51 protein-coding genes (1 of these 51 running past the window's edge) are annotated in these 57,671 nt (G+C 42.9%); 19 read left to right on the top strand and 32 right to left on the bottom strand.

From position 1 onward, the window contains the following. The 4 genes in view from FCL47_RS22410 to FCL47_RS22395 are tightly spaced (at most 18 nt apart) and all read left to right on the top strand, a layout consistent with a single transcriptional unit that may run on beyond the window. On the top strand, positions 1-693 hold the final stretch of the coding sequence (locus tag FCL47_RS22410) for a DUF499 domain-containing protein (protein ID WP_136815950.1). The gene continues 2,409 nt to the left of window position 1, outside the view; the window shows 693 of its 3,102 coding nt (coding positions 2,410-3,102); the start codon falls outside the window, past its left edge; its stop codon occupies positions 691-693. Continuing rightward, on the top strand, positions 690-1,322 hold the full coding sequence (locus FCL47_RS22405) for a DUF3780 domain-containing protein (protein WP_205747411.1): 633 nt from the start codon (positions 690-692) through the stop codon (positions 1,320-1,322). Before FCL47_RS22410 ends, FCL47_RS22405 begins: the two co-directional genes overlap by 4 nt. Positions 1,323-1,340: 18 nt before the next feature. Next, positions 1,341-4,274 carry an anti-phage-associated DUF1156 domain-containing protein gene (locus FCL47_RS22400; protein WP_136815949.1) on the top strand — a complete coding sequence of 978 codons (2,934 nt, stop codon included), beginning with the start codon at positions 1,341-1,343 and terminating at the stop codon, positions 4,272-4,274. After that, the gene (locus tag FCL47_RS22395) at positions 4,275-6,983 is read left to right on the top strand and encodes a phospholipase D-like domain-containing anti-phage protein (protein ID WP_136815948.1); all 2,709 of its coding nucleotides are present in this window, start codon (positions 4,275-4,277) and stop codon (positions 6,981-6,983) included. It abuts the gene before it with no gap. A 425-nt stretch (positions 6,984-7,408) separates the two neighbouring features. On the opposite strand, the gene FCL47_RS22390 is transcribed toward FCL47_RS22395, so the two are convergent. Then, a complete protein-coding gene (locus FCL47_RS22390) occupies positions 7,409-7,876 on the bottom strand; it encodes a helix-turn-helix domain-containing protein (RefSeq protein ID WP_136815947.1) in 468 nt (155 codons plus the stop codon). Positions 7,877-8,271: 395 nt separating this feature from the next. On the opposite strand from FCL47_RS22390, the gene FCL47_RS22385 reads away from it, so the two are divergent. Together FCL47_RS22385 and FCL47_RS24885 are read left to right on the top strand one after the other, a co-directional pair. Further along, positions 8,272-8,799 (top strand): hypothetical protein, encoded by a 528-nt coding sequence (locus FCL47_RS22385; RefSeq protein ID WP_136815946.1) that lies wholly within the window; start codon positions 8,272-8,274, stop codon positions 8,797-8,799. Continuing rightward, entirely contained in the window at positions 8,796-9,488 is a 693-nt protein-coding gene (locus tag FCL47_RS24885; RefSeq protein ID WP_205747410.1) for a YecA family protein, read from the top strand. Before FCL47_RS22385 ends, FCL47_RS24885 begins: the two co-directional genes overlap by 4 nt. A gap of 575 nt (positions 9,489-10,063) precedes the next feature. Here FCL47_RS24885 and FCL47_RS22375 read toward each other — a convergent pair. The 3 genes from FCL47_RS22375 to FCL47_RS22365 form a co-directional block, all read right to left on the bottom strand. Continuing rightward, positions 10,064-10,612: a hypothetical protein gene (locus FCL47_RS22375; protein WP_205747409.1), complete on the bottom strand. Its 549-nt coding sequence runs from the start codon at positions 10,610-10,612 to the stop codon at positions 10,064-10,066. Positions 10,613-10,621: 9 nt separating this feature from the next. Next, positions 10,622-11,206, bottom strand: coding sequence for a recombinase family protein (locus tag FCL47_RS22370; protein WP_136815944.1), 585 nt, complete (start codon positions 11,204-11,206; stop codon positions 10,622-10,624). Between the two features lie 366 nt (positions 11,207-11,572). Further along, a complete protein-coding gene (locus FCL47_RS22365; protein WP_136815943.1) occupies positions 11,573-11,971 on the bottom strand; it encodes an H-NS family nucleoid-associated regulatory protein in 399 nt (132 codons plus the stop codon). Positions 11,972-13,039: 1,068 nt separating this feature from the next. Here FCL47_RS22365 and FCL47_RS22360 point away from each other — a divergent pair. After that, positions 13,040-13,873, top strand: a complete 834-nt coding sequence (locus FCL47_RS22360) for a hypothetical protein (RefSeq protein WP_136815942.1) — start codon at positions 13,040-13,042, stop codon at positions 13,871-13,873. 280 nt (positions 13,874-14,153) lie between these two features. On the opposite strand, the gene FCL47_RS22355 is transcribed toward FCL47_RS22360, so the two are convergent. Then, positions 14,154-15,584, bottom strand: coding sequence for a DDE-type integrase/transposase/recombinase (locus tag FCL47_RS22355; RefSeq protein ID WP_136815941.1), 1,431 nt, complete (start codon positions 15,582-15,584; stop codon positions 14,154-14,156). A 484-nt stretch (positions 15,585-16,068) separates the two neighbouring features. On the opposite strand from FCL47_RS22355, the gene FCL47_RS22350 reads away from it, so the two are divergent. From FCL47_RS22350 to FCL47_RS22340, 3 genes are all read left to right on the top strand, one after another. Further along, positions 16,069-16,689 (top strand): recombinase family protein, encoded by a 621-nt coding sequence (locus FCL47_RS22350; protein WP_136815940.1) that lies wholly within the window; start codon positions 16,069-16,071, stop codon positions 16,687-16,689. Positions 16,690-16,855: 166 nt separating this feature from the next. After that, positions 16,856-17,701: a DMT family transporter gene (locus tag FCL47_RS22345; protein WP_136815939.1), complete on the top strand. Its 846-nt coding sequence runs from the start codon at positions 16,856-16,858 to the stop codon at positions 17,699-17,701. Between the two features lie 396 nt (positions 17,702-18,097). After that, a complete protein-coding gene (locus tag FCL47_RS22340) occupies positions 18,098-18,658 on the top strand; it encodes a recombinase family protein (RefSeq protein WP_136815938.1) in 561 nt (186 codons plus the stop codon). Between the two features lie 294 nt (positions 18,659-18,952). On the opposite strand, the gene FCL47_RS22335 is transcribed toward FCL47_RS22340, so the two are convergent. After that, entirely contained in the window at positions 18,953-20,809 is a 1,857-nt protein-coding gene (locus FCL47_RS22335; protein WP_136815937.1) for an EAL domain-containing protein, read from the bottom strand. After that, positions 20,793-22,742: a CHASE4 domain-containing protein gene (locus FCL47_RS22330; protein ID WP_136815936.1), complete on the bottom strand. Its 1,950-nt coding sequence runs from the start codon at positions 22,740-22,742 to the stop codon at positions 20,793-20,795. Before FCL47_RS22330 ends, FCL47_RS22335 begins: the two co-directional genes overlap by 17 nt. A 553-nt stretch (positions 22,743-23,295) precedes the next feature. Here FCL47_RS22330 and FCL47_RS22325 point away from each other — a divergent pair. Both FCL47_RS22325 and FCL47_RS22320 read left to right on the top strand, forming a co-directional pair. Then, on the top strand, positions 23,296-25,200 hold the full coding sequence (locus FCL47_RS22325; protein ID WP_136815935.1) for a CHASE4 domain-containing protein: 1,905 nt from the start codon (positions 23,296-23,298) through the stop codon (positions 25,198-25,200). Further along, a complete protein-coding gene (locus tag FCL47_RS22320; RefSeq protein WP_136815934.1) occupies positions 25,197-27,056 on the top strand; it encodes a bifunctional diguanylate cyclase/phosphodiesterase in 1,860 nt (619 codons plus the stop codon). Before FCL47_RS22325 ends, FCL47_RS22320 begins: the two co-directional genes overlap by 4 nt. 1,210 nt (positions 27,057-28,266) lie before the next feature. Here the strand turns inward: FCL47_RS22320 and FCL47_RS25760 are convergent. The 4 genes from FCL47_RS25760 to FCL47_RS22300 all read right to left on the bottom strand — a co-directional run bounded on the left by FCL47_RS25760 (position 28,267) and on the right by FCL47_RS22300 (position 31,212). Beyond that, positions 28,267-28,452, bottom strand: coding sequence for an MJ0042-type zinc finger domain-containing protein (locus FCL47_RS25760; RefSeq protein ID WP_136815933.1), 186 nt, complete (start codon positions 28,450-28,452; stop codon positions 28,267-28,269). A 147-nt stretch (positions 28,453-28,599) separates the two neighbouring features. Further along, positions 28,600-29,205 (bottom strand): hypothetical protein, encoded by a 606-nt coding sequence (locus tag FCL47_RS22310; protein ID WP_136815932.1) that lies wholly within the window; start codon positions 29,203-29,205, stop codon positions 28,600-28,602. Between the two features lie 191 nt (positions 29,206-29,396). Next, positions 29,397-30,152, bottom strand: coding sequence for a hypothetical protein (locus FCL47_RS22305; RefSeq protein WP_136815931.1), 756 nt, complete (start codon positions 30,150-30,152; stop codon positions 29,397-29,399). Positions 30,153-30,315: 163 nt separating this feature from the next. Continuing rightward, entirely contained in the window at positions 30,316-31,212 is an 897-nt protein-coding gene (locus tag FCL47_RS22300; protein ID WP_136815930.1) for a hypothetical protein, read from the bottom strand. A 416-nt stretch (positions 31,213-31,628) separates the two neighbouring features. Between FCL47_RS22300 and FCL47_RS22295 the strand changes: the two genes are divergently transcribed. Beyond that, a complete protein-coding gene (locus tag FCL47_RS22295) occupies positions 31,629-32,372 on the top strand; it encodes an Abi-alpha family protein (protein WP_136815929.1) in 744 nt (247 codons plus the stop codon). Positions 32,373-32,479: 107 nt separating this feature from the next. Then, positions 32,480-33,817: a HEPN domain-containing protein gene (locus tag FCL47_RS22290; RefSeq protein ID WP_136815928.1), complete on the top strand. Its 1,338-nt coding sequence runs from the start codon at positions 32,480-32,482 to the stop codon at positions 33,815-33,817. Between the two features lie 198 nt (positions 33,818-34,015). Here the strand turns inward: FCL47_RS22290 and FCL47_RS22285 are convergent, their stop codons facing one another. The 20 genes from FCL47_RS22285 to FCL47_RS22190 form a co-directional block, all read right to left on the bottom strand. Then, positions 34,016-34,291, bottom strand: a complete 276-nt coding sequence (locus tag FCL47_RS22285) for a hypothetical protein (RefSeq protein ID WP_136815927.1) — start codon at positions 34,289-34,291, stop codon at positions 34,016-34,018. A gap of 87 nt (positions 34,292-34,378) precedes the next feature. Further along, a complete protein-coding gene (locus tag FCL47_RS22280; protein WP_136815926.1) occupies positions 34,379-34,870 on the bottom strand; it encodes a toll/interleukin-1 receptor domain-containing protein in 492 nt (163 codons plus the stop codon). 97 nt (positions 34,871-34,967) lie between these two features. Then, positions 34,968-35,540: a hypothetical protein gene (locus FCL47_RS22275; protein WP_205747408.1), complete on the bottom strand. Its 573-nt coding sequence runs from the start codon at positions 35,538-35,540 to the stop codon at positions 34,968-34,970. Positions 35,541-35,890: 350 nt separating this feature from the next. Then, positions 35,891-36,298 (bottom strand): hypothetical protein, encoded by a 408-nt coding sequence (locus tag FCL47_RS22270; RefSeq protein ID WP_136815925.1) that lies wholly within the window; start codon positions 36,296-36,298, stop codon positions 35,891-35,893. Between the two features lie 261 nt (positions 36,299-36,559). Then, positions 36,560-37,237, bottom strand: coding sequence for a TraX family protein (locus FCL47_RS22265; RefSeq protein ID WP_136815924.1), 678 nt, complete (start codon positions 37,235-37,237; stop codon positions 36,560-36,562). A gap of 2 nt (positions 37,238-37,239) precedes the next feature. Further along, positions 37,240-37,818, bottom strand: a complete 579-nt coding sequence (locus FCL47_RS22260; protein ID WP_136815923.1) for a TrbM/KikA/MpfK family conjugal transfer protein — start codon at positions 37,816-37,818, stop codon at positions 37,240-37,242. A 16-nt stretch (positions 37,819-37,834) separates the two neighbouring features. Then, the gene (locus FCL47_RS22255; protein WP_136815922.1) at positions 37,835-39,142 is read right to left on the bottom strand and encodes an LPD7 domain-containing protein; all 1,308 of its coding nucleotides are present in this window, start codon (positions 39,140-39,142) and stop codon (positions 37,835-37,837) included. A 14-nt stretch (positions 39,143-39,156) separates the two neighbouring features. Continuing rightward, positions 39,157-41,394: a type IV secretory system conjugative DNA transfer family protein gene (locus FCL47_RS22250; RefSeq protein WP_136815921.1), complete on the bottom strand. Its 2,238-nt coding sequence runs from the start codon at positions 41,392-41,394 to the stop codon at positions 39,157-39,159. Then, entirely contained in the window at positions 41,360-42,376 is a 1,017-nt protein-coding gene (virB11, locus tag FCL47_RS22245; RefSeq protein WP_167496607.1) for a P-type DNA transfer ATPase VirB11, read from the bottom strand. The genes FCL47_RS22250 and virB11 overlap by 35 nt, the downstream gene beginning before the upstream one ends. Beyond that, positions 42,376-43,479, bottom strand: a complete 1,104-nt coding sequence (gene virB10 / locus FCL47_RS22240) for a type IV secretion system protein VirB10 (protein WP_205747406.1) — start codon at positions 43,477-43,479, stop codon at positions 42,376-42,378. Before virB10 ends, virB11 begins: the two co-directional genes overlap by 1 nt. Continuing rightward, positions 43,469-44,329, bottom strand: a complete 861-nt coding sequence (gene virB9, locus FCL47_RS22235) for a P-type conjugative transfer protein VirB9 (protein ID WP_205747405.1) — start codon at positions 44,327-44,329, stop codon at positions 43,469-43,471. The genes virB10 and virB9 overlap by 11 nt, the downstream gene beginning before the upstream one ends. After that, entirely contained in the window at positions 44,326-45,054 is a 729-nt protein-coding gene (locus tag FCL47_RS22230) for a virB8 family protein (RefSeq protein ID WP_136815920.1), read from the bottom strand. The genes virB9 and FCL47_RS22230 overlap by 4 nt, the downstream gene beginning before the upstream one ends. A gap of 282 nt (positions 45,055-45,336) precedes the next feature. After that, positions 45,337-46,359, bottom strand: coding sequence for a type IV secretion system protein (locus FCL47_RS22225; RefSeq protein ID WP_136815919.1), 1,023 nt, complete (start codon positions 46,357-46,359; stop codon positions 45,337-45,339). Between the two features lie 6 nt (positions 46,360-46,365). After that, positions 46,366-46,647 carry a hypothetical protein gene (locus FCL47_RS22220; RefSeq protein WP_136815918.1) on the bottom strand — a complete coding sequence of 94 codons (282 nt, stop codon included), beginning with the start codon at positions 46,645-46,647 and terminating at the stop codon, positions 46,366-46,368. A gap of 8 nt (positions 46,648-46,655) precedes the next feature. Continuing rightward, entirely contained in the window at positions 46,656-47,357 is a 702-nt protein-coding gene (gene virB5, locus FCL47_RS22215) for a P-type DNA transfer protein VirB5 (RefSeq protein WP_136815917.1), read from the bottom strand. 37 nt (positions 47,358-47,394) lie between these two features. Further along, positions 47,395-49,827: a VirB4 family type IV secretion/conjugal transfer ATPase gene (locus tag FCL47_RS22210; protein ID WP_136815916.1), complete on the bottom strand. Its 2,433-nt coding sequence runs from the start codon at positions 49,825-49,827 to the stop codon at positions 47,395-47,397. A 15-nt stretch (positions 49,828-49,842) separates the two neighbouring features. Next, a complete protein-coding gene (locus FCL47_RS22205) occupies positions 49,843-50,163 on the bottom strand; it encodes a type IV secretion system protein VirB3 (protein ID WP_136815915.1) in 321 nt (106 codons plus the stop codon). Beyond that, positions 50,160-50,462, bottom strand: coding sequence for a TrbC/VirB2 family protein (locus tag FCL47_RS22200; RefSeq protein WP_136815914.1), 303 nt, complete (start codon positions 50,460-50,462; stop codon positions 50,160-50,162). The genes FCL47_RS22205 and FCL47_RS22200 overlap by 4 nt, the downstream gene beginning before the upstream one ends. Next, positions 50,440-50,766: a hypothetical protein gene (locus FCL47_RS22195; protein WP_136815913.1), complete on the bottom strand. Its 327-nt coding sequence runs from the start codon at positions 50,764-50,766 to the stop codon at positions 50,440-50,442. Before FCL47_RS22195 ends, FCL47_RS22200 begins: the two co-directional genes overlap by 23 nt. Positions 50,767-50,919: 153 nt before the next feature. Further along, positions 50,920-51,552: a lytic transglycosylase domain-containing protein gene (locus FCL47_RS22190; RefSeq protein ID WP_136815912.1), complete on the bottom strand. Its 633-nt coding sequence runs from the start codon at positions 51,550-51,552 to the stop codon at positions 50,920-50,922. Positions 51,553-51,827: 275 nt separating this feature from the next. On the opposite strand from FCL47_RS22190, the gene FCL47_RS22185 reads away from it, so the two are divergent. Continuing rightward, the gene (locus tag FCL47_RS22185) at positions 51,828-52,607 is read left to right on the top strand and encodes a hypothetical protein (RefSeq protein WP_136815911.1); all 780 of its coding nucleotides are present in this window, start codon (positions 51,828-51,830) and stop codon (positions 52,605-52,607) included. Between the two features lie 23 nt (positions 52,608-52,630). Further along, positions 52,631-52,930: a hypothetical protein gene (locus FCL47_RS22180; protein WP_136815910.1), complete on the top strand. Its 300-nt coding sequence runs from the start codon at positions 52,631-52,633 to the stop codon at positions 52,928-52,930. Between the two features lie 73 nt (positions 52,931-53,003). On the opposite strand, the gene FCL47_RS22175 is transcribed toward FCL47_RS22180, so the two are convergent. Next, a complete protein-coding gene (locus FCL47_RS22175; protein WP_136815909.1) occupies positions 53,004-53,195 on the bottom strand; it encodes a hypothetical protein in 192 nt (63 codons plus the stop codon). A gap of 1,054 nt (positions 53,196-54,249) precedes the next feature. Between FCL47_RS22175 and FCL47_RS22170 the strand changes: the two genes are divergently transcribed. The 3 genes from FCL47_RS22170 (at position 54,250) to FCL47_RS22160 (ending at position 57,561) form a co-directional block, all read left to right on the top strand. Further along, positions 54,250-55,125 (top strand): ArdC family protein, encoded by an 876-nt coding sequence (locus FCL47_RS22170; protein WP_136815908.1) that lies wholly within the window; start codon positions 54,250-54,252, stop codon positions 55,123-55,125. A 73-nt stretch (positions 55,126-55,198) separates the two neighbouring features. Beyond that, positions 55,199-55,378, top strand: a complete 180-nt coding sequence (locus FCL47_RS22165) for a hypothetical protein (protein WP_136815907.1) — start codon at positions 55,199-55,201, stop codon at positions 55,376-55,378. A 1,169-nt stretch (positions 55,379-56,547) separates the two neighbouring features. After that, positions 56,548-57,561 (top strand): class I SAM-dependent methyltransferase, encoded by a 1,014-nt coding sequence (locus tag FCL47_RS22160; protein ID WP_136815906.1) that lies wholly within the window; start codon positions 56,548-56,550, stop codon positions 57,559-57,561. Positions 57,562-57,671 lie beyond the last annotated feature (110 nt).

The following is a 57,671-nucleotide window of genomic DNA, read 5'->3' as shown; positions in this document are numbered from 1 at the left end:
TTTACTAATTTTAAGACCAGGGAACTGCAGCTTTCCTTCCTTTGTGTTGATTCAACAGGCGCACATAGCACCGGGGTATCCGAAACTTGGAAAAATACTATCAATCTTAAATACAAGGTATTCCAGCAGGGTAATGACTGGATGGTTGAGCTGCAGGCTTATCCTAAAGGAAGTATACGATATACTACGGATGGTTCAGACCCAAAAGGCTTTGGTGCGACCTACAACGGTCCTTTTCCTATTACTGAAGAGTGCCCTTTTATCTTGGCAATAGCCCAACAGGATGGAGTGACATCGGCCCAGGAAAAGATACAGGTCAAACAGTATATAACCAAGGAAGTTAAGGTTGATCCAGGCCAACCACTCATATGGCATCGCCGTCATTCCAACCTTACAGCCAAGTTCGCCTTTGAATTTATGGAAAGATTAACAAAATTTCATGGAACGGCCTATGGTATCACCATTGATGTGCAGGCAAATGACGATGCACAGGAGATCAGTTATGCGAGCGCCGAATCGTTTGGGTTGCATGGAGATGCTTTTGAAAAACTGGTGAAGCAATTGCAAAATGCCATGAATGGCAGCCAAATTTTTTTAACCGTTGAACATGTTAAGTTTGACAAAGGACAACAGTTGCTTGACTGGATTGCCGAGGCAAAAAGCAAGTTGCAGCCCGGTGAGGTTAATCAGTGAGTCAACAGGTAAGAAAGGCAGCAAATAAGAAAAAAATTTTGGGCTTTGGCTTTATGCCGGAACAGAGTGAGCATTTTTTTCTGGTGACGATTCCCACATCCCGCGCTCAAAATGCCGAGGTGTTTATTTCGGAGCATTTCAGATGGAAGCAATTAGACAAAGGTGAAGATATTCCGCTCAGTTTCAACGATGAGGATGCTCAACTAAAAGTGATTCTACCTCGCCGTTTCTGGGACGAGATAGCCGAAGAGGTCAAAGCAGAGTTTAACCGGCGTCTGCGGGGCATGGGGATGAAGACCGCTAAATGGGTTAAGGCGGGGCAGATTCCGGTCGAACGCTCTCTGGGTAAGGAATTGGTCCTTCTGGCCTGGGCGATTGAGGAGTGTGATCCCTTTCTCATCAGTACCGCTATCAGGAACTGGCTGGGACTTGTACCTGAAGAACGCTGGTGGCTTTATACCATGACCAATGCCTGTACTGGGCATGCTATAAATGGGAAGGGTAAAGGATGGCGCAAAGCAGTCCGCTTTGCCTTGTCCGAGAATCCGGTTTCCGAGAGTGGTCAATCTGCAATGCGTAGGCGGCAGCTTGGTGGATTGTTTGATTTATTACCGGATCAGAAAAGTTGATTCGAAAAAGGATAGAGTATGAATGACCGTGTTTTTATTGAAGAGCAGTTCCCTGTCTCCAAGATCTCTAAGGAGAGCTACAAAGAGAGGAAGGCTGGTGCCAGTCAGACGTTGACCAGTCTGGGGAAATGGTGGGGAAGAAAACCTCTGGTTCTCGTGCGGGCTGTTATTATCGGTATGCTTATGCCGGTTTCCAATGATCCGCAAAGGGATCGGGAAATATTTCTCAAAATCATGACCATGGACGATGAAGGTCTGTGGCAGAGGCGATCAAAAGCCATCCCAGCCCAGGTCGTACAGAGTCATTTGACTGAGCAAGAATGGGATGAATTGCTTATTGATGATGAGGGGCAACCCAAACGAAGCTGGTCAATCGGTTTAAGTGAGGTTGAAAAGGAAGAGGTGTTGCACAAGGTTTTTAATCGTATGTCCTATGATGAGAAACTAACCTATTGCGACCGTCCCGAACAAGTTGAAGGACCGGACCAAAGTGTATGGCGGGATATCAATACACATCTGGGTACCAATGCCGCCGAATTGCAGGAGCTTGTTGTGGAACTTGGTACACGCCGCTTTGGTCGTATACCCCGAGTGGGAGACGCCTTTTGTGGTGGGGGCTCTATTCCTTTTGAGGCAGCTCGGCTTGGTTGTGAGGCTTATGGCTCGGATCTCAACCCCGTTGCAGCCCTTCTTACGTGGGCCTCTATTCACTTGATCGGTGGTGGAGAGGTGATACAGAACCAAGTTCAGGATGCTCAGCAGACAGCCTTTGATGCGGCGGACAAGCAGATTACAGAGTGGGGAATTGAACACAACGCGAAAGGATGGCGGGCCGATGCTTATCTTTATTGTGTGGAAGCAAGGTGTCCAGCAACCGGCCTGATGCTCCCCCTTGTTCCTTCCTGGGTGATCAGTGAAAAGTACCAAGTATGTGCGGTATTAAAACGAAATGATTCGCATCAGAGTTATTCTATCGAAATTGTAACTGGTGCTGATGAAGAGACCATGTCCAGGGCGAAAAAGGGCACAATTCAAGATGGGAGAATGGTCTGTCCCGAGACGGGAGAAACCTTTTCCATCACATCCATCCGTGGCGACCGAAGGGTGGGTGGAGAAACTGCATATGGTCTGCGGCTCTGGGAAAATGATGACCTTGTGCCAAGGCCTGATGATATCTTCCAGGAACGGCTCTACTGTGTACGCTGGGTGGAAAAGTATTGGGGTAAAAACTCCAAGGGCGAAGATGTGGAAAAAATCCGTCGTCATTTTTGTGAAGTGGGTGATGATGATTTGGCAAGAGAAGAGAAGGTATTAAGTTTGGTTAAGGACCATTTCACTGATTGGCAAAAGAGAGGATTTATTCCGAGCCGGATCATTGAGCGGGGAGGGGAAAAGACAGAGGAACCAATTCGGACAAGAGGGTGGACTTATTGGCATCATTTGTTTAATCCGCGGCAATTATTAATACATGGAGAATTTTTAACTGAGTTTAAGAAAATTAATCCTTCCACGCCTGAGATGGTTATTGCATCATGCTTATCTATTGGTGCTGGTGTTGACAATTTGGCAAAACTATGTGGCTGGAACCCTCATAAATCAAAGGGTCCGGGTTCATCGAGAAATGTTTTTTATGATCAAGCGTTAAATCCTCAATATAATTATGCAGCAAGATCGTTAAGCAATCTGCAGATATTCTATTTATCTCAATTCCCAAAATCGCAAGAAGCCTGCCGCTCTTACGTTCAGACTCATGATGCGCGACAACTTGTGGTCGAAAACGATTTATGGATTACAGATCCGCCATATGCAGATGCAATTAACTATCATGAGCTTACTGAATTCTTTCTTGCTTGGTATGAAAAACACCTGCCTCAAGCTTTTCCAGATTGGTATACAGCAACAAAGAAAGCTTTAGCCGTTCGTGGTTCAGGAGAAAATTTTAAACATTCCATGGTCGATTGTTACTCCAACCTGACAAAGCATATGCCAAATAATGGTTTTCAGCTTGTTATGTTCACTCATCAAGACGCCTCAGTTTGGGCTGATCTTGCAATGATCCTTTGGGCCGGTGGACTTAGAGTGACTGCTGCTTGGACCATTGGCACTGAAGCAGCTTCCGGCTTAAAAAAAGGCAACTATGTTCAGGGCACAGTCCTCCTTGTTCTTCGAAAAAGAACTGAGCATGACACAGCGTTTCTTGACCAACTTTATCCGGAGATTGAAGACGAAGTTAGGCGGCAACTCGACCAGATGCTGGCATTGGATGATCAGGAAGACCCCAACTTTGCTGATACTGATTACCAGCTGGCCGCATATGCCGCGGCCCTGAGGGTGCTTACAGGGTACAGTGAGATAGAGGGCCATGATATCAAACATGAACTGTTCCGCCAACGCCAGGCTGGTGAAAAATCCGCCTTTGAGCAAGTCATTGACCGGGCGGTGGAAATTGCCTCCGACCATTTGGTTCCCAAAGGACTTGAGCCACGCTATTGGAAAATCCTATCCGCCTCTGAACGATTTTATCTTAAGGGTCTTGAGCTGGAAAAACATCTGGAAGCCCGCTCAGGTGCCTATCAAGAACTTGCCAAAGGTTTTGGTGTGCGCGACTATACCGGTCTCTTTCATCAAGCCGAAGCCAATGCTGTTCGTTTCAAGACTGGTAGCGAGTTTAAGAGAACAACTTTGGGCAGTGGAGAGTTTGGCTCCACCACCGTACGTAATATCCTCTTTGCCATACATGAAACCGTACGCACTGATGATGCCAGACAGGGTTTAAACTGGCTGCGTGAAGAGGTTCCTACCTATTGGGAGCAGCGTAAACAAATTGTCGCCATACTGAACTACCTGGCCGCTCTTTCCCATATCTCCCACATGACCCACTGGGAAAAAGATGCCGACGCCGCCCAACGGCTTTCCGGGTCGGTAGAAAACGACCATGAGGGTAGATTGTAAATGATTTCCCGTTTCTCATCTCGTCGCCTGTCGCTTGAAACCTCATTCATTAGGGATCGGCTTGAGGGAGCGGTTTCTTATGACCGAATTGCTGGTTTTTTCAGGTCTTCCTTGTTGGAAGTTGCTGGTGAGCAGTTGGAGGCACTGGATGGGAAAATCAGGGTTGTCTGCAATTCAGAGATTGATCAACGTGATGTCAGTACTGCCAAAGCAGCACAGCATGCCCTGCGAAAGTCATGGTGCGCAGGGGAACCAGAAAAACTTGGTAGGAAAAGTAGAGATCGTTTTAGTCGTCTTTTTTACCTGTTGGTAACAGGTAAACTCGAAGTTAGGATATTGCCGGATGCGGTCTTTGGTCTGATACATGGTAAAGCAGGGGTGATTGGTTATAAGAACGGTCGGAAAACCTGTTTCATGGGCAGTGCAAATGAAAGTCTCACTGCCTGGAAACTCAACTATGAATTGGTTTGGGAAGATGATTCAGAAGCGGCGGTGCAGTGGGTCCAGGAGGAATTTGAGTCACTATGGAACCATCCGGATGCCATCGCGTTAAGTGAGTTTGTTATAAAGGACATCAAACGGCTGTCACTGCGAGAAGAGATACCCGTTGACACCTGGAGGGAAAAATCTGGAAATGATCCGGCATCTGGTGTTGTTGAGACTCCAGTTTATCGAAAAGAGTATGGATTGTGGGCCCACCAGAAATATTTTATCAAATTGGCCTTTGAGGCCCATAAAATAGGCGGAGCTCGTTTTATCCTGGCAGACCAGGTCGGCCTTGGTAAGACGGTGCAACTGGCCTTAAGCGCGATGCTCATGGTGCTGCAAGGTGATAAACCTGCCCTGGTCATTGTCCCAAAACCTCTGACTTTGCAGTGGCAAGATGAACTACGCGATCTTCTTGGTATACCTTCTGCTGTTTGGACCGGGCGGGAATGGATTGATGAGCAGGGAATCGTCTACCCGTCAACAGGTTCGGAATCGATTAAAAAATGTCCTCGACGTATTGGTATAATGTCGCAGGGACTTATCACTTCTGGTTCCGAGGTTGCAGATCACCTGAAACTGATGCAGTTTGAATGTATTATCGTGGATGAAGCCCACCGAGCTCGCCGTCGCAAGGTAAATGAGCAAGCTATGTTTGAAAGAGCTGAACCAAACAATCTGATGCGTTTTCTCCGGGAAATCAGCCCTCGCACCAAAAGCCTACTCCTTGCTACGGCAACTCCAGTACAACTGCATCCCATTGAAGCCTGGGACCTCTTGGATATCCTCGCCACCGGCAATGATATGGTCTTCGGCAATTCAATGAGCAGGTGGCGACGGCCTGATCAGGTCATTCCCGTTATCATGGGAGAGACGAAAATTTCGGAGGAGCTTGGGGAGGCATGGCGCTGGATCAGAAACCCAATGCCCCCTGCTGCTGAGAGTCGTGATTTTAAGCTATTACGAAGAAAACTTGGTCTAAAAGACAGAGATTATGTAGCAGCCGGAGATAGCCTTGAATTTTTACGGCCACCTGAAATTACCCGTTTAAGAAATGTTATTCCAGAGTTTGGTCGCGGGCACAATCCTTTTATCCGTCATATTGTCAGGCGTACCAGGGAATTTCTTGAGGAGACAATTGACCCTGCTACAGGCGAACCCTATTTGAAACCGGTACGAGTTAAACTTTTTGGAGAAGAGCCGGGTGAGGCTGTTATACTGCCACCCTATCTCCAAGATGCTTATCAGGCGGCTGAAGAATTTTGTAGCCTTCTGAGCAAGAGGGTCAAAGGGGCTGGTTTTTTGAAAACTCTCCTGCTCAGGCGTATTGGTAGTACTATTTATGCCGGTCGGCAAACAACTGAGAAAATGCTTAATGAATGGGGTTCTCAAGAGAACATTGTCAACGCCTCGTTGTTTGAGGAAGAAGATGATGCTGTCGTCAATGCGGATCGCGAAAACATGAAGAATATAACCGATGCTGAACGATCTGCACTGAGTCGTTGTTTGAAAGCCCTTGATGCCAGTCAGGACAAAGATCCTAAATATAAAAAAGTAGAAGAATATCTTGTTGGACAAGGTTGGTTAGCAAAGGGCTGTATAGTTTTTTCTCAGTATTTTGATTCTATCTGGTGGCTTGCCAAGCAGTTATCGGCGGACTTGAGTGACGAAATCGTCGGCATTTATGCGGGTGGTGTTAATTCCGGGACTATGCTGGCAGGAATCTTCAATAAGATGTCACGGGATGACCTGAAGTTTAAGATCAGCACAGGAGAGATTCGACTACTGCTTGGTACTGACGCTGCCAGTGAAGGATTGAACCTGCAGCGACTGGGGACTTTGATTAACCTCGACCTTCCATGGAACCCAACTCGCTTGGAGCAAAGGAAGGGCCGTATCCAGCGAATCGGTCAGGCCTTGGATGAAATAAACGTTTACAATATGCGTTACATGGGATCGGTCGAAGACCGGGTGCATGAACTTCTTTCCAGCCGCTTAGAGGATATACACGGCTTGTTTGGCCAGATCCCTGATGTCCTGGAGGATGTCTGGATTGATGTTGCCAACGGCGAGGTGGAAGAAGCGAAAAAACTGATCGAATCCGTTCACCCCAAACATCCCTTCGATGAAAAGTATAACCGGGTGAGTGATATTGACTGGGAGAGTTGTGCAATAGTATTGGATGAAGAAGACAAAAAAAGAGTACTTGTACGAGGGTGGTAAAATCCACAGGAGAAGGTTTGAGTCTGTAAAGTGCTGTAAATAAGTTGATGAGCCATCCTAAAATTCCACACAGAGGGATATGCTCTGGAAAGGATTTGGCTGACTCATAAACAAAATTTATGAAAGAGTTATCCCATGGCAATCCTTAGTTTGGGTCATATCAGATAACTTAACCAGGCTTCCTTGAGTCAAAGCAGATCACCTCCAAAAAGACGTGTGCCTCTGGAGGATCAAAGAGCTCACTGGAGCTGACCTGCATTAAACAATGTGTCCATAATTATTGTTTCTTCGATTTGTTATCACGAGGATAACTGATAGTAAAACTGCTCCTCAGAAGGATATATACCCCAACCAGCAACATTACACCCCATGGCCCATATTCTTTTAATAACTCGCTCCATATCTCCATCATATCGCCCTCTTCATCACTTCTTTTTAGCGGGTCGTTTTCTTCGACGCGTTTCTGCCACTCTCTTTTTGTGTTCTTCCATTTCCTCAACATGCTCAACTGCGAAAGGTTTCGCGGCCTCTATCAATCCATCGAAATGGTAACTGTTTGCTGTCTGCCCTCCAGCAGAGTTAAACCGCTCTTTTCGTATAATAAAACTAGCCTCCGCCAAACGAGCAATTGATCGTTGAACAGTACTGGGACTCACACCCATACAATCAGCAATAGCTTTCTTTGATGGTCTTGGTGGTTGGTCCTGATACCACCAGTGTTTAGCAAGTTGGAGGAGCACATTGACATCAGTTGGGGTAAGCCCCAATGCACTTTGCTTCTCCAGGATGATAGAAGGAATTACTGTCCAGCCAGCTGCCATTAATTCCTTAGTCCACTTCTTTTCATTTTGGACCAGAGTTTCAGATATTTCTTTCTTGGTAATTTTTGTCATAAATTATCCTATATGTTATATTAAACTTACATCTACAACATATATATATACTTGTTATTCCATGTAAGTCAAATCACACCAGTATTCGAATTTGCATGAGGGGTAGTGTGAAATTGCACTACAGGCAATGCGCGTTTTTGCATTCCCAGCCTAAGCACAGATGCTCTACGAAATAGATTAATGCTGAAGTAGACCAATGGAGAAACAGACAAAAGTGAGTAAAAAAATAAAATATATATTAGGTCCTGTGCAAATTTGCCTATGGGGGAGGAGAATTTTTATGGAGAAATCTACTAGGGTAGGAGCGCTTTCTTGTGCCACCGACCATGGCCGAAACAATGGTGTATCATCTAGGTTCGGGGATATTTGAATCAAAACATACGAGAGGGTGAACTATGGAGTTTAGTTTAGAGTTTAGCAAAAGACTGATTGAAGCAGCGGAAAGTCTTTCGCAAGTTAAGCCAGTCGAACCGGATACTGACAGAGCAATTTTGTATTTAAGTTTAGTCTCCTGTGAGATATCGATAAAAGCTTTACTTGAGAAAGCTGGGTATTCTTTGAAGGAAATTAAGGGGATGTCACACAAATTTGCCAAGCTCAAGAAAGCCCTTTCTACTTGTGATTTTAAAGGAGACAAAAAAGGATCTGCAGCCAAGCTTTTTGCCGAAAGTCCAGACAAGCAAGTACCCTATATGACAGTGGGGAAGCTTCTTGATTTTGAACAAGAGAAAGCATCAATGTTCCCCAATCAAGTAAGGTATGGTTCTTCTATCAAAAACTACCCTCCAACTCTAATGCTTAAGTGTGCCAAAAAGGTCAATAAATGGGCTTTCAAAAACATATCGTTCATCAAGCGAAAAAAAAAACATCAAAATGAATCAAAACATATGAGACCCGCAATTATTCCAAAGGGGCATAAATGAAAATTGGTCGAAACGAACCGTGTCCGTGTGGCAGCGGGAAAAAATATAAAAAATGCTGTAAAAGCCTTAAGACGTTACTTGGTGTAGATAATTCCGATTCCCCCAATAAAAATATCGGTAGGCAAGAGGCGTTGTTAGCCGATCTGCTTGGAGGCTTTGTAGATCATGAATTGACAAGAATGGACCTTTTAAACATGGCCCGTGACGATGAACTTGACACGTCTGAAGCGCATGCTCTTTTAGAGGAACTGGATAGAAGCTCCGATAAGCTTGATAAAACAATGGTGGTGTATGGCGATGAATACGGCCTGCCGGAACCCATGGAAACCGAGGATGAAGGCGAGAACCGCTACGATGGTTTTGAACCAGAACCATATTATGACTACCTGGAAAAACAATACGAGCAGACTAAAAAAGACGGATTGCTTGAAATATTAAGGGTTTTGGAGCTGGATGAGGAGCACTCGGACGAAAGCCTTGTGGCAGCTGTAAATTATTACAATAAGAACGAAGGAAACATAAAAGAAAACGCTCCGCTTGATATCTTCAATAAATATGAGCAGCGGATGATTAACAAGGGTGGAAATTTCAGGCCCGCTCTTTGGGCGATGATGTTATCCATGAAGTTTTCCGAGGCTATTCAGGAGAAAAAAGCGTACATAAAACATTCCAACAAATATTCCTTTTAATCTGGTCCCAGATGATAAGAACAGAGCACCGGTACCATGTCGGAATGGTATTGGGACGAATGTAGGAGTAAAATAAAGTCAGTAACTAAATGCGTTGGAAGTTACTGTTTTTTCGTTTCTGGTTTTCTTGAGATAAAATAAAGATGGTAACTTTTGGTTTGTGGCCATTTCCATCATGATAATTTTCAAAAATATTAGTTGGTAACAAACAAGAATATAAATCCGAAATATTAACAATTTAAACAGATGCCTAATCCAAATTGGACGAATTAGTTTACCAACTATATTTTCAAGTTACCTACTATATTTACATCCCACATCTCAGCTTTAGTGCAGAAACTTGTAGTTGGGGTAATTTTTTAAATTTTCTGAAAGAAAAATTACAGATTGAGGGATACTGGCTGGCGGTTGGTTTGATACCACCCCAACAGACCACCGGCTCCCGATCTGACCGGGACTAACCAGGGCCGTTAAATTAGTGGTATCAAAACACGGCACCTGGTCGCGCCGGCAACAGAGCTTTTGATACCAAAACATTAAACCTGATATACAAAGGGGAAACCATTATAGATTTGCTATCCCTTATTTATTTCTTTTATTGCTTTTAGTATTTCTTCTTTATCTTTTTCAGCATTTTTTCCTGTAATATAAGCTACAACTAAGGTGAATAGACAGCTTAGAAAAAACTCTTTCGAAAATCCAAATAGATTTTCAGGAATTTGGATATTAATAAAATAGTTATATACAATTTCTTCACTACATGTGTCAAAATCCACTGAATCAGCATAATGCGTTAAATACTTTTTCGACTCAATATTTGCTAATTCACTTAATTTCTTAAAATTTTCATCGTTAAACGATAATTTTATTCGTGAACAGAAGACACTAAGTTCTTCTAGTTTTTTTTCTTTTTCTAGACGTGCAATTGCTTCTGATATTCTTTTATGATGAGCTGTCTTGGTTTTTACATCTTCAATTTTTAAACCTCTACTTTCTAATAATGCTTGTATAGCGGCATCTGCTAATCCTTTGCCTAGATCTGATTTGCTTATTAGATTGTTGTTTTCTTCCATGTTTTTTCTAGCTCCTTGTGTTTCAATACCTTGTTCCAGAAATTCCACCACCTCAAATTTTCATTCTAATTGTCTAATCTCATCAATCCTTTGAGGCGGAAAGTGGCGATAGAAAGTTGTTCGTCCAATAGCGAGTTGCTTGATAATATCTGATATGAACGGGTAATTTTCGGTATCTTTAATCATAGACTCAGTATTGCGGATTATATCCTCAGTCATGCTTGGCGGTCGCCCACCCTTACGTCCTCTTTTGCGAGCAGCTGCAAGACCGGCTCGGGTATTTTCTACAATCAATTCCCTTTGGAATTCATCGAATGCGGCGGTCATGTGAAAATATAAACGCCCTTCCGGCGTTCCTGTATCAATCTTTTGAGTTAGTACCTTTAGCGTTATTTTTCGCTGCTCAAGATCAAGAGAGGTTGCTATGATTTGCCTGATAGATCTTGCTAATCGTGACAATTTCCAGACAACAAGCGTGTCTCCCTCTCTCGCATAATCTAGTGCCGCTTTCAACTCGGGCCTGTTTTTCTTTGCACCTGAAATTTTTTCTATAAAAATCCGTTTGCATCCAGCCTGCTCAAGAGCGTCGATTTGCATTTGCGGGTTTTGATCCATGGTCGAGACACGGGCATATCCAATGAGCATATTAATATTCCTAAAACGTTTTTTGGCTACAATAACAGAACAATCATTTTAGAACAATGTTTTGGAACATAAATTGAGCTTTGCAATTGACGAAAAAGTGTCAGGAGAGAATTTCACAACCGTGTTCCGAAAACGAAGGTTTTTGGTACAAGCCGATAGGCAAGAAATTGGCCTTATTAAAAAAAGGAGACATCTACAAGGTTGCCTCCTTTTTTCGTCCTACTCTTTAAATGAAGTAAAAACCGAACAAACGTTCAGTATGATACTTTATTGTCAACCGACAAAACGGTGTTTGCTGCAACTGCTTACGAAAAGAGGTTAGCTGAAAGACTCTCTCAACAGAGAAAGCCTTTCTCTACTAAAAACTTACTGATCAATCAGAAACGTATCAAGCGTTTCGCCGCCATCAATACGGGCTTTAAAAACGTTAGGCATACGTCCCTGTCCTGTCCAAGTAATATGTTCTCCTTTTTCACTCCAAATTTCATACTTTGGTTGACGCGGAGCTCTTTTACCTTGTTTCTCTGAAGATCCGTCCAGTAATTCACCTGGATCAATACCATCTTCAGCTAGCAACTCTTTATATTTTTGAATTTTCTCGATCTTCTCAGCGTTCTCAATCCTTGCAGCTTCTTCCTCGGCAATTCGGTCATCAATAATCTTTTGAAGTTTGATCTTAACTTCTTCCAATTGTTCAACGCCTATTTCTTTTACTGCACTTTTAAAACGACGGGCGTGGGTAATAATTCTCAAAAAGTCGTTCATTTACGATCCTCTTAATTGATATTTGGTTTCATTAAACACATCATGATATAACGATTGAATCTTACTATCATTTAAAACTAAATAATAGTAATAACAAGTGCTTTCGTGCAACCGTGATGTTGCTTTTTCCAATCTTATAACCGCGGACAAGTTTAAAGCTTTTAAAAGCAACAGCAACAGCAACAGCAACAGCAACAGCAACAGCTTAAGATTGATTATTTGGGGATAGATCGGCTTCCGGCTTCCCCAACCACCACCCTCCTTTCTAATATTGTTCCCGGCGTTTTTCGCTGTGCTGCAACCACCGCCAACAAATTATAAAGGGTGTGCTGGCCGGCGCGATCCTCCAGCCTTAGAGCTGCGAATTACCTCCTGAGGTTCAATCTCTTCTTTTCCTACTGCCCGTTATTATCTTTCTAAATTGCATTGTGGAATTTATCAACCGGAACCGCACAACAGCTCCAGGGGGTGCATATCCCATGCAGAGAGTATTTTTTGTTTGACTGTCTTTTAAGGCTAGGTGTGCGATGCTCTCCCTCCGGTCGTTTATAGCCCACAGACGAAGGATAAAAGCAGGACAGAGATTGATTGATACATTTTTTCAAGTAATCGGTCCAGGGGCCGCTTGTACGGATACAAAAAGCGTATCCGTGCGGTAAAGGATCTTCGCTCTCGCGCAAGACCCCCCTTCAGAGCTTTAACCTACTTAGTTTGTGGTTAAAAGCTGTCTGATAATTGAAAAAATAACATAAACAAAACTGATACTTGCGGGATTTTATAAGGCTCGGAGAGATTAAATATTCTTTTAAAATGCTTCCATATTAGTACGTTATTATATTTATGTATACGTATTAATATGTTACAAATAGTCATGTCTTTTAGATGCTCTGAAACTCACCAAAGCTGCCAGGGCAAAACAAAAAACCTACCGAGGAGGTTTGAAAAGGACTGTAATCGCATCTACCAACAGTTATAGCTTTAATGTTTACATTATGTAATACATGTATTACGGTGTAAACACCCTTTTTTAAAGGGGTTTAATGTTTACAACAAAAAAGGGGTTTGAAAATGGGAACACCATTAAGTATCAGATTGAGCGACGAAGTAAAAGAAGAGTTCAAAAACCTCTCTGATCAGACCGGCATGAAACAAGAGGACTTTGTTGCTACTCTCATTGCCACCTTTAAAGAGAGGCAGGTCGAGACAGATACCGGCTCTCCTGTTTATCGAGAAAGGCAAAAGGTCGACCTTGCTCTTGCACAGATCCAAAGGGTTGTTGTAGGTTTTCTGGAAATCGCTCACAATGATAAAGAAGTTGCAATATCAAAAGCTCAAGAGCAGGTAGAACAAACAAAGGTCGAGATTGCTGAATTAAAAGAAAACCTGAAAGAGAGTAAACTGAATAGTGAAGAAATCACTCAAGCTAAGATCACCCTCGAAGAAAAACTAACCGGCCTGGAAAAACAGGCAAATAGTTTAGAGGCTCTGCAAAGCGCATGGAAGGAAAAAGAAACATCTCTTAATGCTCGCCTAGCGGATCTCGACGCTGAAGCCAAGGAAGCTCGTAAATCAAAAACAGAGCTTGCCGAAGCTGCGACCAAGATAATGGAGCAAAAAAACATAATTGCTCTTGCAGAACAGAAGGGCATTGCAACTCAAGAAACCCTCACCGACATTAAGACCCGACTGCAAAACAAGGACAATGCTCTTGAGAAATTAAGAGCTGAACTTCAACAAGTGAAAGATACAACCAATCAACAGATGATCACTCTCACTCAGGAACACGCTGAAAAGCGGGGGAGTCTTACAGCAAAAATCGAATTTCTGTCACAAAAAATCACTGATCTTGAATCAAGTTTGGCTGAAATCACCTCAAAAGCCAAGGCAGCTAAAACAAAATAACAGGAGGTCTACAGATAAAAAATTAATATTGTAGACGTTCTAAGTCCTATTTTTTACAATGAACTGTGCAACAGTTCGGGAACCTTGCTCAGTATGAAACTTTATCACTCTCCGGTAGCAATCAGCTTTTCCACTTCCGCAAAAACAAGATGTTTTCGTTCGTTCATCGTTTTGTCTCATGTTTATCTTTTTAACTACCATGCAAGCACCCGATATCATTATCATCTGTTTTTACTATATTTTCCAACATTAGACAAAATAATCCATTTTGTGTGCAAGGTCATAGTCGATTTGCGACAGCAATTCGCGGACTCCCGTCCATGGCGCAGGGCTCAAAATACAGGACTGGCGGAATCTCATTCTGACTGTAGAATCCGACAGCCTTTTGCCTGTAGGTGCGATAGTCTCGAAGGAGGGCGACGCATTGGCCGTCCATCCTTGCTTCCAATCCCTCCAGGCTTTCGAAGAAAACAACTTCCCTTTCGGCAAGCATTGCGTCCACATACACTTCGCGGTTGAACATACGGAAGCCCCCTGCGGCCGACAGGGTTCGGCGGCCTATTTCATAGCGGGCGTAGCTCTCGATATGATCGAGCACCTCAGGGGACGCGGCGCGGGAATGTTCTTCGTTGAGCCTGGTGATGGAGGGCCTACCGTCCAGGGCGCGGTGTCCGCGAACGTAGTTTCGATAGTGGACGTAAGCAGGAAGGTCGCGCCGGAGAGGCTCGAAAAGCCATGGGGTATGTTGCTTGTAATAGTCACGCATGTCGTCGCGAAACCCCCGTTCGAGCTTCCCGTTGGTTTGGGGATGGTACACCGCCGTGTGGATTAACCGAATGCCTACTTGCTCGCAGAACGCGGAAAGAAGATTTCCTTTAAACCCGGAGCCATTATCAAAGATGATCGCCTTGGGAATGACTTGCCACTGACGCATGGCGACGATGATCGCACGGATCGTAGTACGAACGTCCGGGTTTAGAATGAGATCACAGAACACATAACCACGTGAATAGTCGTCCATGAGCGCCAGGTGATAGGCCGTCTGGCCGGTATCGGAGAGCGTGATTTTCTCCAAAAAATCCCCGTGCCAAAGGCTGTGGGGATGGTGTCGCTCATAAAACCGCCATGCCGGGGTGGACGGTGCGGGAGCGAAGAAATTGGCTGTTGCCTCAAGCCATTTCCTTTTGCGGCGCTTGAAGGTGGACGGGCTGACATGGATTCCCTTGCTGTTCAACAAATCCCACGCTAGGCGATCCGGACCGAGATAGAATTTCTCGTGCAGGAGATTTCGCACCTCCCTGTCAGTACGCTGAGTGAGTTTCCGCGCCGGATCAAGTGGCCGCTGGCGTTTGGTAAGTCGAGCCAGATGGTGACGCTTCCTGATCCGCTGGATCGTGCGAGGACTTGGAGCTTTGGGGCCGAGCCGCTTCGCAATTCGATAGGAGCTGAAGGAGGGCCGGACCTGGCAAAGAAAAACCGTTTCTTTTTCCAGGGCATCGCTCACGTGGTTGTGCGGTAGCTTCGGACCGCGCGGTTGGTCTTTCACCGCCTCACAAATAGCCTTAATTGCGCGGCTTCGAAACTTATACAAACTGCTGCGGTCTATCCCATAATCCACGGATACTTGCGCGGCGGGTTCGCCGCGAAGCAAGGCCAACACGGCCTGGACGCGAAGGTCTGATGGTGATGAGGACGCGGAGGGTTGAGTCATGGAATGTTCCTCCTCATTCTGGAGGGTGTCTTGAGCCGGTCGCCCTTGTTGCGCAAACGTTCGTTTGCGCAACAAAGACAGGACTTGTCATTTTCAGAAGTCGAGTGCACCAGTTTAATGGGTTATGAGCGCGATGTGCAGACCACTTTTGACAACTAAATTTCAATAGTCATCTGCACCAATCCCAAGAATGCTCAGTACTCCTGTGCACTAAATTGAGATCATCGGGCCGTGTCCGTAGCGCTTAAAAAGGTCAGTCATGGTGGCCGACGCCACATTCCAGATGCTGGGTGTCATTTTCAGGACTCGAACTCTAGTTTGTCGCTCCTAAGTGGGGTTGGTCTCAAAATTCCTGTCACATTATAATTAGAATATACCTTTTGCGTGTCATACTTTAAATGACGTGTTAAGTGACAATTATTTATAGTGAGAATCTTCCGAATCAAGTTGTCACATAATCGAACGTATAAATGACAGGAGTATTATGCTTATAGGTTACATGCGCGTATCCAAAACAGACGGGTCTCAGTCAACTTCGTTGCAGCAAGATGCGATGATCGCTGCAGGAGTTGATCCAGTGCATATTTACGAAGACCAGGCTTCAGGCAAAAAAGATGATCGACCCGGTCTTGCGGCTTGTCTCAAGGCTTTACGAGAAGAAGATACATTGATCGTCTGGAAGCTCGACAGGCTTGGTCGTAACTTGCACCATCTTGTCAACACGGTGCACAATCTGACTAGTCGTGGTATTGGTCTTAAGGTGTTGACAGGACACGGTGCTTCCATTGACACTACTTCTGCTGCCGGCAAGTTGGTTTTCGGCATTTTTGCCGCATTGGCTGAGTTTGAGCGAGAACTGATTGCCGAGCGTACCCGGGCGGGGCTTGCTTCGGCACGAGCACGAGGAAGGACGGGAGGGCGACCATTCAAAATGACACCAGCAAAAATACGCCTGGCAATGGCCGCAATGGGGCATAAAGAAACAAGCGTAAGCTCTCTGTGCAAAGAACTTGGTATTACCAGGCAAACTCTTTATAGGCATGTATCGCCGAAAGGGGAACTGCGGCCTGATGGCGTAAAATTGCTTTCAAGATCCCAACATTGAAGAGTATTGACGAGCAGTAAGTCCTTCTCAGGAGTTATGCTGCGAGCCTGAACAATCGTCAGTTACTGTCGTGCACATTGCCTAACCTGCATTATTTCTGTATAACTGATTAATATGTCTAAGAACATAGCGAGTTTAATCTCAATGTAGAAAACAAGGTATTCAAATGCCCCTTTCAGTTATGTTAGTCGTTTTACTTGCAGCTACACTGCATGCATCATGGAATTTCCTTATCAAACGAAATGAAGATAAACACATAGGTATGACAGCGGTAGTTCTGGGACACACCCCTTTTGCTTTAGTGGTCCTATTATTTTCTCCTCTTCCAAGACTTGAGTCTCTTCCTTACATAGTCATTGGAGCATTGTTGCATACTGGTTATCAATTATTCCTTCTATATTCATATCGTATTGGTGATTTGAGCCAAGTCTATCCTTTAGCTCGTGGGGTCGCTCCCTTAATTGTAGCTGTTGTTTCACTTACAATTTTAGGAACTCACCTTGGCACAATTGAACTAACAGGAATAGCCATCATAGGAACTGGTATAATGAGCTTATCTTTGGTTAGACGAAGTGATGGTTTTAGAAATTATAAAGCTGCATTTTTAGCGATAATTACAGGAGGATTTATTGCCGCATATTCTCTAGTGGATGGTCTCGGCGCTCGTGTTGCAACAACTGCACTTGGGTTTTACGGGTGTCTATCAATCCTAAATGCCATATTTTTTTCTATTGTAATAAGGTTTCTAAAACCGGGGACAATTAAGACTGTCAGTCAAAAAAATTACAAGTTAGCGTTAAGCGGTGGTTGTGCATCTTTTATAGCCTATGCCTTGGTGATTTGGGCTTTTACTATGGCACCTATTGCCGTGGTTACTGCATTGAGAGAGACAAGTATAATTTTTGCTCTTTTTTTAGGCGTATTTGTACTTAAAGAAAGACTCGATTTAATAAAAGTATTTGCGTCAATGGTCACACTTGTTGGTGCGGGGTTGCTTCGTATTAATCGTTGAGGGACAAGTGTAAAAATATAATGCTAAAAAACATTTAGCCATCACTCGGATAAACTTCGAAAACATTGTGAACCCTGAAAATTCAACGTGTAGCCTTGCTCCATTTCCCTCTTATCCAATGAACGATAGTACTTTCTTTGCTTCAAAGGTGCATTTCCTGAGAGTACAGGTAACACTACCGTGTACGCTCCTTGGCTATCGTTTGAGGTTCTGCTGGTCCCCCCTCATTTTTTGTCCTATATAATCAGTGCATTCGAGTTTTGACATTTTGTGCTATCGTCTTCTGAAAATGACAAATTCTCCGGAAATATGGCTGTTAAGATTCTCACAAACCATTCTTGAAATTATTTTCTCAAAATACTACATTGTATATGAGTTATAATAAAGGAGCATTTTATGTTAGTTGGTTATGCGAGAGTGTCCTCTAATGAGCAGAATTTAAATTTGCAGCTTGACGCTTTAGAGACCGCCGGATGCACAAAAATATTTTCTGATAAGCTATCCGGAACACAAAAAAATCGGCCTGGCCTGGAAAACGCTTTATCACATTTGAGAACAGGTGACACGTTAGTACTCTGGAAACTCGACCGATTGGGCCGCAGTGTCAAGGGGCTTATTGAGTTAGTTGAGACACTTCAAGTTGATGAAATAAACTTTTACAGTATCACTGACGGAATAAACACTTCCACACCTGCTGGACGCTTTTTCTTTCATGTGATGGCTTCTCTTGCTCAAATGGAACGTGAATTATTGGTGGAACGAACCAAAGCAGGATTAGCAGCGGCAAAAGAACGAGGGCGAGTTGGAGGACGAAAACGAATTATGACTCCAAGCAAATTAGAGGCAGCCAAAAAATTATTGAGGGAGGGTATGCCGCCAAAAGATGTTGCACAAAATTTAGGGGTTTCTGTCCCAACATTGTATAGATGGTGTCCTGCAGCAAGTAAAGAGAATTGAATTCTGCAAATACTTAAAGGGTAGAATTTGCCAGGGACAAGGTTTGACAGTCTAAAATATACCTGTATCGAATCTATTCAGAAATAGTCTGAAATTGTGAATTTTCTTAATCGGACACACTGAGTGAAACCAGTTATTGCGCAAGTATAGCTCGATTCCTGCCTGAACCCTTGGCTTGATACAGGGCTCCACCCACAATCCCACGGGCGAGACCGTAGTTGAGGATACCAGCCAGCTCCCCAAAAAGGAATTAAACATAAATCAAAAATCGATTAGGGCACCAGTGCATTGCTCTTATCGCTTTGGCGGCTTTAGTTGAAGCAAAAAACGTTCAGCATCTTCCGCTGTCATAGGACGGCTGATATGGAACCCTTGTGCTTCATCGCATTTTCCCTGTTTAAGAAACTGCAATTGCTCTATGGTTTCAACACCTTCGGCGGTGACCTGAAGTTTCATGCTCTCAGCCATGGAGATAACGGCACCGGCAATTGCCTGATCGTCGGGATCCGTGGTAATGGCCTTGATAAACGATCTATCTATTTTAAGCCGGTCGATAGGAAATTGTTTTAAATAACTGAGACTTGAGTAGCCGGTGCCAAAATCATCAATGGCAAGGTGCACCCCGATGGCTTTTAACTTCTTAAGGGTTTCTACGGCGAGATCCGCGTTGTTCATCAAAATTGATTCAGTGATTTCCAACTCCAGTTGAGATGGGTCCAGTTTGGTTTCCTGGAGTACCTGCAATACAATATCGGGAAATTCCGTTTGAGTAAACTGTCGCACCGAAACGTTGACCGCAATGCGTTGAAATCCTACGTCGGCATTGTCCCAGGACTTAGCCTGCCGACAAGCCGTTCGCAACACCCATTCACCGATCGGAATGATCAGGCCGCAATCCTCTGCGATGTGGATAAAGTCAAGAGGCGGCACATTGCCAAGGGTAAAGTTCTGCCACCTGAGCAATGCCTCGAGACCGGTTATCTGGCCGGTTGCCAGGTCCACCTGTGGCTGGTAATGCAGTGACATCTCGTTGCGCTCGATGGCATGGCGCAGTTCATTTTCAAGATTCATGCGCAGGAGTGCCTTTTCGTTCATGGAGCCTTCAAAAAACTGCACGTTATTGCGGCCCTTGCGTTTGGCAAAATACATGGCCATATCCGCACTCTTCATGAGTGTCACCACATCCTGGCCATCACGGGGAAACAGGCTAATGCCGATGCTGGAGGTGACAGTGAGCTTATGGGTGTCTAGCTGCATGGGGTTCGATAGCTCTTCCCGAATTCGGTTTGCTACGATCAAAGTATCTTCCGGTTTCTGCAGGTCAGCCAGCAATACCGTGAATTCGTCCCCACCGAGCCTGGCGAGATTTCGTGTTGTATCCTCTTCAGGCAGTGGTCTGGAGAGTGCGTCACTGCTCCGCAGGCTGTGTGCTATTCGCCGGGCAACGGTGCGCAACAACTCGTCACCGACGTTGTGCCCCAGGGTATCGTTTATCCGTTTAAAGTTGTCAAGATCAAGAAACAAAACCGCCAGTGATCGCTCGTTCTTTTTGGCAAAATCAATCGCCTGCTCAATACGGGTCATGAAAAAAGCCCGATTGGGCAGTGCCGTTAAATTGTCGTAGTAGGCCAGTCGAAGAATCTTATTTTCAGCGCACCACTTTTGCCCTAAGGCAACGGCAAGCTGGCGTACTTCATGGGGGTGAAAGGGTTTCTGCACATAAAACATCTTCCCTGCTGGTGGTACGCGCTGCGACAATTCTTTGGGATCAATGTCTGAGTAAGCGGTAGAAATGACGATATCGATCCGGTCATCAAGTTCCCTGATTTTGGCGGCCGCCCAGGCTCCATCAGGTCCTGGCGGCATGCGCATATCGAGAAAGGCGACAGAAAACCGCTTATCCAGGCCACGACTCTCCCGTACGGCCTGCACTGCGGACTCAGCGCTGTTGGTATAGACTATCTCAAAAACAGGTTCATCTGCCGGCGGTCGTTGCTTTGACTCACGACCGAACAATTTCGATTTCAAATCGTTTATTTTAGTGCTGGTCTCTTGCTTGCCGGCTTCCAGAACCAGACGATAGGAGTCGAGAATGGTCGGCTCATCATCGGCTACCAAAATCCGAATTGGTTGACTAGTTTGACAATCCATCCAGCACCTCAGCTGTACCAATGCTATTTTGTACTAAAGTTTCTGCAGAAGGAAGCAGCAGATGCATACACGCACCTCTACCAATTCCATCGCGCTCAGCAGATATTCTGCCACCAAGAGCCTGTATGGTGTTGGCACTCCAGTGTAGACCGTAACCAGATCCTTCTCTGTTTTTAGTAGAAAAACCCCGTTCAAAAAGCCGCCCATAATACTCAGGATCAATCCCTGAACCATTGTCTGTAAAACGAAAACCAACCATCGTTTGTCCCTGCGACTCTTCATACTCTGCCGTTACCGTAACATGGCCGGGCACTATCCCGGCCGATTGAATCGACTCAGCAGCGTTGATCAACAGGTTGGCAACCACCTGTTGCAGGGCGGCACGAGAGCCGGCGACTGCACCGATTTCAGCAGCACTGGCAGTGATCTCAATGTCCAGTGTGTCTTTCAATTCCGGGTTTAAACCGGCCTCTGCATCTTTGATGACCGCCGCCATATCAATAGGTTCAATGACTCTTGCCGAGCGGCTGAATCGTTGCTGGTCTGTGAGAATTTCCTGCACCTGCCCCAGGTGCAGAATGGCCGTTGCCAATTTTTCCTGACTGTCCCTGATCAGCCCTGCCATTTCGGCTCCGGCCAGCTCCACAAATTGTATGAGGTCGGCACGACGATCAGGGGTGGTGGCAGGGTCGGCCAACTCAGCCGCGGCCATTTCCATTTCGCGAAGAGGTGCGGTTTTCAGTTCCTGCTGCAGGGTGGATAATCTGATGTTCAATGGGGTTATCGCATTGCCGATATTGTGCAGTACACCACTGGCCATTTCGGCAATACCGGAATGGTAGGATTGATCTATGAGACGGCGCCGTGTTTCCGCGAGACGGTCAACCATCTGATCAAAGGTGCGGGCCAGGACTCCGACCTCATCTTCACGCTGCAGATCGAGTCTTTCCTGCAGGTTGTCATTTTTTCCTATAACCAGGGCATGTTCAGTAAGCCTTGCAATGGGCTGCAGAATGGTATACTGCAGGAGTTTCCAGAGTACAAGCATCATCAGCATACCTGTCGCGGCAAGAATCCATTGGGTTTGATTGACCGCCCTTGCTCCCTGTGCCGAGATATTGCGTGGGGTATCAATCTGAAACGTCAGTATGGGTTGGCCGAAAATATCGGAGATCGTACTCAACACCTGCCAGCGACTGACGGCCTCAACAAGTTTGAAATCAGAATGCTTTATTCCCTCTGAAGGATTGGCGGGGACGGTCGAATTTGTAGAAATAGTCTGCAATTTGGCTATTTCGACTGCTGCTGTCTTGGCTGTTATGGGCAGTCTGGTGAGTTCACCAATGCGTTGGACAGCAGCTTTGTCGAGAAAACGGCCGAGCACGAACGTGCCGGCGATGGGGCCCTTGCGATCATTGGTCAAGATGGGTTTGGCGACAACCAGGAGAGGCGCGTAAGAAGTATTGATTATCCCTTTGACCACACTTTCGAGGTTTTTATGTTGCAGTAATGGATGGTTGACAGGGAGTTCTGTTGCAGAAAGTTTTTCGAGCTCTAGAGTCTCTTCAGTCTCCAGGTTAAGAGCCTGGCTCCAGACCGCCTTGCCAGCGATGTCGTAAATCGCCAAAAAATTCATACCCAATCCAGCGAGGGTATCGCCGACATCAAAATTCTCTTCAGCATAGTCTGGATTTTCACCTTTTACATAGTCGTAAGTATCCGTCCAGTAGGCCCAGTCCGAGACTGAAGGGGTAATTTGATCGAGTTCGCGGTCGATGGCTCCAAGAGCACGCTCGGCATTCTTCACCGCGGTCTCTTTTTCCAGTTCCATGAAACTCGGCATGATAAAAATCTGCTGTATGCCAAAGCTCGCCAGAGCTGACAGCAGAAAGACGATAGTGACGATTGTGATCACTTTACGTGTTAACGACATAAATTGTTTCCTTGACAAGTTGCGGGCGATGAACAACGCACTTTTAAAAAGTGTTACCAATATTTTCCTGAGACATACATTGGAATGCCAGGAAAATTCTGTCCATTTGAGTTTATGTGAAAGAATTTTCTATGTCAAATTGTCATCTCCTTGATGTGGCCAAGTGACAGATATTGTCCGGAAACACAGGTTATAGCGTTTCCAGAGTGGTCTATCGATTCATGAGTAAGTTATTTTGAAAGATTACGTTTTATATATGTTAGATTTTCCAAAAGAAACGCTCTAAATATTACTATACATTCTTCTAAGATACGGAAAAAAACGGCCCTGGTTCACTCAACTATGTGGCACTGAGTAATCCCATCACAAGAGTATCAAAAGAATAACAGAATGTTTCTGTCGGAGGCTCTTGACATTATCGACCCAAAATGAAAAAATCTCCAGTAGCTCTTGTACGAGTATCTCCTGAACAACAGTGATACAACCGACTCGGTCAACAGTTGTCTGTTCCTTAAAACGCCAATGACGCCAAATTTCTATTAAAACGAGCACCATGTCACTGAAAAATAAAGCTATTACCCTTCTTTTCTGCATATTTGGTGCCTATGCGATCGTGGAGTACACCGTCCAGCGTTTTGTACTCATGCCTGCCTTCGTCCAATTACAACAAGCCGAGGCCACGAATAATACAGAACGTGCCCTGCAGGCTCTGGAGCGTGAAGTAGCCATATTAATTCCTTCGGCCACCGACTGGGCCACCTGGGACGATACCTACCGGTTTATGGTTGACCAAAACGTCGAGTATGTAGAATCCAACCTGAATCTGCAGGCCCTGGAGAGCCTGAATGTCAATCTGATAGCCTTCTACACCCCGGAGGGCATGCGTCTATGGGGCATTGGCTATGATTACGAAAACAAAAAAGAGATGGTCTTGAACGAACTGGCGGAAGATCACCTGGACCTTGCCAATCCCCTGCTTGATTCCTCGGAGAAGCTTGGTAGCGTTGCCGGCCTCTACCATACGCCTGCGGGAATTATCCTCATCGCCAGCCGACCTGTCCTGACCAGCAAAGGCGATGGCCCCAGCCGCGGCCGCGTTGTCATCGGCCGCCTGCTGGACATGGCTACTATAGAGCGACTGGGCAGCCAGGCCCGTGTCTCTTTGCGTGCCGAATTCCTCTCGCCGGTAAAAAATCAACCGGTGCTCCAGAGCAAGGACTCAGGAACTATTCGTTACACGCCAATAAATCTCAGCAAAAGTGATACGATCACTCGCGGCTCCACCGAAGTGTTGGATGTCACCGGCATCCCGATCTTGCGTGTCCATGTGGATACGCCACGTGTCATTGTCGCCCAGGGGCGGACCACCCTGCGATACGCCTCCTTGTCCCTTGCTGTTGCCGGTACGATAGTCCTGCTGGTGCTCCTTCTCTTTTTACGAAGAACCGTTTTTGACCCGATTACCCTGCTTACCCGGCATGCCATAACTGTTGGCACAGATGACGACCTGTCCACGCGCCTGCAAATGAAGCGCAGGGATGAAATAGGCACGCTCGCTAAAGAATTCGATATCATGGTGGAGCGCCTGGCGGAAACCCGCCTGCGTCTCCTGGACCAGTCGTATAAGTCCGGTATCGCTGAGATGGCCAGTGGAGCACTGCACAACATCGGCAACGCCATCACACCTATTGGGGTAAAGCTCATCAATCTGCGGCGCGTGCTCAAGCAGGCACCGGTGCTGGAGCTGGCTATGGCTGGCGCCGAGCTGGCTGATCCCGCTACTCCGGCTGATCGAAAGGCTGATCTGGCCCAATTCTCCGAGTTGGCTGGAAATGAACTCGCCGCCATGGTCACCTCTGCTGCCGATGAACTCGAAACCATCCGCTCCCAGGTGGACGTGGTACAGATGATTCTGGCCGACCAACAGCGCTTCAGCCGGGCTGAGCGGGTCATGGAGTCCCTGGAGCTGTCCCGTCTCATAGGCGAGACAGTGCGGCTCCTGCCGGAAGAGCTGCACAAGAGTGTGCGGATTGAGATCGATGATGGCCTGACCGAAATCGGCCGCGTCCGCGTGGCTCGTATCGCCCTGCAGCAAATTCTTACCAATCTGTTCATAAATGGTGCTGAATCGATTAGTGCAAGCGCCCGGCAGAAACAAGACGGATGGATTCGAGTGTACCCTGTTGTCGTAGACATGGACCCGCAGGGGCTGGTGCATATCTGTTTTGAAGACAACGGCATAGGCATCTCTTCGGAGCAATTACCGCATCTTTTTGAACGTGGTTTCTCAACAAAAAACCGTGGCTCAGGCATCGGTCTGCATTGGTGCGCCAATACGCTGGCCGCCATGGGCGGACGCATCTACGCCGGGAGTGCCGGAACCGGTCAAGGCGCATGCATGCACCTGTTGCTCCCCCTGGCTGAGTATGTACAATCAAACCTGGAGAAGGCGGCATGAACACTCCCGATGATATTACGTCCCAATCTACCATTCGCATACTGGTTGCCGATGATGATGCTGCTATCCGCGCCAGCTACGGTGACATCCTGCAGACCAGACACCCTGAGTCCGCCACCCGAAGCCTCGATGACATGCGAACCCGACTGTTCGGTCCGTCAAAGACCTTGACTCCGACAGCTGAACGCTTCGATCTGACTTTCTGTGCCGGAGCGGAAGATGCAGTGCAGGCTGTAAAAGACAGCAAGTTCGATGGCCGACCCTACAGTCTTGTCTTTCTCGATATGCGCATGCCCCCCGGACCTGATGGTCTCTGGGCCGCGATCCGTATTCGGGAGCTGGATGCGAGGGTGGACATTGTGGTTGTGACCGCCTACTCCGAGATCGACCCCGAAGAAATTTCCCAACGGGTGCCGCCGACCGGAAGTATCTTCTATCTGCAAAAACCCTTTCACCCCCATGAAATCCGCCAGCTCGCCGGAGCGCTCGGCAGACGTCGACAGGCGGAGGAGCGAATTCGCCAATTGGCCTACTTCGACGATGTAACCAACCTGCCCAACCGGGCCTTCTTCAGGGAGCGACTCTCCCAGGCTCTTGGGCTGGCCCGCCGCAATAGACACAGCCTTGCCTTGCTGTTCCTGGATCTTGATAATTTCAAACGTATCAACGATACCCTGGGTCATTCCATCGGCGATCTCCTGCTGATTGAGGTTGCCAAACGCCTTATTCTGAGCTTGCGTGCCAGTGACAGTTTTACCCTGGGAAATCCAGGACAGAGCGATGAAGGTCTGGCCCGGTTTGGCGGTGACGAATTCACCTTGCTCCTACCCGAAATCCGCAAAGGTGAAGATGCCGGACTGGTTGCCCGGCGAGTCCTCGACGCTCTGGCTAAACCGGTCATGCTGGCCGGTCATGAGGTCGTTGTCAGCGGCAGCATCGGCATCGCCGTATATCCGGAAGACGGGCAGGACGCCGAGGTACTGCTTAAAAACGCGGATATGGCGATGTACTTTGCCAAGCGCGAGAGGGGTGATAACTTTCGTTTCTTTACAGAAACAATGAATACTGCGGCGTTAAAGCGCTTGACCATGGAAAAACACCTGCGTCAGGCTCAGGAGCTGGGTGAGCTGTCCCTGCACTATCAGCCCCAGGTAGATGTAATGACCGGTTTGATTTCCGGCGTAGAGGCTTTGCTGCGATGGAATAATCCAGAGTTGGGAACAGTTTCGCCGGTGGAGTTTATTCCATTGGCAGAGGAAACCAACCTTATCGTCCCCATAGGTGAATGGGTGCTGCGTACCGCCTGCACCCAGGCAAAGGCATGGCAGGATGCGGGAGTTCTCCTCCCCAGGGTGGCCGTCAACGTATCCGTCCGACAATTTGCCCAGGCAGGTTTCCCGGCCCAGGTGGGTCGAATATTAAAGGAGACCGGCCTCAAACCTTCCGCTCTCGAGATAGAAATCACCGAGAGTGTATTGATGAAAGACGGCGAGATGGCTATCGCCACCCTGCGCGAGCTGAAAACTCTTGGGGTTCAACTAGCCATCGACGATTTCGGTACCGGGTATTCGAGCCTTGCCTATCTGAAACGGTTTCCCATAGACCGGCTGAAAATCGACCGCACCTTTGTCTGTGCAATCACCACCGACGTTAACGATCGAGCCATTGCCTCAGCTGTCATCTCTCTGGCTGAAAACATGAATCTGAGCGTTACAGCGGAGGGTGTCGAAACCGAAAATCAGCTTGCCTTTCTAAAATCACGCAACTGTAGCGAGGCCCAGGGCTATTATCTGAGCCGCCCACTGCCGGTGGTTGAGATGGGTGAGTTCATGCGAAAGAATGTTGCAACGACTTGACAAGGGGCCTTTTAATGGGTGAACTGGATTTTCTTTTGCAATAAACATCGGCCTGACCATCTTCCTCATCATTCCCTATCCATCTGGAACTTGATGAAACTTCGTACCATTATCCAGCCGGTTTTGGTCTGCAGCTATCTTGGTCTGGTAGGTGTTTTTTACCACTTCAGGGTATTTCATCTCCAGAACGATATTTTAGAAAACACTGCGCCACAAGCTTAACCTCAACACCGATCTCACCGCTTTGAGTGTCGATGGAGACCTTCACAAGAGTCTGCGGCAAGAGGTGGATGAAAAATCACTTGCCTACCTCCGACTCCAAAAAGTACTGAGCAGTGTCTGGTAAATAGATTACGAAATCAGTTATGTCTACACCAAGCAAAACGGATCGACGACGATACAACCGTCTTTGTCATGGATATCTCCGTAGAAATGGATGATCGCGCCCATATTGGGGTTATCCAATTTAGGGGTTTTTATTCCAAAATTATATATCGATGGTGTCCTACAGCAAGTGGAGAAAATTGAATTCCGCAAATACATAGAAGGTTGAAATTGGCAGGGGGCAAGGTTCCGCATTTAAAAATACAACTGTATTGCTTATTTCAAAACCGTAGGTTTTCGTTCAAATGCCCCCGCTGGTCCATTATAGAATTAAATTTAAAAAATCAGACCTGCAATGTGTTGGCATCAATCTGGACGGAGATGTAAGAATAGTCGAAATACCCAAGCATCGGTTTTTCTTGGCGACACTATTCCAACCACAACTAAACTCAAGTGAATCATTTCACCACCCTATAGTTGTAGCATTTTTAACTGCTGTAAAGTGAATGTTCTGCTGAGTTTACGTTAACATTGCCACTTCAAATATCTTGTTTTATCAGTAAGTTCAAAATCTGTAGTTGCTACTGTTGGCTAAAACCTGGTGATTGACAAGAGTCAGGTCTTTCAAAGGCAGAAGTGGCTTTACTTTATTCTCACTTAATGTGGGTCCAGCCTCATTATTGCGGGCCGCTACACTTAACCGGGTTTGAACCGTCCGCGAATTGCTGTCGCAAATTGACTATGACCCTGCACACAAAATAATCCATTTTGTCTTATGTTCAGTTCAGTGCTAAGCAGAGATAGCAATATACGAAGAGGCTTTTTGTTGGTACAAAAACACCATGAGTGGTGGAGAGGGTGCGATTCTATTCCGAAATCGCTGTGATTAGTCTTTTTCGTATTCTTTTGAAGGCCCAGAAAGCTCTTTGTCATTAAACGTGCACCCACCACTCCAGCTATATATAATAGTTCCGCAATAATTACATTTGATGTTATCTTTATCTCTCACAGGTAGTGAAATGCTTGTTAACTCATATCGTGCGCCACATTTTTCACATACTTCAATATGCATTTATATCCTCTTCGATATGATTTTTATACTCATAAATAATTGGAGTCAGAGTTGATTTAAATGTTTAGTCTCTGACCCCATTTAGTTACCCAATCACCGGTTTACCAGTTACTTTTAATTGTTGTGCAATAAATCAAGACTTGACTTTTATATCTTTGACTTTGACACGGGTGTGTTGAGTGACCTAGTAATGACAAAAACACTAACGACAAATATTCCAATAATTAAAGATCTTAATAAACTATACCCATCTTTTTCGTATGAAGTTCTATATCCCCACGCCTCCCATTTATCTGATATTCTGGAATAACTAAGAGAATCCCTGTTAGATACCTTATAGCCATTTACCAATAAATCAGGAATTGGATAAAGAGTTAATTTATCCCACTCTGTTGCTTGATATCTTTCAACACATTCTAGAGTTCTATTTTTATCCCATCCAATTCTACTATATTTACCAATTAGAACAGGATTTTTACAAGTACCATTTATTATGCGTTTGGAATGTGTGGTCATTCTTCGAGGAGGTTCGTTGGGGAAGTATTGATAATTTATTATCTCCCCATGCCTCATGTTGTCATCCTCAACAAAAAAAGAACTCACACCAATCAAAACACTCCAAGTAATATGGCCAACTATTGATGTTGCGATAAAAAACGCAAGTAATATTGAAAATGCTTTAAAATCTCCCATCTTTTTAAACCGTCTGTCCCTTAATTCCGCTAAACGATCTGGCAGTAACGTCACCAGCATTGAACCACCCTCAGCAGTTTTTACTCATAAACAGGCTCCCCTTCAATACCATTAGACAAAATAATCTCTTTTGTCTAATGGGTGTGTGATTATGAAGAAGAGGGGCGCTCGGGTCGCTCCTCAGCGTTGCCCTATCCTCCGGGGCGCTTAAGCGGTCGGGAAATCCCCTGTGGTGTTGCGGCACAAGAGGGTTAAATCAATTTTTCGCACGATGCAAACAGAGCCTTAGCATATGTAAAGGCTCTTACTTCAACCCATTTTTCAGTGACAAAAAATATCCAAATTAGCAGCATTGATAAGAGCAATAAAACCAATGCCGTTTGTTCGAAAGGAATGCGAAAAACCAAGTCTAGAAGAGAGGAATCACTTCCTTTTGCATTTCTGTACCATATTACAAAAACACTTACACACAACGAGAAAAAGCTAATTACCGTGCCAAGCCATTTAAATGCTCTTGCATTCCTGCTAAATCCATATGAAATGTTTTCTTTGAAAACTAAAGGGTACTTTTTAGTGTCCCTAGTGTGCTCTCTCAAATAATTGGCTGCTGTCCTATACATCTGGTCAGCTTCGTTTTTATCATTGCACTCTTGATCGACGGAAACAGCCAGAAAATTTGGTATGAGCTCCTGAAGCCTGGCCATGTAGCGACTTTTTGTGTGTTTGTCTAGCCGTAAGTCAGAATGTCTTAGAATTATAGTTGTTGGAGCCCCTCCCCATTTTCCAAAAAGCCTTTCCTGAAGGATGTTCCCCTTTGTTGACATTTGGTTTGCCGCTAAAGATATGATGCCAAACGAAACTATGAATGTAACAGCCCCTCCCCCCCAACTTCGAGATGGCTCAAACAAGGTAAACAGCGCAATAACTATAGGAAATACAAGCATAAATGCTGGCTTCACTCTTGCGTTTAGGCTGTATGTATCAAACAATTTTTCAATTGACCCCATATCTAATTATGCCTCCACTTCTCGTGAAACGACTCTGGTTTTGTAATTTTCGTTCTTCGCTCTCGTCTCGACATTCTGGTCCAGCACCCAATCAGTACCCAAAAAATCCGGGTTTGTTTGTAGCCCTCAACTTTAACAAGTGTTAGATCAGAATCAATTCACTTCAAAGGGTATACTCAGTTTCAACGGTGATGCTCCCGACGTAGTACTGGTAGTCCGACATCTTTTCATCGACCAAGTATGCATTCTCATACTTATGGTTAGAAGTATAGAAATGAATTTTTTGCTCAACGCAGTCCATGGTAATGTCTCCGGCCCTGTTCTGAGTAATAGTGTTGTATCCGGTGTAGTAATCAAGGTGGCGCGATGGTGCTTCACCGATCACGATAATTTGCGGATCAAGCTTCTTCAACCAAGAGTCTGGAATTTTTCCAGACGCACGGCCATGATGCGAGGCGAAGACAATAGTCGTTTTTGTCAGGTTGATGCTATCGGCTATGTTTTCCATGAATTCGGTTTCTAGATCGCCGAGCCAAAGGAAGCTTGCTCCATTCTCAATACTGTATTGGATCACTGCCGACGTATTGTTGTGGCTTTCCCCTGCGTTGCATTCTGCCAATGCATCCTTAAAAAAGCTATTCGATGTATCGGGCCAGAGCACGCGAATCCCAGCGCTTCCTCTATCATCATCGGTTATATTCATCCACTTCCTAGAACAACCCTTGTAAATATAGAAGGCCTTGTTCCCGTCGCGAAGTTGACAGTAGCGCGTGAATGATGTGGTTTCTTCATCTTTGATAGCCTGATTTTTAACAACGTAGAAATTATTAATCGGCATAGCATCATCTAATAGATGTATACCTCCGAAGTGATCTTCGTCGGGATGAGTGCATACAAACCTACAAATACCCTTATCCATAGCGGCAGACGTGATCTCTTCAATAATCCGGCCAGAGTTTTCCTCGCTCAGATCGCAATCAATAATAGTGAAATTATCGCTACCGTGGCGAATGTAAAACATATCTCCTTCCCCTACGGCAAAACTCTTTATTACAGGCATCAAAATCTCCTTTCGTAACGCAATGCATATTGAAATAAACCAATTAAGCCAAATGCAAAGTGTGTCTCTTCTGGACGGTGCTTTCCATCTATCAAAAAGATGTATCTTTACTCAAAAACAGGCTCATATTCAACGCCATTAGACAAAATAATGTATTTTTTATTTGAATGTTGTGTGTGGTAACAATGTGATAAACGTGGTTTTTATGTGTGACGGTAATTCCAAAATTTTCCCAAGAAATAATGACTTATTGCGATCATGCCTCGCATATTGTAGGCTTTTTGAAGAGTATTATAAGAAGACATAGCTTTATCAAAAAAGAGAAAATAATTTATCATCTTTCTGGATAACATCAAAAAAGGAGCGCTTATTAGAACTACAGAACTGTTTGTTAAGCGCAAAACAAAGGGATTAACATGGGTTGGTTAGAAGAAATAGCAAAGGCACTTCCAATAAAGGAAATATATCAAGACGCTGCCCAGCCCGCGGTAAAACAGGTAGGTCAAGCACTCGAAAGAACGGTTAAAACCGCAAGGTTTGTTTTGGCACCTGTAGAATATATTGCTGCTCAATATGTTCGCTGGGAGCGATATCTTGAACGTGTTTCAGAGAAAGTACCGGAAGAGAATTTAATTGAAGCCGATCCTCAAATTGCGGGACCAGTTTTCGAAAATTTGCGTTACGCAAAAGAAGACAGCCTAATTGCGGAAATGTTTCTGAACCTCCTTGCAAGGGCAATCGATAAAGAAAGGGTGCATGAAGCTCATCCGGCGATCGGCCATATTATTGGCCAGTTGCATCCCGACGAAGCTATTATTCTATTTTTTCTAAAGCAAAGGCAATATAGCTTACAAGAAAAGTCTAAGTATAATCGAGAGAATAATACTTTATCTCCACGTACAGAGGTAAAAAACGATTTTCCTCTTGATCGCTTAGCTTTTCCTCAGAATTTTCGAATTTATCTTGACCATCTTTATAGTCTCAATCTTGTCTGGTTGCGGCAGGCAGGCAACCAAGTTCCTACTTATGACGAAGGAACTGAAAATCAAAACGGAGTTATTATCAACAACGTAGCTGAGTTAATGGGTTTTGGTTTCGTGTTTGCTTCTGCCTGTATTCCTGAGAAGCTTCCAAGCGAAATTATAGAAAACAACACTTAAACGCCGCTCTTCAGCGGATCGCAAAAAGCGTGCGCCCACTTAATTCCGGGCGTTGGGCATAGACCAAAAACAAAGCTACAGAGGCCACAAAAACGAGGTTGGGTACAATGGATAAAGTCTTTAATCTTAGCAGTTCAGGCAGTTTTGTTGGTGAATGGTGGCTTCCAGGCAAAGAAGATTTAAAAATCATTGGAGTGCTCGATTATTCCCCAGAAAGCGGACTTAGGTTGAACCTAGAAGGATTCTTCAAGGGCAACGAGTTTGATGTCATCATTGGCGAAGCATCTGGCAGCAAAATCACATTGCTGAACTGTTTTGCTACGACTTTGGTGACTCCATTCCATGAATTCGCAGAATATGCACCAACGCAGATTTACGCAAACATGGGAATAATCGGATTACATGCAGAAGCCGAGCAGAATATTCAACTTGAATTTATTAAACTCGAAACAAATGACATCAAGGCATGGACTTGTCTTACTGGTATTGATTACAAAGGTTATTCACAGAGTTTTAAAAAAGATTCATCTACGTTCAACATCCCCTATAAACTTCCGGAGAGTGAAGTATTTTATGCTGGCGATGATGCGAAAATAACTTTGAATGTGTCTTTAAATATTCCTTCACTAATGCGACCACCTTCAGAAATAATCTTTACGGAAAAGAACACTATAAAAATTACAAATGAAGCCGGAGTGAATGGTTTATTCTTTTTTGATTATATTGATGCAATTAGGAAATTTATTACTCTTGCTATGAGAGAAAATGTAACTGTTCAGAACGTGAGAGCAATGCCAAAAGGTTCAAAAGATTTAATTCATGTGTTGTACATGCCTATTGATATAGAGTTGGACTATATTTCAGAGAAGTCCTCAATTTATGATATGTTTTTTACATTTCCTAAAGAAAAACATAGGATTTCAGAACTATTTAGAAGTTGGTTACGTGGTTATAACAATATGATGACCGTTTACAGCCTATATTTCATGAAGAGCAAAGGTATGTTGCACAACTTATTTCTACCTAAAGCACAGGCTTTAGAGGAATATCATAGAGTAAGCAGACCTGATGCAGATAGCTGGGGACTTAAAAGCAGAATATCAAATTTATTTGAAAAATACGTAGATATCATGAAATACACTGGCGATAAGGAAGTCTTCTCACAACTAGTATTAGACCATCGAAATTATTATAGCCATTGGTTCAAGAAGAAAGAGAATAAAGTACTTAAAGGCATCAAACTTGATTACTTAAACAGAGATGTGAATCTCTTGCTGGAAATGTGCCTGCTAACTGAAATGGGTTTCAGTATTCCAGAAATAGTAAAAATGGTTGAAGGCTGTCACGCATATAGAGGCTATCTTGATATTGGTGGACCGCAAGGGGCAGGCGTTTCCCCTCCACCTCGCGTTTTGTGGAAACCGGGAATCGTATATCCCGATTAGACAAAATAATTCCTTTTGTCTAATGTTCGATAGTCATCGCTGAATCGAAATAAGTTTTCCCGGTGTTAAACATTTGGTCAAATTATTCTTTATATTTATGTTTAGCGATAAGGAATTGAAACGTCTATTTCCGTTCCATCAGCGATGGTTCCTGTGATTTTTTAAGTTAATATTCCTTTTAGGAAAGAAACTTTAAGATTACCAAAATCTATTTTTATCTTTTCTGTAAAACTTGAAAGCTAACGCCCAAAAAGAGAACAGTGCTCCCCAAGCGATTTTATCATACATTTTTGCCATTTTTTGCTTTATTGCATCTGTTAATCCTGCGGCTGGGCCATGAAGTTCGAAATCAGATAAAACATGACTCCCAAGTAAATTAATACCGATAAAGAATATGCAGCCAAATATTATTGCCCATTGTGTTCTTTTAGACAGTGCTATTACTGCTAGTATTTCTATCAACCAGTTTGGCATGGATTGTGTTTTATAGAATTTAACGTGGACATAACCTGCGAGATTCAGCGAGTCCACGTTGATGGATTTGTTATCGATTTTTTATTACTAGCTTTGATTAAATAACCATAAAAGTGCACCACCTAAACCAAGCTTTATTAATAGTTCTTGATCCTTTTTCTTTTTATCTTCCTGTAACTTCGCGAATTTAATTGAACACTGTTCGTCTGCAATTGCTTTCGCTTGAATTAATGCTGCACTAGCATCTTTATATACAGGTATATATTTCAACTCACTGATAAAAGCTGGTAGCTTTAAGCCTTTATCTAAAACAAGAGGAAGGATTGTTTTATTAAAAGCAGTTGCTTTACCTATTTCTTGAGAAACCCACTCCGATTCTTTCGCATTTTTACTCCAAAGCAAAACGAATAAATCAGATTGCCGAATCGCATTCTCTATTTTTTTAGATAGGTCTTCACTTGGTTTAACCGAATGTTCTGCAACAAAGACGTTTATAAAAGTGTTTTTTAGTTGTTTTTCTAACAATTCAACATGTGGTAAATCTAAAGTTGAGTAACTTACAAAAATATTGAAATGCATAATGCCTTTTTTGTTTTTGATCTATAACGTGGAGCTAACGGGACCGCGCTGTTTGCGGGTCCGCGCTTAGCGCTTGGTTGGGTTAATTTTTATTATTTCAATTTGAAAGTTTTCGAATAGACTTAATTTCATATCGCCAATCAGGAGGTGCCAGAAACTGTTGAACATAAGACCTGTCAGCTCCTCGTAGGGAATGAATATCGACGTTTTTCCAGGCAGGACTGTTTAGCCAGGGCGGGTCTTTTATGAATTTCCCTCTGTTTTTATTGTATTTTACACCCTTGATTTCGAACATCACACCTTTTATCCCTTTGCTCTTCTGTTGAGAGATATCCTTGTGCGCTGTTTCCCACGTTATAGCGCGTACTGAAAGATAATATTCTTTTTCATTGAGTTTACCGTTAAAGATAAAATTGCTTTTAGGTGGATATTTAGGTTTCAAGATTCTTTTGTAATGGCCACAAATGACAAGCTTAAATTCCAAATCATTTGGGTTGTCGTTCTGATAAGAAACACAATCAATAATGTCGATCCAGTGCCCGGCTGATTCTTTTATTTGTTTTTTTACAAATAGAACCGCTCTTGCCTCATCAGTCGAGGCATACTTGAGATATTCTTTCAATTTCTCTTCTGAGAGAAACATTGATTCTTTCAATAATGATGTTTTCATTTTTTTTGACAACCCAACATTTAATATCCCGCGTTGGCTTTTTGGGGATGAAATCGACCAATCGTAACTGATTTTTCTTTCTAAGATCGTCGAATTCCACTGCTATTTTAGAAATATATTTGCCGAAGGTAAATGCTTCCTTCTCACATGTACCAAAAATATTTTGTTTTTATCATAGTAGGCGAGATTTTTTCAATTAGCAAGATCAAGACGTTAGGAATTTTCCACGCATTTTTTTTGAGGATATGGCCCTGTTACAATGCCGTGCGGTTAAAGGACTCTCGCTCTCGCGCAGAGCCCCCCCCTTATTGGTTGATCCTGGTCCTGTGGTGTTTAAAAAGCGACTGGTGTCAGGTTGTTGCCAGGACAAGCACTAATCGATTAGCCGACCTTGAGAGAACAAAGATACCATTCAGAAGGGGTTGCCGGAAAAATTGGTTTGCCGAACGCCATTCGGGTGCTGGATGTTCGGCAAGAAGATCCGCCACCAAACCATTCAACTCGGCAGCCATCAAGGACTGAAATAGTGGATCAATGATTTTGTCTGACGCAGCAACTGGGGTAGACTGTGATGCTAATTGTTCCGCTTGGCCATTTTCTAGTTCCATGACAGCCACTAACACCCAATCGTTTGGTCCGAGGTCGCCCTGTCCGTGTTTCGGATCGAGCACTTGCCAGCGAACCGATTTTGGTGTCATCGGAAGATCGATAAGTTTTGCCAGTACACTGATGTCGGAGTTGACTGTATTGAAGTCCATCGTGCGCTCCTTACATCCAAATTGAGAGAAGACCCCAGCCACTATAGCCAGAGCTAACACCAACACTCTGATCGTTAATGGTTTGTTCGTTGTGCTTGTCATTCAGATGATATTCCTTAGTCGATCCAAGGGGGAATGATACCAAGTGACCGGGTAAGTGTAACCCGACCCGGGCGGCGCTAAGCTCAATTTTTGAATTATTGGTATCAAAAAACGGCACCAGGTCACGCCGGCAACACAGTTTTTGATACCAATAATTTTCTAGAAATTTTTATAGTTGACGACTAAACAGATAATTGCCAGGTGAAGTGGATAGTAGGTATAAAACACGTATTTATATTTTGGCATCTCTACCGGCAGGCGCGATACTATCCAAATTAACGGCAGAGCGGCGAAAGCCCAACTGTTCTGATTCACTATCCACAAGGACCCCCAGGAGATTAAAATTAAAATTGCAGCAGTCCAGTTAGGTTTTCTGCAATACCACCACACGGCAACACCAAGTAATCCGGCAAACCACCAAAATTCAACAACAGCGCCGCCGAGGAAGAAAACTATTTGAGCTATTATGGGGTGGTGGGTGTCTATCAAATAAGCCGTTGCTGTAACAACAAGCAACAAAAACATAATGTTTAAAGGCCACCAGCCACCAATCAATCCCCCCATCAAAGTAATAGGTATTATTGCAATCAATCCAGACACCAAAAGGCGATTCATAACTCGACCATAGACACCGTTCTCAAGAGCCCCAGGACGAGCTAAATTGTAAGCTAAAATGATCAGAAAAATTGGTAAAGCAACTCTTCCCAAATCAAAGATGAGAGTAATCTTTTCATGAAAATAGTACTTGTTTATATGATCAAGGGTCATAATAAACAATGCTATCCATTTTAAAACTTCTACGGTTCCGTCTTTAAAATCGATATGGGGAAGATTCATGATTAACGGCCGTTATAAGCATCCATTTCTGCTTGATCGGCTTTTTGTTTTGCAAGTCGTGCGTTGTATTCAGTCAGGACTTTTTCGTAGTCACTTGAGTTCACCCAATGACCACCATTCTCAGGATCACCTACGTACTTGGGAATCTCGTCTCCCAAATTCACATATTGATTATTAGTATAATCGCTGCAATATATAGGCATATTATTGTCAATTATTGTGATTATTTCTTCATCTCTATGGATGGTCTTTTTTGTCGTTCTGTTAAGGTACAGCGCATCGCATCTCCCGGCACCACTCGCTAGTGCATCAACCAACCCTTGCATTTCAGGAGTTTGATTTGAGGCTGGGCATTTTTTTAGAAAATTTCTCCTTTCTTTTATTGTGTCGGATAATTTTTTCTCTCTTATATCAAAATACCGGCGCAACGAGGGTTCACATTCATCCGGGGCGCTCCCTGTTGATAGACACATTATCGCTTCACAGGATAGCCGTGTATCGCCGGTTAATATATCATCATCTGCTTTGACTGATGTTACAAACAATCCTGCCATCATTATCAAACTAACTATCCTTTTCATGACGCGACCTCCCTTTTTACCTGACCAGTTCTTTTTCATTCCTGTTAGTGGTGATTTCAACCTCTTCCCTAATCTTCATCCTAGGCAAGTTACCCTTTTCGATACTGTTAATAATGTTTTGTTTTGTCCTGGCCGCAACCACCGCTCGCTGTGCCGGGTTTAGTCCATCTGCTTCGGCTCTTTTGTCTATAGCAACAGCCAAGGCCGTTGCGTTTGCCAGTTCTGGATATATCCTAGCCGCTTCCTGGGGATCTTTGGTCGCCCATGTTTTGGCCATTTTTTTGCTATGTGTGTCGCTTTTTGATTCGGGCTCTTCTTGGTTTCCATCTCTTTTGTAGTCCATTTTCCCCGTTCTTTTGCTTAGTTCTTCTTTATCTTGTCTTTGAGGTATATATCCTTTGACGTGCATTCCCTTTGAGTTGGCTTCTATCCAAGCTTCCTTTTTGAACGATTCTGAACCAGAAACTTTAATTTCGTTCCATCCTCTTGCTTTGGCAATAAGTATCATGGAACTGGTGACTCTCTCTTCATTTGATTGGGTCTCTATCCTATTGCCCTTGTCTTCAAAAGAGCTTCCGTTTTCGGCATAATATTTATTTCCAACCTTCGTGTATTCTTTTTCTAAGTCTGGCGGTAATACTGGATTTTTTTCAGGTTCCGACGCTGTAAATATTTCATCGGATTCTATCGTGTTTTCGGAATGTGAGGTTTTTTTGTTGTTATTATTTTGAGATTTTTGAGCGACAAACTGAGACTTGCTTTTTTTGATGGAAGCTATTTCTACTATTTTTCTTAGTGTCTCGGGAGATGTCTTGATAATTTCTTTTTTGTAGTCAGGATAGGTATTTGCGTTTTTTGCCATAATTTCAGCAGCGGCTTTTTGTGCTCCTATGTCTTGTATTTTTCTAAAAGAAAGAATATCTGCTTTTGCCATTTTTATGTTTGTTTCTGGGTCGGCTTCTTTTAGGGCTGCTCGCAGTTTTTCATTGTCTCTAATAGATTGGAGGTTTTTACGATCTATTGATTTTTGAATATCCACCAAAGAAAGGGTGTAATTTTTTTCATTCAGATATTTTGGATTTCTTTCTATCTGATACCATCTTTCGTCATTTTTGTTTTTTCCAATCTGATAAACCTTTCCTTCGGGTGTTATGTATTGAAAACGACTCGATCCAACAAGGTTGGCTTCTTTAATTGCTTCCTGTGATGTGTTAACCTCTTTTTTTGAATCATATAATGGATTATGTATTTCAAACCTGTCTTTTGGCTTGCTAAGATCATATTTAAGTTTTTCAACAAAATCATTGTTTGTGCTTTTGCTCATCGACTCACCTTTTTTTAAATCTCGGCGTTGGCTTGCCTATATAATTCGTCTGCATATTTATTAAGAGCATTTACGTCAACCCCCTCCAACGGTGCTTCTGTATCTGAAAAATTTATAGAAAAATCTTCAAGATGTTTTTTGGCAAGTTTCGGTATATCATCCGGGGTAACCGGACGATCAATATATTTTTTTTCTGAAGATGTTGTTGGTAGACTCTGCATTATCTGAATATTTTTTGTGCCTATCATAAGATCATGATCCTCAAGGTTGATCTTTGGCACAAAGGCGCTCAGTTCCCTTTTCTTTATTGCAGAATCTAATTGGTTTTTTGTTGGTATCGCTGATTTTAAAGAATCAAGACTTGGAGATATCATTTTTAACCGATCCACAAAGACTTTTTCATTATAATACAATATTCGTTCGGCAAGGATTGGGGGTACATTTTCCATAATTACCAATTCCTTCGTTTGACCCAAGCTGGTTATTTCTTGCGGCAACAATAAGGCTCTGCGTTGATCTGAGGTTGACTCAGTTCTTCTTTTTTTGGTAAATATTTCTTTACCTTTTGATTCTGAAATTCCTTTTACAGTTTGAAAGCCAAGCCAATCAGAAATATCTTTTGCTGTTTGGGTTTCCGAAGCTTTGGGCGGGAAAATTATATTAAGGGCGTGATTGGTGGTAAAGGTTTGGGCGGCATCTCTCCCGTATATGTCAACTAACTGTGCAGGGCTTTGGATGATCGGCATCATTCTCAACCCATACCCTGCAATATAGCTTATGCCTTTTGATAATATGCTTATTTTCCCTATTGACGTGAATTCGTCCATTAATAATAAGCAGGTGTATTTAATGTCTTTGTTTTGGTTTGGAAGCTCTCTTGTATTGAGATCTAAAAGTTGCTGAAAAAACAAATTGAGCAAAGGTGCCATACGTTCAAGATTGTCCGGTGTTACGCCTAAATAAATAGATATCCGTTTTTTTCGGACCTGTCTTAAATCAAAATCATTTGCGCTGGTGGCTGCATCAACTAAAGGGTTCATCCATAATTCAAGTCTTGATCGAAAAGACGTTATTATACCCGCCCTGGTGTTTTCTGAAGATATTGAAATAAAACTACTTAAGGCTCTAACACAAGCTGGCGATAGAGCTTTACCTATTTCGGCAGACTGTCTATCAAATTTAATTTTCTCTAATTTCCTGTTTAGTGGGTTTTCCCTGGTACATTTGTGGTCGAAAGCTTTTTTATAATTTGAATTTAGGTGATACCAAACCGCCATTTCTGATAAACGAGGGTGGTTCTCATGAGCCTTTCCTTTGTCACCCATAACTTCATTGAAATCCAGTTCGGCTTGGTTTTCTGCTTCTTTATGTTTTGTGTTTTTTATATGCTCTCCTAATATCCGCATATTTATTATTTTGGTGAAATACAAAGAGCTATCACCTTCCGCCAGTGACTCTCTTAGAACTTGTCCTAACGTTACGAGTTTGTTGGGCGTTTCTAGCAGATATAAGACCACTCCTAAAAAGAAACTTCGAGGGCTGGCCGTCCAAATAACATCTGTACCAGGTTGATCCGGGAACAGCATGTTTGCGATTTTTTGAACATCATCAATTCTGAAACTAGGGTTGTCACTTATGTAGGAAAGAGGGTTGTAGCGATGGGTGCGGTAATCGACAGCGGCAGGATTAAAAAGATAGCATTCTTGGCCGTATTTTGCCCTATATCCACTTGTTATGTCCCAATTTTCTTGCTTAATGTCCAAAACTACAAGTGATTCGGGCCAACTCAAAAGATTGGGTATAACTACACCAACACCTTTCCCGCTTCTTGTTGGTGCGGAAATAATGGCATGTTGAGAACCTTTGAACATAAGGTATTTATTATATTTTTTTCCTACAATAATCCCTTTTTCTCCCAATAAACCAGCTCTTTTTATCTCGTGTTTTTTGGCGAAGCGAGCATCACCAAAAAGACTCCTTTTGGCTGGCATTAAAAAAAAGACAAAAGGGATAACAATAGCCAGAACGGATGAAAAACTTGCTATAAATATCCATTTTTGAACTTGTTTTTCTGCTCCGTAATAGTACCAATATTGATACAATGTGAGAGGGGTTGTTTCGTTGATGTCTCGGTTAAAAGCTAACAGGAATATTCCTCCTGCAATATAAACCCAAATGAGCGCTATCACAAAAACAAGACAGCTTATCAACACAATTTTAAAAAAGTTTTTGCCTTTTTTTCTCAGGTTCATAGTATATTTCTCTAAGTTTTCGATTGTTATAATAAAGAATTATATCAATCGTGGTAACCAATCGTTCCTTAATGTATTTTGTGTCTAAATGGGTCCCTGTTTTACTGTCCTTGATAAGGGCAGTTAATTGTTCAAATGTTTCGAGTGCCCCGTTTGCGTGCATTGTCGATATTGAACCAGGGTGACCTGTGTTAACGCTTTTTATAAATTCCCAAGCTTCATCACCGCGCAATTCTGCCAATAATATTCGATCTGGTTTCATGCGTAGACATGACGCTAACATTTGCTTTGATGTGACCTTTGCTCCGCTTTCGTCTTCCCTTGTGTAAAACAAATGCACCTTGTTGGGGTGATGATGTAAAAAAAGTTCATGAACATCTTCAATGGTAACCAATCTCTCTTTTGGGTCGATACTTCTCGTAAGACTTTTTGTTATTGTTGTTTTTCCAGATCCTGTTTTTCCTACAATTAATATGTTGCGATGTCTTTTTACTGCTAAATCAAGAAACTCTTTAATTCTTTTTTCTTGTTTGAGTTTTACTAATTCATGTTCAAATGGTTTCAGATCATCAGGCACGTCTTCGTATTCTTCAAAGGAACCTTCGGTTTCTAGTTGGTCGAGGGTTTTGTCAATTTTTGAAGGTTTCCTTATTGTGATTGATACGGTAGAGGCTTCACAGGCGGGGGGGATGATTATTTGTATACGCTCACCTCCGGGTAAAGTTGCAGATAAAACTGGTTTTTCAGGGGAGATAGACTTTTTATTGTAACCAGCAATTAAGGTTGCAAGCTGACGACAATAACTAAAATCTAGGGAATCACTTTTGTGACATGTCCACCCATTTTCTCCCTCAGTCCATATTTCGCCAGGGCGGTTAACACAAACCTCGTTCAGAGTTGAATCGTTTAAAAATTCAACAAGAGGTTTAATATATTCGTCGAGCATTTCAGTCGATTGCCCGTTTTTCTTACTGTCGAGCATTAGTTTACCCTTAATCCATAAACGTTTGAAAAACTCAGGTCACGAGCCACCATTATTTGAATGTGATCACCTTGGTTTTTAATCAAAGTTGGCGGTATGTTGACCGAGGATTCGAGTATTTTCTCGACAATTTTTTCCCCTCCACTTGCTGTGTTGTCATAAAAATTCACCGTGCTGCCGTCATTTGTGCTATTGACAAAAGCTTCTATAGATCCTTGTAGCAGACTCATCATTATTGCTGCTCCAAAACGTTCAATGAAGTGGTTGTCAACCCACCCCTCTAACCCAGACCTGCCTAGCGCGTCTGTTCCGGGTGAATCAAGCGATATGATCACGCCTTCCGGCGTTTCTGCGCGAGTCCAAAGCACAAATATTCGGGCTTGTCCTTGTTTTATCCCTCCTTGATATTCACCTACTAACTTTGATCCACGATCCAAAAGAAGCACTTGCCCGTTGTTTGAATATGTGTCCCTGGTGAGTCGGCATGTTGTTAATCCTGGAACAGTACTGTCTATTGCTGTTTCAAGAGCACAGTCGAGGGTTGTTCCTTTTGTGATAAGGTAGTTTCTGTCGGGTAACTGAGAAGCGACGGATTGGGGTGTTGCGGTTGGTATAAGCCGATCTGCAAGTTTGTTGTCGGGACCGTTTTCGTTGGTTGGTTGCGCTCCTTGCGGGGTAGTCTTTTTGGGCGGTGGGTTATTTCCTTTACCTTCGTTAGAGTTTGAAATCAACATATCGCCGCTCATTTTCCTGTCTGTCCAATCCTGCTCTTTTTTCCCGCTTGTGTTTTTGTTGGATGTTGTTTCGGCGTTTACCACTAAAGGAACCGGGGGAGGTGGTGTAAATTGGTCTGCAATTTCCTTTCGTTTGACAGGTATTACCAGTGCTGGCATTCGGTTTTGAACTTCTTCTTTTATTGGAGTGTTTTTTTCTTTTGGTTGGGGAGGAAAGTTCACCAACCAAATAAGGCCCGCGCCAAGCACCAATAGAAAAACATAACCTATTGTGGTTAATACTTTATTCGTGCCAGTTCTTCTGTTAACTGTGGGCACACCTTCGTTTTCTCTATTGATATCGCTTTCTGTATTATTATCAGAGTTCATCTTGCTCTCCTTTAATGGTTCTTTCCACGTCTGGCGCGACAGTTCCTGTCTTGTTGTCCTTTCCTCCGTCCAGGTTAAAAGATCTGTTTACCACAGAGGCTACAGCGGGTCCTTTTCGCAACATTAATTTTTTGACCATTCGCTGGACTACAATTGTATTGCCGTTGATAACATTGGTGTTAATTAATGCTTCTTTTTCGCTCTCATCAACAGAGTATATTGCTGGCATATCTCTATTGTTGCTGAAAGTAAGGAATATAAAACTGCCGTTGTCGTATGCGGTTGTTGGGCTAATTTCTTCTGATCCTGCGACCCAATAGTTGAAATTAGCTTTTTCGTCATATTTTTTTGCCTTTAGTTTGGCTTGTATTTCCAAGTAAGCAGCTTTTTCTTTTGCCCGTTTTTCTTCCTCAAGTGTTTTTGCCGCCTCTTCCTGCGGATATCGAAAAGACAAAGAATATATAAGATTTTGACTCGACCATGCTTTTTCGTCTCTTATAGACTTTTTATCTACAACCAAGGCAAATTGATATGTCCTTTTTTGGGTTATTACAGTAACATTTGTGTCCGCTTTTTCAGAAGTTGGCTTTATAAATAGGTTGTTTTCTTTTGAAACTATTCGCCACGCTTTGTCGTCGCCAGCAGCAACATATTTAACATCTTCACCGTCACCGAATTGTATATGTGTTGACACCCCATAAAATGTTAATATTTTTATTACATTTTCCGGATTATAATTGGCAACCCTGACGCGAGCATCATATTTGCCTTTATTTGGAACCATCTCAGAGCGTGCAAGCGTAGGCATTATTAAAACGAACAACAAGATGCAAAACAAAGACGATTTCATTGTTTCACTCCTTTTTCAATTTCGGGTAAAAGTATTTCCTGGGGGGCAGAATCAGGGTCGTTCCTATATTCGACTACTTGGAATCCTAACGGATTAATAGCTCTGTTTTCTTCAGACATGTTCGTTTTACCAATATATTTGAAAATTATCGTGGCGGTGTAGTGTGTGCTTTGGACCTTGCTTGACCCTCTTTCTTCTACGAGCTTTGCATAACGCACAAGGGCAATTTCCGGCTTTATAAAGGTGGTGCCAAAAATCTTCACGCTTACTTTTTTGTATTCTCCATATTCGTTTAGAGGAGAGCTAGGGTTTTTGGGATTAAAATAATTAGCAAATTTTTGCTGTTCTTGTCCTGCAGACATTAGACCAACATTGGTGTAATATTCAGAGGCCAATTCCCTTGAATAACCCTCCCTGTATCTCACGTAAAGTTGAGCAAAATATCTGTTTATTACTTCTTCATACATCGTTTTGCCGTTCTTCAGAGAATCAATAACCTCTACAATTCCACTTGTATTATCAACTCTTATGACATATGGCTGAACCGTTTTCAGTGGCGTTAGAACGGTAACCGCTAATGTAGAAAGAAAAGCCATACATATAGCAATTGCCGATATCCACCAGGCTATTTTTCTGGATTTCTTCAGTTCAATAATCTTGTCAATTTCCCACCCCTGGGCTTCGCCAAGATATTTCTCAAAATCTTTCTTCGATACTTTGTCCATGGTGTTTATTCCTTTTTTTGAGTGCTTTCGGAAGGTATCACCAGTTTGTTAATCGGCCTATAATCGCCCTTTGGCAAGGGGGGTGGAGGTGGAGGTGCTATAGCGCAGCCTGTCAACATACATACGAACATCAAGCTGATAATTATTCTGTTAATCATTGTTCAACCCCCTTCATTTGTTTTATGTGTACTTTTGCAACAACAAAACTATATATATTGAACACACAAAATATATAATATTGTGAATATTCACAAAAAAAAACCTTGGTTTAATTGGCTTTGGTTATTTGCCTTTGAATTTGTTCCAGACTGCGTTCACCCCTGTGGATCGCGCTAAAATCCTCATGTCAGATTTACTCCTATTTATTTGACGTCGAATGTTCATTGGTCGGCTTGCTGCTATTCCCCGCGTTGTCCTGCTATATATCCCACTAACTGCCCCTAATGTGCTCACAGCCACACCACCGCCAAGCGCAGACGCTATATTAGATACTTGCATTAATACTAAAAAACCTATTAAGCAGAATGCAACTGCTGGTAGTACTCCCGCTAGCGAAGGCGTGGCTAAAGCCGCTGGTGTGGATATCACGATGAGATAAGATTGTATTATAGTCAAAAACAGTTTGATAATTGCGGAGGTTAGGACAACAACAAAAATGAAATTCAGGGCTTGACCCAACCAAGCATCAAAAAACCTTTTTGTTGCTTCAAACATTATTGACAATACAAATACTGGTCCCAGGGCAAGTAAAACAGCAAGTCCAATCTTCGCCATGACCAGCAAGAATGCCGAGTATGCGGTGAGGATGATTCCCGACAAAAGAACAAGAGCCCCGGCTAGCCAAACAAAACAATTTGGGATATTTAAAGTGCTGCTCCAAGGGGAGGCGAAGGAATATTCTGAAAATGCCGCAAATATATCCCAAAAATGCCCCATGAAGTCATCAAGAAATTGTGTGTTTGTTAAGGGGTTTGAATTACCAATTGCTGCAACAGCTGCCAAAGAGTCTGGCAGCTGCCAAAGAAAATCTGTTATGTATTGGTTGTATCTACCAACGTTCAAAGCAACCGCTATTATCAAGGTTAGACGAACAATTCTTTGCACACCGTCTGTTACCGGCTCAGATATTACACCGCGCAACATTGACCACCCCCAAAACATCACATAAATACCCAACAGCGTTGTGGCAACAGGAGTAAATTGGGTGATTAGATCTGTGGCTACATTTTGAAAATATGTCGTCAGGGTTACGTTCAGTTTCGTGAACAATGTTGTGTAAAAATTGAACGCTGCCGGTGCTCCCATATTATCTTACCATTTTGGAATAGTATTGTTTTTGTACATCTCCGAGCTTTTTTCCTTATCACGCTGCGTCTTTACCATCACACAAGTTGGGTTGAAAACAGGAGTTTTGTTTTCTCCCGGACACCATTTGTCCAAAAATGCTTGAGTGGTAATCGTGTCCCCGTTTTCATCGGTTATGTGTTCTACATCCGTAACAATTGGGACTCCGTTTAGGTCTGTTTTCGAACCCTGGCACCCAGTAAATGCAATGAGAATCAAACCTGCGATTAATAAATAATACTTGGTCATTTTTAACCTCACCAATTCGGTATAGTGCTGTCTTTGTACATTGCAGTAGATTTATCTCGATCACGCTGATTTTGTAAGTCTTTTTGAGCCGTGGCTAATTGACTTAAAGTGTGAAGTTTTATTTTTTCATTTTGGAGCATCAATCCTTCAGCTTGAATTCGGCCTTGAAGATCCGCCATGTCCTTTGCGTCAGGTGCGTCATTCACCTTATCTAACAACACCTGGATATCATCAAATCTGGCACTTGCTTTCCGGTAGGAATCTTCTGCCGTGGCTCTGTTAATTGCCGCTTGTCGAGCGTCTTTTTGATAATCTTGAGCATCCAAGGAATCGGGATCTACCCATGTTTCGGTGAAATCCACTCTTTTGTTTTCGTTCATTATCGCGTCAGTGTTGCCATACCCGTTATTTAAAATGGACTGATACTCATCTGGTAGGTATTTGCGTGACGCAGGGTTATTTACTAAACTACCCATTCCGCGAACACCATTGAGACTATTGTATTCTCTTTCCATTTGTCTCAATTGTGATTCTAACTGTGCGAGTTCCTCAGCCATTTGTGCTGCCTGCTCTGCCCAAGCAACCACTTGAAGGACTGATTGGGCCAGGTTAGCACCGTCAATTACTGGTATTCCGGCGCAGGCGTTGTTTTGCAAAAAAAGACCAAAAATAAAAATAATGAGACACAATTGTTTTTTTAGACGTTTCATTTTTTCCTCCTAGTGAATATTTGTTGTGATATCAAGCTCACAGCAGGTTTTTTCTGAGTCTTTGAAATTCTGGTAACCAAACTTCAGGGTCTGTACCGTGTTCGGAGACAAGTTTTTCTGCTAATGCTGAAGTAGCTGTATTCCCTGAGAGGACGGCAAGTTCATCTTCAAACCCGCGCAGGTTTAATTCTGCAACGGCAGAGTTTTTGCCTTGTTTTATGAGGAAACAACGTGATTTTTCCCCAAGGGATTTTACTATTTCGTATTCCCGTTCGCTTAATCTGAAACCCTCCACATAGTCTTTTCGGGTTGCTTCTGGGTTTGGAAGGAATATTTTTGTGGCAGTTTGACCTATAATTGCAAAAGCGATTTTTGATCTGAGTACCTGTGTCGGTGATTGAGTAAACATGACAAGAAAACCATCTTGTTTCCGAATTGTGACCAGTTTGTTTTGAGCTAGATCCTGAAATGCTTCATCGTCTAGCAGTTTCCAAAACTCATCCATGAATATAGGTATGCGCCTACCGTCTATCAGGTTTTCGATTCTGTGAAATAAGTACATTATCGTTGGCGTGCGGGTGCTTTCGTTTTCCAAAAACTCTGTCACGTCAAAACCGACCATCGGGCAGTTGTCCAGGTCGAGAGTGTCTTCTTTGTTGTCAAACAACCACCCATAAACACCGTCACCACACCACCGAGATAAACGAATATGCAAACCGTTTTCTTCTGTTGGATCAAAAAATTCGAGCAACGCACCAATTTTTCTCTTTTCTTGGGAAACGGCCATTAAACCGGCTATTGCTTGGGATATTTCTCGTTCCTGGTTTAATGTTATTGGCACACCTTCATGTTTCACGAGCTGTTTCACAAGCAGCTCAAGGAAGCTGATATTATTTGGTGAAGGGGTCATTTGAAATGGATTAAAGCCTGTTGGTAAACCATTTTTTAATGGATAATAGCGGCCTCCCATAGCTCGTATTCCAACAGCAGCCCCTAAGTCCTTATCAAAGACGATACACGATAGTTTTTTGCCGTTTTGAGGTTGATTGAATTTTTGAGTTTGGGCCAACAACATCATCTCAAGTACGGTTTTGCCCGTTCCGGATTTTCCGATTACAACTGTGTTTGCTAAGTCTTTATGGTTGGGATCTAGCTTGTCGTTTTTATCCGTTGAGCCTTTGTGGAAAGAAAAATAAAAAGGGGCTCCCGATGTCGTTTTAAACATGGTTACAGCATCACCCCACTGATTGCCTTTGATTCTACCTGTTGGAAAGTTGTGAAAACTACTAAAGGCAACAAAGTTGCGGCTGGTGATATCTCCCACCCTGACTCTAAACTGAAAATTGCCGGGTAACTGAGCCCAAAATGCACCAGCGATTCCAATCTCTTCCCTTGCCCATTTCATCCCAACATCCGAAATCGCCGTCCCTGCTATATTTATTGAATCGTTCAAGGTTTTTTTGTCGTCACCAAAGATCAATAAACTTAAGCTGTGGGCTCCCATGACAAAAAGGTTTGACGCAAGATCATCAAGAGCCTGATCAATCGCGTCAATTTGGCTTACTGCAACGTCACCTGCATTTACCATTCTGGCTTGCTGTCTTTTCATTCTGCCCATGGCAACAGGTTTTGATAAAAAAGTGAAAGACTGTGACAAAACAAACTCAAAAGGAACAGAAAACAAATTATTTAATATTCCAGGAAACGAGATGCTAGGATATTCCTGAATTGTAACGATACCAGCGTATTGAGTTCTTGTTGGTCCTTTTAGTGACATCAATCCTACCTTTCCGAAAAAAGGTCTTGATGTGGCCATTATTTCACTTATGTTTGCTCTGGCCAGAGGGAAGCGGTGCCATTCACCGTTTACCAGGAATGAGTAAAATTCCAAGACTTCTGAATAAACAAAACCATTGTGTTCATAACATCCCAATAGTTCCGGTTCGTACCTTTCGAGCGAAGCTATTGCTACACCGGTTATCTCCTCTAGTGTCGCAATATCATCTGATTGGTGGTTTTCTGTTTCTTTTTTATTTCTTTTCTCAAAGAGCCCTAATATTTTCAGGGCTTTTATTGGCTGAGGACGATAAATGATTGTCAAATACAATTCGTTGACGAGCATGGGCTCTTGCGCCATGTATTTCTGGTATTTTTCGTTGAAGTGCTTGCAAAATCCAGGTGTGAAATCACCTGCGGGATAAGAGGAGTATTTTCTTCGCACCACATGTGACCATATAGCCACGTTTGGGGAAGAGATGTTTCGTAAAAGTCCGTTGAGTTGGTCGTGCCAGGAGTTGATGTCTTCTATGTCGGCGCTCTCGTGTGCTGCGCCCTGCATTTTGATTGTTGCGGAATAATCTCCGTTCTTCAGTTTCACCACATTTGTTGTGACTTGGCTGGTATATGGGATGAAAGAAGATGTGCTTTCTTCTTGAGCAAAGGCTTTGGAGAATTTAAAAGTTGCAGCCATTGTTGTTTCCTTTGGTCAATCCAGCCATTTTTTTTTGGAGAGCGGTGAAAAGCTCGCCGCTCTCCAAAAACGAGTGTTTCGGCATCGCGCCGAAGTTTGCAACCATATATAAATCGAATTAAATATTTCCGGATCATTAGCACTAATCAGGTATAAAATAGCGTGGACCGGCGCGGCTAACAAAAGATAAAGAGGGTTGCCAATTGCAAGGAATATTAAAGTCGTCACCATGAATTCGATAACAAAAGCAAAATAAGGAATTCCCCACATTGTAGCTGGTCTGGTTAAGCCAACGAACAAATCATCAGTATGTATATGCTGAGGATCATTAATCATGCGGCTCCCGCGATTATGTAGTCAACTATAGAGGTTGCGCCGAAAATCAGCACGATACCCACAATGATTTTAATAGCCCAATCCCACGATAATTTTCCTGCTATGGCAGCAATTCCACAAGCGATAACCGCTATAATAGCCAGGGTTCTTGTAAGGCCGCCTGTGAAAATAGCTAGAATTTGGGTCGCTGCGGTGTCCCAGGGTGACCCGGCAAAAGCCGACATAGGCATTACCAGCATTAAGCCTAACAATGCGACCGAGAATACGAACGAGTAGCTATATTTTTGTTTTTTCAACATCTCCCTCTCCTTGAATGCTTTTTGGTTTATTTTTATCTTCTTGTTCTTTGAAGCTTGGTATTCCAATGTATAATGGGGGCATTGTGTCTGTCTTTCTCATTAAATACCGGATTAACCTGTCCAGGCTTACCCAGGAGCGCCATTTGCCTCGGGATGTGACTAACCTCACATCGCCCTCTTTTCCCTTCCACGTCAAGTTTAATAAGATATTGTAGCTGCCCTTCTTGTTCCTTATTATTTTTATCGCCGTTACTACTCGATTTTGTAAATATTCGAATAATTCCTTCTCTTTCACAGTGTTCATTCGTGTCTCGTTTTTTGAATTTTCTATAGAATCCTTTTGTTGTATTTGTCTTATTTAACAAAAAATACCGAATGAGACACATTATTCATTTGCTGGATTTTTTGTCGCTTGCGGTGCTGCTATTTCAGAATCATCTAAAAGATGGTTAACAGCCTAGTATACTGTAGATTTACTGTCAGAATCGCTGTATACATTTGTTTCTTTGCCATCGATTTCCTGGTCTTCGTAAACACTCAATTCGTTTTTCTCATAATTTCTTTCTTCTGTTATTTGGACTGTTTGCAATATTTCATTTTTGTTGTGTAAGCTTTTTTCTTTGAGTGGGATTGGCGGAATAGCGCTAATTATTTTTTGAACATATCCGTTTTCAAAGCCCTTCGTGAAAGATCCGGTGTTGTATGCTGAAATTGCCTGAAGAAATGCCCTTCGGTTGTCGCTGGTGTTTCTTTTGGCTAACACATAGTTTGAATTGAAGATTTTTGCGGCGGCGGCAATGTTGTTGCAAGGGTCAAAAATTTCATCAACAGTAAGACCAACGGTTTCCAAGTTTGCTGAGTTGATCTGGCCTAGGCCCATATCGACACTGTAATTGTGACCGATCAACCATCGGGCTGTTGAGATTGCTTCAGCCTCATTTTGTGGCTGGCGTGCTAACTTTTTGTTGCCATTAATGCCAATAGCCAGGTGGTTGTAGTTCGATTCTGTTTTGACTATTGCTGAGAGGGTTGGTGCGTCAATTGCTGGCGCACAACTTAAAGCCAGGGTTGTTATCAAGGAAGCCATCATAAGTTCTAAGATCCTCACTAGATAAATGCTTCTCGTGTGTTGCGTTAAGTTTATAATAGTATATAATACACTTTTATAAACTTTAATCAACGCTTGATTTATCTATACTTCAAGAAAAGGTATGGTGTCAAGTATTCTCTGAACGGTGGGTGGCTGCTTTTTTTTGTTTTTGAGGAGGTTTTGCTTTTATTGTTGTGTTTTTATTGTTTTTAGTGGATTTTTACATGGTTCATTTATTTTTCTGATCTATTTTCTTAATCTCTAAAACGATAAAAATGCCTACAAACTTTGATTATTTTCTAGCATTCTTCCGAAAGAAAATTTTAATAGATGGAGAGAAGCAAGTTGACATAGCAATGTCACCGAAGGTCGTAAAATCAGCTGCTTACATAAACAAATTGTTTAAAGGGAACGCAAAAAGCTGTCCCATTGAGATACAAAAGAGGATCGCGGATTATTTTAATATCTCTTACGGAGCAATGATTGAAACAGGCAAGGAAATTTTTGAAAACCAACTACTGCCTGGCCAGGGTTCCAGCAACGGATTCAAAGACAAACAGATTTCTCTTGATGTCGATTTGTTAAAAACGGAAGATCTAATAAATTGCCTGAAACGTGTTGCTGCCACTCTAATTGAAAACAATAAAGCTATTAGAATTGCTCAAGAAAATGAAAAAACCTGTGCGTTGCTTTCAGAGCAAATGGAGCTATATAAATTGATTTTTTCTGAGCTGGACGAGGGAGTAACTTTTTACAACGCGAAAAGAGAGATAATATATTCAAGTAATCGTTGGGGTTTTCTTAGTGATATTGATATTGAGTCCAATCCTTCTGTAGATTCAATAATATTGAATCTACGAAACAAGATCTTGAATTTTGATGAAGTCCTTAATGTCGTTTTTGAAGCATCTAAAAAGAGAAAGCCTGTGTTCGTGAATGTGGAGGTTGTTAACGGTAGCATATTTAAATTTAAAATTGTGCCGATTTACAAAGAGGGCGTGTTTTTAGGTTCTTTACTTATAAATTCTCTAGTAAAAGGACCTGCAACCAAATAATTAGGGCAGACTGTGGGGGAATTATGAGTCCAAAAACTTCTAACAATATCTTGTTAAGCGTTCTCGCCGGGGCTATTCTTGCTGCTCGTACTGTTTTGTTTTTTTTGATGTTTTGGTTGCGTGGAATTGTTTTGTCCTTGTCTGGTGTTGTTTCTTTTTTAACGCTTTTTGTTTGCCTTTTTTCGTTTTATGCCTTCCCGGAGAAACCACAAATGGCCTGGGGGTTTGCTACAGCCAGTTTAGTTAGCTTTGTTGTTGGTTGGTTATATGATAGCATTTTGATGACAATTGCACCCCAAGATTTGGTGTCGCTTTATCTGTAAATTAGATGTCAAAAGCGTCACTATTCGAGCTGGCGTGGTTTGATTGTTTGTTAAATTCTTTTAAAAAAGTAGACTACTTCGGGTCAGGTAATGATTGCCATAAATCAAAAATAAACCTGCTAGTTGTGGGGTCGTTTGCAATGGCGACCTCTATATTTTCTCTGTCTCCCATTGCGAAACCAACATCCCATTCGTCCGTTCCGTAGTCTTTCACGTAAATATGTGTACCGGGTTCCGGTTTCTTATTTTTCCATTCAATCCACATAATTGAACCCCCTTTAGGCCCAATGAAACATAACTGCGGTTTCACATCGTAGGACGTCCGTTTTAAAAATAACTAGTAAATATGTTGGGTATTTTCCGTTGATATTTCTTTTAATTGTCTTTTTCTTACTATAAATTTGTAAAAATTAGTCGTTTTTTTTGGAATGGCGGTGATGCCAGCTTTACAAATCATCTGCTAGCGATCAGACCGGCACCCGCCACGGTTCAATGAAATTTGGTATCAAATCCGGTCCCTCGATGTCGCCCAGGTGAGCCGTTTTGATACCACCATTTAAAAACAGCAACAGCAACAGCTTAAGATTGATTATTTTGGGGATAGATCGGCTTCCGGCTTCCCCAACCACCACCCTCCTTTCTAATATTGTTCCCGGCGTTTTCCGCTGCGCTGCAACCACCGCCAACAAATTATAAAGGGTGTGCTGGCCGGCGCGATCCTCCAGCCTTAGAGCTGCGAATTACCTCTTGAGGTTCAATCTCTTCTTTTCCTACTGCCCGTTTTTATCTTTCTAAATTGCATTGTGGAATTTACCAACCGGAACCGCACAACAGTTCCGGTAGGTGCATACCCCATGCAGGATCTTCCTTGTATTGCCTGACATTTTATATGTGGTGCGCGATGCTCTCCCTCCGGTCGTTTATAGCTCACGAAACAGGATAACTGCAGGACCGGGATTAATTGATACGCTTTTCCCATGTAATTAAACCAGGGGCCGCTTGTGCGGATACAAAAAGCGTATCCGTGCGGTAAAGGACTCTCGCTCTCGCGCAGAGCCCCCCTTTAGAGCTTAAGCCTACTTGGTTTGTGGTTAAAAGCGGCTGATGATGGAAAAAATAACATAAACAAAACTGATACTTGCGGTTTTTTTTGTGAGGTTCCAGCCGAGGCGATCTTTTGTAAAATACTTCTCTTTTGATACGTATTAATATAGCTTTATATGTATTAATATGTTATAAGTAGTCATGTCTTTTAGATGCTCTGAAACTCACCAAAGCTGCCAGAGCAAAACAAAAAACCTACTGAGGAGATTTTAAAAATGGGAACTTCAAAGAAAATTGATGTTTACGAAATGATCACAAATCAAGTGCTCGAACTCATGGAAAGTGGCTGCATCCCTTGGCAAAAGCCATGGAACGCGAGAGGGGCAAATAGAAATCTGATAAGTGGAAAACAGTACCGAGGTATAAATGTATTTTTACTTTCTTGCACCTCTTTTTCAACTCCTTGGTGGTTGACTTATAAGCAAGCTGCCGACAAGGGCGGCAAGGTACGCAAGGGCGAAAAGGGCACCCAGGTTGTTTTCTGGAAACCTTTATTGATTAATGAGGAAAACCCCGCAACCGGAAAAACTGAAAAGAAAAAAATCTTTATGTTGCGATACTATACAATTTTTAATCTTGATCAGGTTGACGGTATAGAGGCCCCTGTTGAGCCGGAAGTCGTAGAGCTTGAACCCATAGCCGCCGCCGAGAAAATTGTTACTGAAATGCAAAACGCCCCTAAAATTGAGGAATCCGCAAGTGGAAAAGCCTGTTATTACCCACAGCTTGATAAGGTACAAATGCCTTTTTTCACTGATTTTGATGAATCAGAAAAATTTTATTCAGTGCTTTTTCATGAGCTAGGCCACAGCACCGGACACGAAAGCAGAGTGAACAGGCCCGAAGGAATGAAAGATATTAAATTTGGTTCCGACAATTACAGCAAAGAGGAACTTACCGCAGAAATGACAGCCGCTTTTTTGTGTGGCGAAGCTGGCATACTTCCGGCCACCGTTGAAAATTCCGCAGCCTATCTACAAGGTTGGTCAAAAAAGTTCAAAGAGAGTGCCAAGATGATAGTTTGTGCAGCAGCCGCAGCACAAAAAGCCGCCGATTACATTCTCAACGTGAAATTTAACGACCAAGATTAAAAACCAAAAAATCTAATGAGGGTTAGGCGGACAACTTAACCCTCATTAGATTTAAATATATTGGGTTTTAAAAATGAAGGCATCTGTTCGCCCCGGTGGAGCGACAAACGCTTTTAGAGTGGCAAGCAAACTGCGCTTGCAGCAGCAAAAGAAGGAACGATCAAACCCGGCACTGGTGAGAGTGCCGGGTTTGATCGTTGAAAATTCAGGCTTCCAGCCGGTAAAAGTGGCCTGCGGCTCAGTTAAAAAATAGCCTCATTCTCATTGGTTACTTTCTGAAATCAGAATTCGCGAGACAATATGACTTGGTATTTTCACAAACTGACCACCTTTTCGGTGGTCTATGCGGCCAGCGGTGACGCTACAGCGTCAATTATTGCGGGGATTGCCTCTATTGGACCCGATAGTTGTAGCTGCTCGCACTCATAAATCCCAGTTCTCGCACTTATCTGGTTTTTCCGTCTCACATTAAGTGACTCTATAAATCAAACCGTTCCCACATTATTTGACCGTATCCGCAGGTCTGCTCACATTATGTGATTTTATCCGCCGGTCGATCTCACTTTATCTGATTCTATCCGCAGGGATTTATAACTGTATTGGGTCTATTCTCAACAAAGATAAAGAAAACCCATAATTCAGAGTTTTTGTATAGAAAAACAGATCGAAAATGCAGAGTATTTCTTTGGCGATAAACTGAACTAAAAACGAACGTTTTTAATGGTGATTATTACATAAGAAAAGCATTGTGTTTTCAATATGATAATCTATATTTAAAATAGTTTTTCGGTGTTTCTCTATACTTATATGTAGCGGCTCGCAATAACGAGATAACTCGGCTCACATCAAGTGAGAACAGGACGTCAACGAAGCTAAAGAAGGAAAGTCACTATGGGCAATATCCACCTCTTTCTACCCAGGCTAACGCTCAATGAATTGTTTGTACGTGATCTAATGGCAGCAAATCCTCCTTGTATTGCCTGACATTTTATATGTGGTGCGCGATGCTCTCCCTCCGGTCGTTTATAGCTCACGAAACAGGATAACTGCAGGACCGGGATTAATTGATACGCTTTTCCCATGTAATTAAACCAGGGGCCGCTTGTGCGGATACAAAAAGCGTATCCGTGCGGTAAAGGACTCTCGCTCTCGCGCAGAGCCCCCCTTCAGAGCTTAAGCCTACTTGGTTTGTGGTTAAAAGCGGCTGATGATGGAAAAAATAACATAAACAAAACTGATACTTGCGGTTTTTTTTGTGAGGTTCCAGCCGAGGCGATCTTTTGTAAAATACTTCTCTTTTGATACGTATTAATATAGCTTTATATGTATTAATATGTTATAAGTAGTCATGTCTTTTAGATGCTCTGAAACTCACCAAAGCTGCCAGAGCAAAACAAAAAACCTACTAAGGAGATTTTAAACATGAATTCATCCACCGTCCAAGATTCCATTTTTGACAGTAAATTACCATTGCTCGGATTCTTAAAGCAAAATAACCAGGATTTTGAGTGGTATCCCACTACTGAGGAAATGCTTTCTTGCATAAATGCCCATGTAAACCATCGTTTTTCAGATCGCTTCAGCGATAAGCAGCCCCGAGTATCGGTTTTAGATTGTGGTGCGGGTGATGGAAGATCCCTTGAAAGTATTGCGAATGGTGGGGATATGTACGCCATTGAAAAAAGCGATAGACTAATAAAAGCAATGTCGGACGATATTTACATTGTTGGCACTGACTTTCACCAAAACACAATCATAGATAAACGGGTCGAAGTCTTATTCTCTAATCCTCCGTACTCGGAATATCAAGAATGGTCCTCTAAAGTGATTAGAGAAGCAAATTGCACTGTTGTTTATCTTATAATCCCTACAAGGTGGGTTGATTCCATCCCAATTCAAGAGGCTCTTGATGCTAGAGACGCAGCAGCTGAAATTCTCGGAACGTTTGATTTCTCACATGCTGAAAGACAGGCAAGGGCTGTTGTTAACGTCTTGGCTATAGATTTATCCAATGGCCGTGGCGAGTATAGACATAATAAAGAACCAAAGGTGGACCCGTTTTCAGTCTGGTTTGACGAACATTTTGCTTTTAATGCTGACCAATCGGATAACAGTAGTTTTGCAAAAGAATCGTCGAAGCAAAAGCTATCAGAAACGATCAAACAAGAAGTTGTAAATGGTAGAAATTTGATCCAAGTTCTTGTTGAGCTGTACAACAATGAAATGCAGCATCTTATTAAAAATTATCAAGCTGTAGGAAAGCTTGATTATGCAATTCTTAAAGAGCTAGGGGTAAGCATCTCAGGACTTCAGAAGGGTCTGGAGCAGAAAATTATAGGGCTAAAATCAAAATATTGGAGTGAGTTTTTTAACAACTACAATCAAATTACCTCAAGACTTACCAGTGCTAGCCGTGACTTGTCAGCGGCGATCTGAAAGTGTATTTTCTTCAGCGGTTTGAAAATGTATAATCTCTCTTTTTCCTTTTCTTGATTTTCTTCCTAAAAATTAAAATAAACCAATCTTCTTCCCCTCCTTTTTCTTCC

The organism is Desulfopila sp. IMCC35006 (genome assembly GCF_005116645.1).
GTDB lineage: Bacteria > Desulfobacterota > Desulfobulbia > Desulfobulbales > Desulfocapsaceae > Desulforhopalus_A.
The sequence above is the reverse complement of the archived record's forward strand: the minus strand, read 5'-3'. Positions and strand labels throughout refer to the sequence as shown.

Excerpts from the sequence above, each read along its gene's own strand:
- FCL47_RS22260 (WP_136815923.1), bottom strand. The coding sequence starts at position 37,818 with ATGAAAAGGATAGTTAGTTTGATAATGATGGCAGGATTGTTTGTAACA.
- FCL47_RS22255 (WP_136815922.1), bottom strand. The coding sequence starts at position 39,142 with ATGAGCAAAAGCACAAACAATGATTTTGTTGAAAAACTTAAATATGAT.
- FCL47_RS22290 (WP_136815928.1), top strand. The coding sequence starts at position 32,480 with ATGGATAAAGTCTTTAATCTTAGCAGTTCAGGCAGTTTTGTTGGTGAA.
- FCL47_RS22275 (WP_205747408.1), bottom strand. The coding sequence starts at position 35,540 with ATGAAAACATCATTATTGAAAGAATCAATGTTTCTCTCAGAAGAGAAA.
- FCL47_RS22175 (WP_136815909.1), bottom strand. The coding sequence starts at position 53,195 with ATGTGGATTGAATGGAAAAATAAGAAACCGGAACCCGGTACACATATT.
- virB9 (WP_205747405.1), bottom strand. The coding sequence starts at position 44,329 with ATGAAATCGTCTTTGTTTTGCATCTTGTTGTTCGTTTTAATAATGCCT.
- virB5 (WP_136815917.1), bottom strand. The coding sequence starts at position 47,357 with ATGAAACGTCTAAAAAAACAATTGTGTCTCATTATTTTTATTTTTGGT.
- FCL47_RS22320 (WP_136815934.1), top strand. The coding sequence starts at position 25,197 with ATGAACACTCCCGATGATATTACGTCCCAATCTACCATTCGCATACTG.
- FCL47_RS22350 (WP_136815940.1), top strand. The coding sequence starts at position 16,069 with ATGCTTATAGGTTACATGCGCGTATCCAAAACAGACGGGTCTCAGTCA.
- FCL47_RS22370 (WP_136815944.1), bottom strand. The coding sequence starts at position 11,206 with ATGCTCATTGGATATGCCCGTGTCTCGACCATGGATCAAAACCCGCAA.
- virB10 (WP_205747406.1), bottom strand. The coding sequence starts at position 43,479 with ATGAACTCTGATAATAATACAGAAAGCGATATCAATAGAGAAAACGAA.
- FCL47_RS22310 (WP_136815932.1), bottom strand. The coding sequence starts at position 29,205 with ATGCTGGTGACGTTACTGCCAGATCGTTTAGCGGAATTAAGGGACAGA.
- FCL47_RS22390 (WP_136815947.1), bottom strand. The coding sequence starts at position 7,876 with ATGACAAAAATTACCAAGAAAGAAATATCTGAAACTCTGGTCCAAAAT.
- FCL47_RS22250 (WP_136815921.1), bottom strand. The coding sequence starts at position 41,394 with ATGAACCTGAGAAAAAAAGGCAAAAACTTTTTTAAAATTGTGTTGATA.
- FCL47_RS22210 (WP_136815916.1), bottom strand. The coding sequence starts at position 49,827 with ATGGCTGCAACTTTTAAATTCTCCAAAGCCTTTGCTCAAGAAGAAAGC.
- FCL47_RS22160 (WP_136815906.1), top strand. The coding sequence starts at position 56,548 with ATGAATTCATCCACCGTCCAAGATTCCATTTTTGACAGTAAATTACCA.
- FCL47_RS25760 (WP_136815933.1), bottom strand. The coding sequence starts at position 28,452 with ATGCATATTGAAGTATGTGAAAAATGTGGCGCACGATATGAGTTAACA.
- FCL47_RS22345 (WP_136815939.1), top strand. The coding sequence starts at position 16,856 with ATGCCCCTTTCAGTTATGTTAGTCGTTTTACTTGCAGCTACACTGCAT.
- FCL47_RS22385 (WP_136815946.1), top strand. The coding sequence starts at position 8,272 with ATGGAGTTTAGTTTAGAGTTTAGCAAAAGACTGATTGAAGCAGCGGAA.
- FCL47_RS22270 (WP_136815925.1), bottom strand. The coding sequence starts at position 36,298 with ATGGACTTCAATACAGTCAACTCCGACATCAGTGTACTGGCAAAACTT.
- FCL47_RS22300 (WP_136815930.1), bottom strand. The coding sequence starts at position 31,212 with ATGCCTGTAATAAAGAGTTTTGCCGTAGGGGAAGGAGATATGTTTTAC.
- FCL47_RS22180 (WP_136815910.1), top strand. The coding sequence starts at position 52,631 with ATGAGTCCAAAAACTTCTAACAATATCTTGTTAAGCGTTCTCGCCGGG.
- FCL47_RS22295 (WP_136815929.1), top strand. The coding sequence starts at position 31,629 with ATGGGTTGGTTAGAAGAAATAGCAAAGGCACTTCCAATAAAGGAAATA.
- FCL47_RS22325 (WP_136815935.1), top strand. The coding sequence starts at position 23,296 with ATGTCACTGAAAAATAAAGCTATTACCCTTCTTTTCTGCATATTTGGT.
- FCL47_RS24885 (WP_205747410.1), top strand. The coding sequence starts at position 8,796 with ATGAAAATTGGTCGAAACGAACCGTGTCCGTGTGGCAGCGGGAAAAAA.
- FCL47_RS22200 (WP_136815914.1), bottom strand. The coding sequence starts at position 50,462 with ATGTTGAAAAAACAAAAATATAGCTACTCGTTCGTATTCTCGGTCGCA.
- FCL47_RS22400 (WP_136815949.1), top strand. The coding sequence starts at position 1,341 with ATGAATGACCGTGTTTTTATTGAAGAGCAGTTCCCTGTCTCCAAGATC.
- FCL47_RS22225 (WP_136815919.1), bottom strand. The coding sequence starts at position 46,359 with ATGGGAGCACCGGCAGCGTTCAATTTTTACACAACATTGTTCACGAAA.
- virB11 (WP_167496607.1), bottom strand. The coding sequence starts at position 42,376 with ATGCTCGACAGTAAGAAAAACGGGCAATCGACTGAAATGCTCGACGAA.
- FCL47_RS22265 (WP_136815924.1), bottom strand. The coding sequence starts at position 37,237 with ATGAATCTTCCCCATATCGATTTTAAAGACGGAACCGTAGAAGTTTTA.
- FCL47_RS22205 (WP_136815915.1), bottom strand. The coding sequence starts at position 50,163 with ATGATTAATGATCCTCAGCATATACATACTGATGATTTGTTCGTTGGC.
- FCL47_RS22305 (WP_136815931.1), bottom strand. The coding sequence starts at position 30,152 with ATGGGGTCAATTGAAAAATTGTTTGATACATACAGCCTAAACGCAAGA.
- FCL47_RS22170 (WP_136815908.1), top strand. The coding sequence starts at position 54,250 with ATGGGAACTTCAAAGAAAATTGATGTTTACGAAATGATCACAAATCAA.
- FCL47_RS22165 (WP_136815907.1), top strand. The coding sequence starts at position 55,199 with ATGAAGGCATCTGTTCGCCCCGGTGGAGCGACAAACGCTTTTAGAGTG.
- FCL47_RS22360 (WP_136815942.1), top strand. The coding sequence starts at position 13,040 with ATGGGAACACCATTAAGTATCAGATTGAGCGACGAAGTAAAAGAAGAG.
- FCL47_RS22285 (WP_136815927.1), bottom strand. The coding sequence starts at position 34,291 with ATGCCAAACTGGTTGATAGAAATACTAGCAGTAATAGCACTGTCTAAA.
- FCL47_RS22395 (WP_136815948.1), top strand. The coding sequence starts at position 4,275 with ATGATTTCCCGTTTCTCATCTCGTCGCCTGTCGCTTGAAACCTCATTC.
- FCL47_RS22195 (WP_136815913.1), bottom strand. The coding sequence starts at position 50,766 with ATGAACACTGTGAAAGAGAAGGAATTATTCGAATATTTACAAAATCGA.
- FCL47_RS22340 (WP_136815938.1), top strand. The coding sequence starts at position 18,098 with ATGTTAGTTGGTTATGCGAGAGTGTCCTCTAATGAGCAGAATTTAAAT.
- FCL47_RS22190 (WP_136815912.1), bottom strand. The coding sequence starts at position 51,552 with ATGATGGCTTCCTTGATAACAACCCTGGCTTTAAGTTGTGCGCCAGCA.
- FCL47_RS22220 (WP_136815918.1), bottom strand. The coding sequence starts at position 46,647 with ATGACCAAGTATTATTTATTAATCGCAGGTTTGATTCTCATTGCATTT.
- FCL47_RS22355 (WP_136815941.1), bottom strand. The coding sequence starts at position 15,584 with ATGACTCAACCCTCCGCGTCCTCATCACCATCAGACCTTCGCGTCCAG.
- FCL47_RS22185 (WP_136815911.1), top strand. The coding sequence starts at position 51,828 with ATGCCTACAAACTTTGATTATTTTCTAGCATTCTTCCGAAAGAAAATT.
- FCL47_RS22335 (WP_136815937.1), bottom strand. The coding sequence starts at position 20,809 with ATGGATTGTCAAACTAGTCAACCAATTCGGATTTTGGTAGCCGATGAT.
- FCL47_RS22330 (WP_136815936.1), bottom strand. The coding sequence starts at position 22,742 with ATGTCGTTAACACGTAAAGTGATCACAATCGTCACTATCGTCTTTCTG.
- FCL47_RS22365 (WP_136815943.1), bottom strand. The coding sequence starts at position 11,971 with ATGAACGACTTTTTGAGAATTATTACCCACGCCCGTCGTTTTAAAAGT.
- FCL47_RS22230 (WP_136815920.1), bottom strand. The coding sequence starts at position 45,054 with ATGGACAAAGTATCGAAGAAAGATTTTGAGAAATATCTTGGCGAAGCC.
- FCL47_RS22280 (WP_136815926.1), bottom strand. The coding sequence starts at position 34,870 with ATGCATTTCAATATTTTTGTAAGTTACTCAACTTTAGATTTACCACAT.